The following is a 55,928-nucleotide window of genomic DNA, read 5'->3' on the forward strand; positions in this document are numbered from 1 at the left end:
GACAAAAGAGCTCGCGCCAGGTTTTTATCGTTCGCTCGATGGCGGTGTCTCGTTTGAACCGATGAAGATGGACGGGATCGTGGGTCGTGGCATCGCCGGTATTTCGGCCGATGCGAGCGAACCGAAACGTGTCTTCGTCTATGGACCGGATGGCATCCTCGTTTCAGACGACGGGGCAGATACGTTCGAGCCGTTCAATGATCAAGGAAACATCGTCACGATGGCCACTGCAAAGGAGAAACTGGCGTACATCACTAAACAGGACGCTTCGTTTGAATTGGTCGTCTCTGATTTGACCGAGGAGACGGAGACGTCCATCGACTTGCCGTCGATGAGCGCGGACAACGTCCCGATTGAACTTGTGATGGAAGCAGATCGATTGTTGCTAGCGACATCGGACAACAGTGTGTACGTCTTCGAAGACGAGGGGTGGACGCAACTGTTGAAAGCGGGAAACGTGAACTGAAAAAATGGTCGGCGCCTGAGTCAGGGGCCGACCATTTTTAGTGGAGCGGAAGCGTGATCGTGAACGTCGTTCCGGATGGATTGGAGGCGACGGTCAACGTGCCATCATGCAACCGGACGATTTGATGGGCGATGGCGAGGCCGAGGCCGCTGCCTCCTGTACGACGGGAACGTGATTTCTCGACCCGATACAGGCGGTCGAAGATGTAAGGTAAGTCCTCTTGCGGGATTCCTTTCCCGTCGTCTTGAATCGTGAAATGAAGCGACTCATCCGTTCGCTGCATATCAAATCGGACGTGGCGTGCCTCGCTGTGTTCAATCGCATTGTGGGCGATGGAACGGAACACTTGTAAGATTCGGTTTCGGTCCAACTGAAGGACGACGTCTGTTGCACTGCAATCGGTCTGAGCTTTGAAAGCGATCGGTGTCACCCGGAACATCGTATCGAGCACTCTCCGTAAATCTTCGCATAACTCACCTGCAGACACGGTTTCGCGATGCAACGTGAACGTGTTCTCGTCCAACTGGGCGAGCTGGAACGCGTTCTCGACGAGCTCGGTCAACGCCTGGCTCTCCTCGAGAATCGTCTGAATCGATTGTTTTTTTAACGACTCTGGTGTCTGCGGTTTGGACGCGATTTCCGCATAGCCTTGGAGATATGTGAGCGGCGTTTTAATCTCATGGGCGAGGTCAGATAAAAATTGATTGCGCTCTTTCCGGAGGCGGGCCAGTTCAAGCGACATCGCTTCAATCGAGCGGGCGAGTTCCCCAATCTCGTCTTCTCGAGTCGTCGGGAGCGTCAACGTCTCAGGATTTGTCAGTACGTCCTCGGTCGCTCGGCGCAATAGCTGAATCGGATTTGAAATCAAACGGCTCAGTAAGACGAACGTCAAAACGGTGATGACGAGCGCGATCCCTGTGATGTAGAGAAATCGGAGTTGGAGGCGATGGCTGATTTCGTGAATGATCTCGGTCGGGAGAAACATATACACATATCCGAAGCGGGTGCCGTTTTCCATGGCGTCAATCGGGGTCCGCACCGCGAGATACGGCCCGTTCTCCCAATTATTCTCGAGAACGATCGTCTCATTTACATCTTCTCGGTTTGCTTCACCTTGAACGAGCGTCGCGAGCGGGTCAGGAAATCGATTGGACGTCTGTAAGATTGAATGGTCGGGAGCGGTGATGGCGACTTTCGTGTCAGTCTCGCTTTCCATCGTCGCGACGTGACCGATTGTCTCGGCATCAAAACTCATCGACAATACGTTCGCGTGACTCTCGGCCCTCGACTCGAGCCGATCGATTTCTTCGACGACGCGCTCACCGAGGAGTGTATGGTAGAGCAATAAGAACAAGACGCCTTCAATTAATAACGTCGTCAATAAAAAGATCAGGCTGATCCGGAACGGGAGGCTATTGCGTCGAAACGTCATGAGTCCGATCGCTCCTCGCTCCAACGATAGCCGCGTCCCCATACTGTCTTCAAATAATCGTCGATCGGGAAGCCGGACTCACCGAGTTTGTCGCGGATCATGCGGATGTGGGCATCGACCGTGCGCGGGTCCGACTCAGACGAATAGGGCCACACCAAGTCATATAAATCCATCCGATTGTACAGGCGGTTCGGGTGTTGTAGAAACAGTTTCAAGATGGCCGTCGCCTTCGGTGTCAAGACGACTTCTTGCTCTCGATAAAGAATACGACCACTCGCTTCCTCGTAGCGTAATTGACCGTAGCTGACGTTCGTCATCCGGCTGCGTCGCAAGACGGCACGGATGCGAGCGAGTAAGACGTTCCCTTCGAACGGCTTCGTCACATAATCGTCCGCACCGGCGTCCAATCCTCGAATCGTCGTCTCACTATCCGATCGGGCCGTCAGCAAGACGACGGGGAGCTCGGCATCGAGTGCTTTGATTTGGCGGCACAACGTGATCCCGTCGACACCGGGCATCATGATATCTAACATGACGAGGTCCGGGCGCTCAGAAATGAGCTCCATCGCTTCTTGTCCATCCGCTGCCTCGATGCATGTATAGCCGTCCCCTTCGAGGAATAAGCGAAGGAGTCGTCTCATTTTCACTTCGTCATCGACAATCAAGATTTTCATCTGTTGTCCTCCTTTTGTCTGCGTCCATCATTCCTACCAATTTCGAGAGTCGTGCTACGTTCTCCTTGTAAAGAACTGTCGGACAAGTTCCGATTCGTCGAACGGCACGAGGTCGTCGTTTATGCGCTCGACGCGATCATGTCCTTTCCCGAATAGGACGCCACAATCATAGTCTACCATCCGTTCACAGAAGAAACGGATCGCTTCTTCACGCTTGTCGAAATGGGCGAGTTCAGTAGACTGTCCATCCGCTAAATCATCGAGGATTTGCTTCGGGTCTTCATGACGCGGATCGTGGACCGTCAAGATGAAGTCGGCACCTGAAGCGGCGACCACGTCAGTCATCATCCGACGTTTCATCCGGTCTCGCTCCCCGGCAGCACTGAGTAATACGAGGACACGAGAGTGACGAGCCGTTAGCGATGTCACGACTTTTTTTATGGCATCCGGGGTGTGCCCGTAGTCGATATAGACTGGTGTCGTGATACCTGTCACTTTCTCGAGTCGCCCGCTCGGTAAGTGTAAGTGCGAGAGGTGGGGAACAATCTCTTTTAATGAGACACCCGTTTGAAGGACGATACTGATCGCACATAACATATTGTCGAGATTATAGTCTTCTTGGAACGGGAGTGCAGACCAGGTCGTGTCTCCGTCCATATGGATCGCAAAATGGTCATCTTTTGTCTGACCGAGCAAGTCGGCCGTAGACGAAGAACGGCTGAACATGAACTGCCTCGTGTGCGGTGGCGCGATGGACCGCATGACCTCGTGATGCGGATCGTCACCATTGACGATCCCACAACCCACATCCGACAATTGCGCGAACAATTGAGCTTTCGTGTACGCATACGTCTCCATCGTGCCGTGATAGTCCAAGTGGTCGTGAGACAGGTTGAGAAACGAGGTCGTGTCGAATGACAAGTTCGCGATACGTCCCTCCGCGATGGCTTGAGACGAGACTTCAATCAGACAATCCGTCACACCGGCCGCGACCATGGTGTGGAGGTGGCGTTGGATCGTCAGTGCATCGGGTGTTGTGTTCGGTGTCTCGAACGTCTGTCCGGCATAGGTGATGCCAAGTGTGCCGATTAAACCGGCTGAGAGGTCGAGACGGTCAAACAGTTGATGCGCGAGCGCGGTCGTCGTCGTTTTTCCGTTCGTCCCGGTGACGCCATGCAGACGTAGTCGCGCCGATGGATGATCGTAAAATGCACTGGCAAGTTCAGCCAAAGCGTGTTTCGTATCTTTACAGTAGATGACAGGCACCCGGGCCTCGATCGGACGTTCGGCGATGATGGCGACGGCCCCGTTGTGGATTGCTTCGTTCACGAAGTCATAACCATCGTGTCGATACCCTGATATACAGACGAATAAAAAATTTTGTTTGATTTTTTTGAGGAGAAGGAAATGCCTTCAATCACGGTTTCGGCAGGGTTGTCTAAATACGTCCATGTCACGAGCTGTTTCAGCTCTGCCAACAGGTCTTGCATCGTTTTGAGCACGGCTTGATTTCTCCTTTTTCGATAAAGTCCATTTTGACAGTATAGTCCCTGTTTGTGAAAAAGAAGTGAAATGGAAGAAAGGTCGGCTCAACGAGATCATCTGTGGTGTTTTAACGAAAAGAGAATAGGCAAAAAAATATGTAAAAGCAAATAAACAGAAAGGCAGGAGAGAACAATGAAACCTTATGCGAAATTCGGTGTGATGATTCTTGTGTCGACATTCCTCATGTATTGGCTCATGTATTTGAACGTGTTCCAACTCGACCATATCTTCTTCAGTCAGACGCGTCTGTACATGGCGCTCATCATGGGCTCGGTCATGGCGTTCGTCATGCTGTTGTTCATGTGGGGCATGTACAAAAACAAGAAGGTGAACGCGGTCATTTTAGGCGTGAGCGCGCTCGTGTTCGGATTGTCGCTATGGCTCGTTCGGAGTCAGACGACGGTCGATGACGTCAGTTGGATGAAGGCGATGATTCCGCACCACTCCATCGCTATTTTGACGAGCGAGCGGGCTGAAATCGAGGATCCGCGCGTGAAACAGTTGTCAGAAGAAATCATTAAAGCGCAAGAACGAGAAATCGCCGAGATGAAGCGGCTGATTGAAGAGTTAGAAAAAGAAGAAGAGGAAGAGGCAAAAGAAGCTGAATCGACAACAACAGCGACCGAGTAATCGGTCGCTTTTCTCATAGAAAAAACCGAGGCGTGTGCCCCGGCTTAGCGTGCTTGCGGTATATAGTTTCTAGTACGGCGGTTTGTCGAGCGCGGTGCGACGAGGAAGAAGATTCCTAATATCACACCGACTCCAAGTCCCCACAGACTGTTGAACAACAGCATCAACACAATCCCGAAGACGAGTCCAATACTCACATCACCCATACGGTCAAACATTCGTTACCACCTTTTCTTTGTTTGCTAGACGACCGATTCATCCACATTCGAGATGTGATTCACCTGAGAGATTAGCACGTCTCCCTTTTGTTATACGTGCGTTTGTTGATTTGGTTTCGTTTTGAGGTTGAATCTGTATTTTGACAAACAAAATACGCGAGCGGTATGCTTGAAGGGAAAACGATATACACTAGGATTGTTACTGAGATGTCAGGCAAAACCTAAACTGGGCGCACGCGTTGCGTCTGGTTTAGGTTTTTCTTGTTTTTCAGGACAAAAAAGGAGGACATTATGCGACACATCATCTTTCTAGACGTTGACGGCACGCTCGTCGATGACCACGGCAACATCCCGGAATCGGCGAAAGAAGCTGTCCGACAGGCGCGACAAAACGGTCACCTCGTCTTTTTGTCGACCGGGCGCTCGAAGGCCGAGCTATTCTCGGATATTCTCGACGTCGGCTTTGACGGCATCATCGGGGCAGCCGGGGGCTACATCGAGCTCGAGGAGGAAGTGTTGTACCATCAACAAGTCTCCGTCGATGATTTGAGCCACCTCATCTCCTTCTTCACCGAACACGGCATCGACTTCTATCTCGAGTCGAACGACGGCCTGTTCGCCGGCGGCAACGCCAAGGCACGGGTGGCGACGATGATTGACGAGTTGATGGCAAACAATCCGGAGGCGAGCGCGACAATCGAGCGCGGCTTGAAGCCGTTCCATGACGCAATGATGGAAGGGATCGACCTCGTCCGTCCCGACGTGAACAAAATCTCGTTCCTCGGCTCATCCGTGCCGCTCGACGTCATCCAACAAGAGTTCGCATCTCGCTTCACCGTCATCCCGAGCACGGTCGCCGTATTCGGGGCCAACAGTGGGGAGTTGTCCATCCCGGGCGTCAATAAAGCGACGGCGATCGCGACGCTGCTCGAACATCTAGGGTTGGAGCGTTCGCAGACGTTCGCCTACGGGGACGGGTTGAACGACATCGAGATGCTCGAATACGTCGAGGTCGGTGTCGCCATGGGGAACGCCAAGCCCGAGGTCAAGCGCGTCGCGGACGACGTGACGGACGCGTGTGATCAGGACGGGCTCTTCAATAGCTTTAGAAAATATAGACTGATGTAACTGATAAAAGAGACCGTCTTCGGAGAGGGTCTCTTTTTTTGGGTTGCATTTTAGGGAGACTTCAATTAATATCGTTTCATAGCTAACGATTTAGGAGGATGAAGATGAGACACGACCTGCGAGAACCAGATTGGGACGACCGATTCAAACCTTTTGTTGATGAACTCGATCGTGATGCCATAGCGATTTTGACATCGATTGATCATTTTGCGCATACGATGAGAAGTCACTTTGAGAATCAAGTGCTCGTTCACTATCGTCTGTCTTGGACCGCCTTCGCGATTCTTTACGAACTGTTCGTGCATGGAAAGCTAGAAGTACGTGATTTAGCGGGCAAAGTTGGTATCAGTAAGGCCACGGTCAGTAATGTGTCAAAGACGCTTGAGAAGAATGGCTATTGCGGACGTGAGAGCGACAAAAAAGATCGCCGTATGACACGACTATTTTTGACCAAATCCGGTGAAGAAACAGTAGCGACACTGTACCCGAAGTTCCATGCGGAGGAACGCCGACTCGTCCGATATTTGGACACGGGCGAGAAAAAGACATTGCTTCGATTATTAAACAAAATGAACAACAAAGGAGAGAGTGGGTCGAATGAAACAGACGTTTGAAGAGATGACACTGACCGATGAGCAGTTACTGGAAGTCGAGAGGCAGATGGCTGAATACACGCAAGGGGTGGATGACATCATTCCTACCGAAGAGCTGAGGATGAAAGTAGCAAAATCGCTGATCAATAATCGTCCACTCAAGGTCAAACTCGGCCTCGATCCCTCAGCGCCCGATATTCATTTAGGACACACTGTCGTGTTAAACAAGATTCGCCAATTTCAAGAAAACGGTCATGAGATTCACTTGATTATTGGTGATTTCACTGGAAAGATTGGAGATCCGACTGGGAAATCAACGGCGCGGGTCCAACTTACGGATGAAGTGGTCAAGCAAAATGCGCAAACGTATTTTGATCAATTCGGCAAGCTGATCGATATGGACGGTGTCGTCCTGCACTATAATTCAAAATGGCTAAAAGGACTCAGCCTCGAGGATGTCATTGGACTAGCCGGTAAAATCACAGTCGCTCGTATGATGGAACGGGATGACTTCGAGGAACGGCTCGCCCTTGGTAAACCGATTTCCCTCCATGAATTCTTCTACCCTCTATTGCAAGGGTATGACTCGATTCATCTCGAGAGCGATATTGAAATCGGAGGAACCGATCAGCATTTCAATATCTTGATGGGACGACATTTCCAAGAAAAATACGGGCGAGAAAAACAAGTCGCTATCTTGATGCCGCTGTTAGAAGGGCTAGATGGGGTCGAGAAGATGTCGAAATCAAAACACAACTACATCGGGATCGATGATTCGCCCGCGGACATGTATGGAAAGACGATGTCGCTTCCGGATGAGCTCATGCCAAAGTTTTTCACGTTGGCGACGGGATTCCCACAGGAAACGATTGAGACGACGCTACGCGCACTCTCGTCAGGGAGCTTACACCCGCGAGATGCGAAAATGAAACTCGCTAAACGGTTCGTCGAGCTATACCATGGTGAAAAGGCGGCGGAACAAGCCGAACAAGGTTTCAAACAAGTGTTTCAGCTCCGCTTATTGCCAGAGGATATTGAACAACGAAAAATTCCAAACGGGGAATCTGTGACGTTACTTGAGGCAGTCATGAAATTCGATTTATTCGCTTCAAAGAGCGAAGCGAAGCGCATGATTGCTGGTGGTGGAGTACGGATCGATGGGGATAAACAGACGGATAGCGACGCGGCAATCCTACTCAAAGCGGGTATGATTCTACAGGTCGGCAAACGTAAATTCATTCAACTGAAAGACTAAAACAAGGGAAGCCCGCTTCGGGTTTCCCTTGTTTTACGTGTTCGTTTTATCAGCCATGTCGTTGACGACATCGGCGAGGGTCACGTGCTTCAACACAGACTCCATCGCTGATTGGGCGTGGATAAAGATTGGCTCGATCGTTGCTTGGATATGTTGGCCGACGGGACACGCCGGGTTCGGGTTGTCGTGGATGCTGAACAGTTCGTTCTCCTCGACGACACTGACGGCGTGATAGACGTCATAGAGCGAGATCTCGGTCAAGTCTTTCGTCAGTTTGGCTCCGGCTACGCCAGGCTTCACTTCGATCAAATCGGCTTTCTTCAACATGGCCATGATTTTTCGGATCAAAGCCGGGTTCGTGTTGACGCTGCCGGCCAAAAAGTCAGACGAGGTGACGCCATCCTTATTGACCTCGATCAACGTCAAGATATGAATGCCGACCGCGAAACGGCTACTGATGGACATAGGCTAACACCTTTCTGCACAGTCATGTAAGTGAATTGGTTACATCTTCAGTATAACAGGGAACAAACAATTGACAAACGAAGATGCTGTAACTATGATGATTACATGTAACTGATTCAATTACAGGTTAAAGGGAGGAAATGATTTATGAAATACTTAGTCACCGGTGCGACTGGAAAACTCGGTTCGAAAATTGTCGATGTGTTGCTCAAGTCGGTACCCGCAAGTGAACTCGCGGTCAGCGTCCGCAACCCTGAAAAAGCAGAAGCACTGAAAGCGAAAGGGGTCGATGTACGACACGGCGACTTCGACAAGCCGGAGACGCTCGATGAAGCGTTCAAAGGTGTCGAACGACTGCTCATCATCTCAGCGGACGGGGACAACGACACCCGCATCCGTCAACATGCGAACGCCGTCGAGGCGGCTGAACGCGCAGGCGTATCGTTCATCGCCTATACGAGTCTCGCCGACGCGACAGAGAGCCAAAACTTGATGGCACCGCCGCACGTCGAGACGGAAGGCGCAATCGAGCGCACGGGGATCCCGCACGCGTTTCTGCGCAACAACTGGTACTTAGAGAACGAACTGGGCAGCATTCAAGGCGTGCTCGCCGGCGCACCTTGGGTGACGGCGGCCCGTGACGGGAAAGTCGGTTGGGCGCTGCAGGAAGATTACGCCGAAGCGATTGCGAACGTTTTGGTGGCAGACGATTTCGAACAAGACATCTTCGAATTGTCAGGCCCGCTCCATACGCAAGCCGAACTCGTCGAGGCACTCAGTGAGGTGCTTGGCCGCGAGGTGCCCCTCCAAGAAGTGAGTAATGACGCTTACGCTGGCGTCATGCGCGGCGCCGGGGTGCCGGAAGGGGCGATTCCGATCGTCGTTGGCATTCAGGACAGCATCCGTAACGGCTCGCTCGAAGTCGAGTCGAACGATTTCGAGTTGGTGCTCGGTCGTCCGGTGACGCCGCTCAAAGAGGCGCTTCAAAAGCTCGTCTCTTCGCTATAAACGATACTGACGTCACGTTTTCGATTTTCGAGAACGTGACGTTTTTTGATGAATGCTAGCGATTTGTCGTCCCATATTTACCAATTAACTTGATTCATCTTGTATACTGACAATAAGTGGATAATTGAAGTGTACATATTGCAAGGGTCAGTAACTAAAAATATTGTCTCAAGGAGGGAAAAAGACATGAAAAACATCATGTTTCTATTGGCTGTTGTGCTCGGATTAGTTTTACTGTTCGGGTTGAGATATGAATTCCATGTGATTGGAGATCTGGGCTTTAGAGTCACAGCTGTGCTTATGTTGGTGACGGTCCTCGTCGTTCGATCGACTGCAAAAATCTCTTTCTTTAGCCATTCATAAAAACAGCCCGCGAATTCGAAATTCGCGGGCTGTTTTTTAGTTCGCTCTTGCTTCGAGCTGATCAGTCACGTCTTCTAACGTGGTCGCAGTCGAAGCGAGTCGATCGGACATGTGACTCAACTCTTTTTGAATAGCGACTTGTTCTTCGGTGGCGGCAGCCACATGTTGAATCTGTTGTTGCAGCTCACTCGCTGCATGTTTCGTCGTCGCGAGGCGCGTCTCGAGCGTCTCCATTTGAGACGTCACACGTTGACGTGTCTCTTGAATCGAACTGATTTGACCATCGATTTCGGAGACGTCTTCGGTCAAGCGATGGAAGACGGCGGTCACGTCGGCCGAGACGATTTGACAGTTCTCGGTCGCGCGCTTAAACAATTGTGCCGAATCCCGGACGACGGTCGTGTCATCCATCAGTCCGCCGAGGACGCGTGTCATTTCGGTTGCATAGTCTCGGGACTGGACGGCGAGTTTGCCGACTTCAGAGGCGACGACGGCGAAACCACGACCGGCATCACCAGCTCGCGCTGCCTCGATGGATGCGTTCAAAGCAAGCATATTCGTCTGGTCGCTAATGGTTTCAACATGTTGCAAAATGGCTTGAATCTCCGTCGACCGGTTCGACATCGTCGTGACGACATGTTCGAGCCGTTCCGATTCACTGATGATTTCACCGACTTTTGCTTCCATCCGTTGCATATCTTCGTTCCCGGCGATGGCATCGGCCGCAATCCGTGACGAAGCAGCAGCAGTTTGAGCCATCCGCTCTTGGATGAGGGCGGTGAGAGAGCGAATCGATTGAATCTCATCGGCACCGTGATTCATCGATGTCTCTTGCTCGGTCGCATGGGCGACGATCGGGTCGACCGAGACGGCAATCTGTTCTCCAGACTCGAGCGACTGGTTGGCTGCCGTCTCAAGCTCGTTTGCATGATTTTTTAGTGTCATGACGAGTTGGCTCGCATCGGTGACGGCTTGTTTTAGCAACCGGCGCGTCTCTTCTTCCTGTGCTTGAATTCGCGACGATTCGAGGTTACGGAAGTGAATTTGCGCGACGAGCACGGCACTCAGTAACACGAGATAGACGGCATGGACGAGCAACAAGCTGAACGGATAATCTGCCGTCCCGCAAATGATTTCAGGTACCAAGAAGTAGCCGGCTAAATGTTGAACCGCAAAGATGACGGTGCTGTAGACGATTAAGTCGATACGGCGCATGAACGATAGAATGGCCAAGACGACGAAAATCGAGAAGTGATATTCGACGAGCCCTTGCCCGCCGGCGACGGTCGAGATACTCGAAAACGTGAGCGTCAGCATCATCAAATACGGAAACAGATTCGGTTTTACGCGATGGCTGACGAACATAGTGATGAATAGAACAATCGGAACGACGAACAGGATCCATGTCGCGATGGGATACGCATAGTCGACGGCGCCGTTTCGGAGCACGGTGTACGTATAGGCGAAATCCGTGAAGCGGTGGAGCAGGTGAACGATGACAGACGTGAAGACAATAATAAACGTGGTGACGAGCATCAACTGATTGCGTTTCATAGAACTCATAAAGATTCCTCCTGGTGATGGGTCAATATAGCTACTAGAGTATCGTCCGATTGACACGAATGTTTACTGAATTTACACGTCGACGCAAAAAAAAAGAGAAGCGGATGCGCTTCTCTAATTCGAAGTGAGCCCGAGCCAGCGTTTGACCGGTTCGCGGAAGTAGTAGGTGACACCGAGCAATGTGACGAAGACAAGGGCGGCGATGAAGATTAACGTGACGCTACCTGAGGCGAGGCTTGCACCGAGGAAGCTGTAGGCGAGCGTCCCGGGTAGCATACCAAGGACGGTAGCGAGGATGAACGACTTGAATTTGACTTTCGCGATTCCGCCCGCGTAGCTAAGCAAATCGAAGCTGACGAGTGGGATGAGACGCAAGACGAACACATATAGGAAGCCGCGTTGCTCCATCTGCGTGAACAGCTTCTCCGACCACGGATAGTTCTCGACTTTGAGCACCGATCGGCCAAACAAACGTGCCATGACGTAACCGGTCACCGCGGCCGCTGTCGCACCAAATATAATATAGAGGACCCCGGGCCACACCCCGAATGCGAGCCCGGCCCCAAGTGACAGCACGGATGTCGGCAAGAAAATGATCGGGCCGATGGCGTAAATGAGAAAGAAGACGACGGGTCCCCACCATCCGAACGACAAGACGATGTCACGGACGTCAGACGGGCGAAGCTCATAATGGAAATGGGTGATATAGAAGATGCTCCCGAACACGGCGAGCATGAGGCTGATTTTGAGAGGGCGTGGCACGGGAATCATTCCTTTCGAGTCGATTCATCTTTTATTTATCGTATCGCATTTCACCTCTAAATCATCGTGAGCTAGCTTACAAATTAGTGCTCAATGTGTTGTCGATCCGAGAACGGCGCCGAAAATCGAAACTTAGGTCAATGCATGTGCAAATACGCTTCATTCCAACATCCTTTCCTACGATAAAGCAGATGGGAGGGATAATCATGAAAAATTTGAACATGTCCAAAAAGTTGTCGGTGCTCATCACCGTTTTTATCGCGACACTCGTCCTCGTCGCGGCGCTTAGTCACGTCTTTATAGGCAGGATAGCCGACGCAGGAGAAGCCATTTATGAAGAACGGTTGCTGCCGATTCGCGCGCTCGGTCAGATTCGGACCGATAACCGAGCACTTGATAGTCATTTGCTTGAATTGATGCTCACAACAGATGCGGCACGGAATGAAGAGTTACAGGCGAATATTAGTGAACGGCGCGACAGCATCGGGACGAATGTGGCGCTATTCAATGAGACGTTCGCCTCGACGGACGCGGAGATACAAAATCGGGTCGACGACTTGAACGCTGAAATCACAGCGTACCTCGAAGGGACCGAGCTCGTGCTTCAGCCGGCACTTCGAAATGAGAATGCGGCGGCGTACCGTGTCTATACGAACGACTTGCGACCAATTCGTCAAAATTTGGTCGAGACGGCCACGGTCGTCATGGATGAAATCAATCAAGAAGCGGAGACGGCGAGTGCGGAAATGCAAGCAGGACGTGAACAATCTGTCCTCACGTTTTGGGCACTCGTCGCCATCGGGGCGCTCGTCTCCATCGGACTCGGGGTCTACATCACGCGTCTCATCGTGCGACCGGTCCGTGAGTTGAATGGACTCATGAGCCGAGCCGGTGAAGGAGACTTGACGGTCGACAGCACGTACACGTCACGTGATGAGATCGGCTCGCTCGCGGTATCTTTCAATCAGATGAAAGATAACTTGCGTGACTTGATTGGCAATGTCACGTCGACGGCGGGACGTGTCGCGACGTCATCGGACGACTTGAAATCGAACGTCGAAGAGACGACGAAAGCGACAGAGATGGTCGCTGTCACGATGGAGGAGATTGCGTCGGGCTCGCTCCGTCAATTGACACGAGTGAAAGAGTCGAACAGCACATTGACCGAACTGACGAACGGGATTCATCACGTCTCGAATAGCGCCCAACATATGACGGAGTTGTCGGACGGTGCTCTTCAAAAAGTCGGGACCGGCAATGAATTGATTGAGACGCTCGAGTCCCAGCTCGAGGCGATGAACGAGAAAGTGAAGGCGTTGCAGACGGTCATCGGCCAACTCGACGTCCGCTCGCAAGAAATCGGCAGCATCACCGGTACCATCTCCGGTATCGCCGAACAGACGAACTTGCTCGCCTTGAATGCGGCCATCGAAGCGGCACGGGCCGGCGACCAAGGACGCGGATTCGCCGTCGTCGCCTCAGAAGTCCGTAAACTCGCTGAAGAGTCGGCCGTGGCGACGAAACGGATCTCCGGTTTGATTGGGGATACGCAGACAGAAACAAAACAAGCCGTCCAAACGATGCACATCGTCGAGAGTGAGATGGGCCATAGTGTCACGAACGTCCAACAAGCGGGCGATGCGTTCGAGGACATCAAACGGGCGATTGAAGAAGTAGGACAAAAAGTGGAGGAAGTGTCGGGCGCCGTCCAAGAGATGGCAGCCGGGGCGACCGAGATTTTGACGTCCGTGAACGAGATTCAAGGCATCACCGAGACGACCGCGACCGAAACCGAGAACACCTCGGCGGCGACAGAAGAACAAATGGCGTCGATGGAAGAAATTACGGCCTCGGCCCAAGAACTGTCGAATATGGCAGACGAGATGCGTCAAATGACAAAACGATTCAACGTGTAACGAACAGGCAGGTCGATTGTCGACCTGCCTGTTTTTGTGTTTGATGTAAATGAAGCTGGTACATTATTTCCTCCCGTTTCCTTTTATATATAAATTATGTAAAATTGGATTCGTATTCATTCTCTACGGTAAGGAGTGGCTTATGAAATACTCATTATTTAGATTCAGCGACGTGCTAGAGGCATTTGGCATCTATCTCATGTGCTTTACTTCAAATTTGTTATTGGTTTATGTACAAATTTCGAACGTAGAAGTTGCTTCTCTTTTAGAGGGTTTTATAGAAAGTATTGTAGACTATCGACTGATTATAAGTATTTCTCTTACATTTACGATGATTGTGTTTCACTATCAATTTTTGAATCGAAAGAAGACAGAAATATCCTGCCGAATCCTTGTGGGTGATACACGCGAAGGGATTATCACCCGATACATGTTGAACAGTCTAACGATACTAATGTTCAGCTTCGTAGCATCCCTTTTATTAGGCCTTTATTTAAATGTGATTGGAACGAGCAATCTTTATTTAGTCTTTATTTTTATTCTATACATACTAGTTAGTGCGGGTCAGGTGACGAACAAATGAAAATTTTACACTTTTTTATAACTAAAATCTTTTTGAAGCGATGGATTTTGGTGTTGAGTATGGTTGCCTTACTGTTCCTAGCCAACTCTCTTTCTTTCATTGCTGCACGGTCCATTATTTCAACATTTCAAGGTTATCAAGATGTCGCTGTTTTTAATCAAGAAGGCAATTTCATTGCGAATCTAGACCCCGATCATGAAGCGAAGTTTGATAAAATCGATGTCAAAGATACACAAAAGTTATACGACTATCTAAATGACAACTATACATACGCTTTTCAAGCCGATGGGTTTGGCGCTGTATTGGACAATGAGCATGACATGGAACTTTCTTTCAGTTATATCAATGAAGATGCCTATAGAATCAACCAGTATGAATTATCTGAAGGAAACGATTTATATTTTGATTATCAGGTGGACGAAAATCAAATCCCTGTTTTAGTCGGTGCCGGTCTAGCCTCGACATATCCTGTGGGATCAACGATTGAGACCATGGATCCAGTCACCCAGCGAGTGGTTAATTTAAACGTTCAAGGGGTTTTAGAGAAGAATACGCACCGGTCTAATTTCTATGCGCCCGATTCAAAAAACTATTTTAATTTTGCGATTCTCCTCCCGGTGAACGAACAATTCATTCAACGTGCGGGCCTAGACCTTCATGTGAACGGATTGATGGATCTGGTGCTACTCGATTCGACAAAAGAGGAAGCTGCGGACTTGAATGAATACGTTCAAGAAAATATAGGTCTGAAACTTAACTTTTTTAGTCAACAAGAAAACTTTGATTACTTTGAGGCCTATTATGCGAACTCGATAAAAATAATCTGTGCCATCACCTTCGTTCTGCTTGTTATCCTTGTTGGTCTAGCAACGTGGACCACGTTGACGAGTGTTCGATTGATGATCAAAGAGTTTACCATCAATTTATTAGTTGGATTAAGTTATTCCAAACTGAGAACGATTTTTTATAGTTACTTCGGAATGTTGTTTTCAGTGATTTTAGCCGTGTTGTTCATAGTCATTGCGTTCAATCGATACGGCTATTGGATTAGAAAAGACGCCGTTTTTGCAACGTACGGGCTATTTGGTTTGATCAGTATGGATTGGCTTGCTTTACTCATGGTTCTTTTAATCAATCTGATGATTGGGTTAACGATTGTTGAACTGACGCTACGAAAAATAAAAAGGATTCCAATCTCGGTGGGGGTTTTACAATGAATCGCATTATGAAGTTAAAAATTCAGAACAAAACGTTCAAACAGAAAGGTTTTTCAATCTTGAATGATTTTGAGTTGGAAATTCAACCCGGGGAAAGAGTGTCAATCATCGGAGAGTCTGGGGTCGGAAAAACGTCGCTGCTTAATATTATCGGGTTGCTCGATACACAATACGAAGGAAGCTACGAGCTGTTTGGTTCAGCGGTGAAGGAGTTGTCACGAAATAAACTGGCGGAATGGCGCAATCAAAAGATTGGATTTGTTCTTCAAGATTCCGCGCTCATTAACTCTTTGACCATCGAGGATAATATCAAATTGCCTCTCCTGTATGCCAATATCGAAAAAAATCCCAGCGCCCAAAAACACTTTGAACGAATTGTTCAGAAGATTGGGATCGAGCCCATTTTGAAAAAGAAACCACTTGAGTGTTCGGGGGGGCAACGGTCTAGAGCTGTTTTTGCGAGGGCAGTCATGATGAATCCTCAAATCATTTTATCAGATGAACCGACGGCGTCATTAGATTCAAAAAACAAAGAAAAAATCATCGATCTACTGTTTGAAATGAACAAAGAATTTAATACGACGGTGATCACCGTGACGCATGATTTAGACGTGGCCCATCGTCACGACCGCATCATCACGCTCGAAATGAAGGAATGAGATATGTTCCATGAATGACGAAAGGCAGGTCGACAATCGACCTGCCTGTTTTAGCGTGACTCGTAAGCCGCAATCCATTGATCCGGTGTCATCTTCGAGACGAGCTCGCCAATCAACACATACGGGATGTGTTTGACGTTGCCGAAACGGATACAGCTCTTGCCCATGTTCAACTTCGTCGGCACTTGTACGGCGTAGGATTCCTCGAACCAGCGGAGCAGTTCCGGGTCACTGTAGACGCCCATATGATACACGGCGACATGATTCTTTTGGGCGATGACGCTCAAGAAAGGGAGCGGGGTGCCCGGCGTGACGTGATACCCGGATGGATACGTCGACAGCGGGACGACATAATGGATGCCGTTCCCATCGGTCGTCTTCTCGAACCCGGCCGGCAAGTTCGCATCGATGACGTCAATCAAACGGATGAAGGCGTCGAGTCGTTTGTCGTCGACGAGTGTCGTATAGTCCATCAGACGTCGCCTCCTCGTAAAATTTTCGCCATCGCCTTGCCTTTGGCAAGTTCATCAACGAGTTTATCCAAGTAACGGATTTCGCGCATGAGCGGCTCCTCGACGTTCTCGACGCGGACGCCGCAAACGACTCCTTTGATCAAGGCACGGTCTTCGTTCATCTTAGGTGCCGTGGCAAAGAACGTGTCAAAATCGACCTCGGCAGCGAGTTGGCGCTCGAGCCCAGCCTCGTCATAACCGGTCAACCAGCGAATAATCGTATCGACTTCGTCTTTCGTCCGTCCTTTTCGTTCGGCTTTCGCGACATAAAGCGGATAGACGCTCGCGAAGCTCGTCGTGTAAATGCGGTGTGCCATGAAATCCCCTCGTTTCGTGGAAAGATACCTTCATTTTCTCACACAATCAAAGCTCACACCCAAATTTTTTTATTGTAAATGCAACTAAATCAACTATACTAGACGTAACGTATTGCAAATACAACAATCAGGAGGATTGTATGAGAGACCAGTTGCGTGAAATCGGGATGATTGCCCGAGCCCTCGACTCGATTAGCAACATCGAGTTCAAAGAGCTCGAGCTGACAAAAGGGCAATATTTGTATTTGGTCCGGATTTGTGAGGAGCCAGGCATCATTCAAGAGAAGCTCGCTGAACTCATCAAAGTCGACCGGACGACGGCAGCGCGGGCGATTCAAAAGTTGGAGACGAACGGACTGATCACCAAGCAGGACGACCCATATAATAAGAAAATCAAACGGCTTGTCCCGACCGAACGAGGCAAAGAGTTGTACCCAGTCATCATCCGCGAGCACGAACATTCGACGGACGTCGCACTCACCGGGCTGAGTGACCAAGAAGCCGAACAGCTGCTCCGGCTGTTGAAACGGGTCCGCCACAATATCGAAGGGGACTGGGATGCGGTGAAGAAAGGGAAGAAACGACACTACTAAAGGGGGAAGAAATATGATCACGATCAAAGCTTGCACGATGGAAGATATCGACGCGCTCCGGGACATCAGTATCGAGACGTTCACGGAGACGTTCGAAGCGGAGAACGACCCGGCGCATCTGGCGGCGTATCTCGAGCGGGCGTACAACGTAGCGCAACTCAAAGAAGAACTTTCGAATCCGGACTCACAGTTCTTCTTCGCCATACTCGACGGGGAGGTGGCCGGCTACTTGAAAGTGAACGCCAACAACGCCCAGACCGAGGCCATGGGCGAGGAGGCGTTCGAACTCGAACGGATTTATGTGCGACGCGTCTACCAAGGAAGCGGCGTCGGGAAAGCGTTGTACGACCAGGCCCTCCAGTGTGCGAACGAGCTGAACAAACATGAGATCTGGCTCGGTGTTTGGGAACACAACCATAAAGCGCTCGCCTTTTACCGAAAACATGGTTTCGTCCAGACCGGGGCGCACACGTTCTATATGGGTGACGACGCCCAAGTCGACTTGATTATGGCCAAGCCGCTTCGTCCGTGACCCATTCCAATATCCCGGACAAGTCTTCGTAGACGGCGTCAGGGGCCAGGTCGGGCATGGCGATTGGTTTGCCATCGCGGTTGATCCAAGCCGTATGGAACCCAAAGTTCTTCGCACCGGCGATGTCCCAACCGTTCGAGGACATAAACAGCACCTCGTCGCGCTTCAACCCGCTCTTCTTGAACCAATGCATGTAGGCGGCCGGTGACGGCTTGGCTTGTTTGATGCCATCGATGCTGACGAGTTCATCGAACAGGTCGGTGAACCCGGCGTTGTGGATGAGTGCCTCGAGCATCCCGTCCGTCCCGTTCGAAAGAACGACAGTCTGTTTAGCGTGCAGCTGCTTCAACACGTCTTCGACTTCTTTGTACGGAGACAGCTCCGCATACGTGGCCATCAATGCGTCCTCGGTCTCGGTCGTCCATGTCACTTCGGCCGCCGACAAGGCGTACCGGAGCGCGTCGCGCGTGACGACGGAGAAGTCCGCGTAACGGCCCATGATGTGACGGGTAAAAAAGTAGTCGAGCTGTTTCGTCCGCCACGCCTGGCTGATTTGTTCACCTTTTCCGGGAAACTGTTCGTCACACGCCGTCTTGACGGAATGCACGTCGAACAACGTCCCGTATACATCGAACACGAACGCTTGAATCGTCGGTTTCATCAAATCCCTCCTAAAGGTCGTCTAGCGCCTGCTTCACTTTGTCTGCATGAATCGATAGGCGCAGTCCCTTTTTGATATACCCTTCTTTCTTCAAGTTAGACATGATGACGCTCGTCGTCTCCCGTGTCGTCCCGACCATGGCGGCGATATCGGCATGGGTCAGTTTGATGTTGATCGTCTGCCAATCCTTTTTGCGCACGCCGTTCTTCTCGCTCAACTTCAGAAGAAGGTAGAGGATGCGGTACTTCACGTCGGTCAAGGCGATCTTTTCACTGAGCGCGTACAAGTCTTTCAGCCGTTCGGAGAGGATGTTGATCAGTTTCAAGGCGATTTTCGGGTTCTTCTCGATGAACTGTTCGAACTCGTCGACCCCGATCGTACACAAGTACGTGTCGGTCATCGCCTCGGCGTACAAATCGTCGTCGGTCAACGAGAGCGTCGCCGTCTCGCCGAAGATGTTGCCGCTCGTCAATATATCGACGGTGAACTGTTTGCCGTGCTGATTCATCCGGTAGAGCCGGACCTGTCCTTCTTTCAACAAGAACAGCGCCGGGATCGGAGCGTCCGGGGAGACGATGATCTTCCCTTTTTTGACCGGTCGCATCTGGCTCATCGCGTCGATCACTTTCAACTCTTGCATCGGCAGCTCGTCGAACAAGCTGATGTGCGAGAGCAATGTTAATTTGTCCATCGGTGGCACCTCACTTTCTAGTAATCTGTCTTACTGTCTACTTAGATTGTAAACGATACAATGAGGAAAAGGGGGACGTGCTATGCTCGAACTGTATACGATTGACGGCTGCTCCCGTTGTCACTTGGTCAAATTGCGCCTGAACGAATTGGCCATCCCGTTCATCGAGAAGAACTTGTTCGAGGAGCCCCGCTACGTCGAAGAACTGCTCAAATTGAACCAGCCACTCGTGACGCCGACGCTCGTCGACGAAGCGCGCGTCTTCACCGGAAAAGCGTTATGGGACGAGCTCGAATTGAATAAGTGAACAGGTCAAAAAGGGAGCGATCTGGCTCCCTTTTGGTCATGGTGTGACGTATGCGGCTAAAAACTCGGTGACTTCTCCTGGTGTCTTCGCGTTCGCGCTATGAAGATGTCCAATCTTTTCGCCGTTCTTATACACGAGCAGGCTCGGGATGCCCATCACTTGCTCGCGTTCAGAGAGGGCGGGCAGTTCGTCCTTATTGAGCGTATAGAGCGGCACATCACCGAGTGTCGAGGTGACGTCCGGCATGAAGGCGTCGAGCCGTCTGCAGTCCGGGCACCAGTCCGTGTAGAATTTGACGATCGTGTGTTCATCGGATGAGACGAGTTGTTCGAATTGTTGCTCTGTTGTGATGTTCATATGTGTTCCTCCATTAGCGCACGGCTACTTTCGGCGCGACTTGTTTTTCAGTGCGTAGTTTGAAGACGATGGCTAAGACGAATGAGAAGAATAGATGTGTGACGAGGTTCATCAATTGATCCGGCGCGAACGCGTTCGCGAGGTTCGTCCCCATGCCCATCATGAGCGGCATGACGACGAGCGGACCGACGATCCAAATGCCGATGCCGAACAAGACGGCGAGCGTCCAAAGGTTCGAGATGACCAAGTGCCCGAGTCCGAACGCGACCCCGAAGATGACGCTGATGATCATATGAACGATCCAACCGACGACGAGGCTCTCACTGCCGACCATGCTCGCAATCATGCCAATCATGCCCATCATCTGCATGAAGAGCCCGAACAAAATCCCGCCGATCACTCCACCAATCACGCCGTTGACCACGTACCGTTTCATCTTCCTCACTCCTTCTAGTTTGATACAATAAGCGTATATCGGATGGGGCGATATTTCTGTAACCGTCCTTACAAACCCGAAAAAAATGACGCCGGTTCGGCGCCATCTTGTCATTTGAGATTCTTTTTGATGTATTGGACGATCTTTCGGAGCTCGGTCGCCGTCGGACGGCCGAACGGGCTCGTCTGAATCTGTTGATACAACAGCCGTCCACCTTCATCGATGAGGAAGTAAGCCGGTTCTCCGTGCTCACCGTGGTCGGCATATGGAGCGTCGGTACCATGATACTGCACGCCATAGTCGAGCAACGTCTCGAGCGACTCGTCGTGAAGGACCGGGAAGCTGAGCGCGTTGTCGTCGACCATCTGTTTCAAGTCCTCAGCTTTGTCGGTCGAGATCGTCACGAGACGGATGCCTTTGTCTTGGAAGTAGCCTTGTTGGCTCTCGAGCTCTTTCAAGTCTTGGACACAGACCGGGCACCAAGCACCGCGGAAGAAGATGATGAGATGCCAGCCGTCGTGTCGTTCAATCGATTCTGCGAGTGAGAACGAGTCTCCTGACACGTCCGGCAACTGGATGTCAGGGGCCTTGTCACGTAAGTTGAATAGTGTAGCCAATGGAATTCCTCCTCTGTATATGATCGTCAGGAATCCAGCCTAACATGCCACGCATTATTTTGTTTGTAAGCTAGCTAACACGATAGGAGGAGTTCGATGTACGTCCCAAAGCTATACGCCGTAAACGATCCGAAAGAAGTCCACGCGTTTTTGAAGGCCCATCCGTTCGGCACCGTCGTCACGTATGACGGACAGAAGCCGATCGCGACGCACGTGCCGCTCCGGTTTCACGAAGAAGACGGCCGCACCTGGTTCACAACCCACATCGCCAAAAACAATCCGCAGTGGCAAACGATTGAAGACCAGACCGTGCTCCTGATCGTCCAAGGTCCGGACGCCTATGTGTCCGCATCCTGGTACGGGCACGAGGACGTATCGACGTGGAACTATCAGGCGGTGCATGCGTACGGACAGGCGACCATCTTAAACGCGACACAACTCGAGGAAGATTTGGCCGGACTGCTTCAAGACCATGAAGGGGACCGGGAGCAAGCCGTCGTCTGGGAGGAATTGTCCGAGCCAGTGCAGCGACAGAAATACGGGGTCGTAGGCTTCCGCATCGACATTTCGGAGATGCAGGCGGCGTTCAAACTGAGCCAGAATCGAAACGAGATTGATTATACACGCATCGTCTCGGAGCTCGAGCAGGAAGGATGTCCGATGGCGGATGTGATGCGGCGCAGCCGTTGAAACCCACGTCTCTCTTAATCGAGAGACGTGGGGATTTTTTGATTTTCCGCAAATATATTGAAGTTCAGATTGACAGCACTCCTGAATTCATCCTATACTCATAAATGATAATGATTATCAATGTCGGCGTCAGAACGTTGCCATAGAGAAAAAAGGGGATTAAATCATGAAAAGCTACAAGAAAATGCTACATATGTTCATCATCATGTCTGCTTTCGTGCTCGTGCTCGCAGGATGCGGCTCGAACAATGAAGATGCAGCCACGACAGATGAATCTGCTGAAACGGCAGAAGGCTATCCGATCACAATTAAACACGCGTTAGGCGAGACGGTCATCGACAAGAAGCCAGAACGCGTCGCAACGGTCGGTTGGTCGAACCAAGACGTGGCGCTCGCGCTTGACGTCGTACCAGTCGGTTTCTCGGCTGCGAACTACGGTGTCCAAGACGGCAGCGGCATGCTACCATGGACGGCTGACAAGTTGAAAGACCTCGGTGAAGAAAACCCGAACATCTATCAAGACACGGACGGCCTCGACTTCGAAGCGATTGCCGACTCACAGCCGGACGTCATTCTCGCAGCCTACTCAGGCATCACGCAAGAAGATTATGATACGTTGACAGAGATCGCACCGGTCGTCGCATACCAAGAGACGCCTTGGGTGTCATCATGGCAGGACACGGTCCTTTACGACTCAATGGCCATGGGCATGGAAGCCGAAGGCAAACAGTTGATTGAAGACACAGAGAAACTCATCGCCGACAAGGCGGCTGAAGTACCAGAGATGAAAGGCAAGAAAGCGGCGTTCATCGCGCTTAGCCCGGACGATCTGTCGAAATTCTACATCTACACGACAGGTGACCCGCGCGGTGCCTTCATCGAAGAGCTCGGTATGGAGTACCCTGAGAACATCACGAGCCAAATCAAAGATGAGAACAGCTTCTACCTCGAGCTCAGCTCAGAGAACGCTGACATCTTGAACGACGTCGACATCTTCGTTGCCTACGGGAACGAAGAGACGTTGAAAGCACTTCAAGCTGACCCGCTCTACAGCAAAGTGCCGGCCATCGAACGCGGTTCGGTCGTCATGATCGAAGACAACACGCCGCTCGCGGCTGCTGGGACACCATCACCACTCTCGATCGAATACACGATCGACGACTACGTGAAACTCGTGTCAGAAGCACTCGCGAAAGTCGAGTAATCAAATGAATATGCCGAAGAAGTTACACACGCCGAAACGGTTCGGGCTCCTCCTCGTAGGGTCGCTCGTCCTGCTCGTCGTCTGTATGCTCGCTTCGCTTGCTTTCGGCTCACGGACAGTCGGATGGGATGAACTGCTTGACGGTTTATTCCGTCCGGCTGTTCAGTCGTATGAAGCGGACATCGTCCGGCAGCGGGTCGTTCGGACGGTGTTCAGTTTCATGTGCGGGGCGGCACTCGGTGTCTCGGGCGCATTGATGCAGTCGGTGACACGTAACCCGATCGCCGACCCGAGTATTCTCGGGGTCAATACGGGGGCGGCGCTGTTCGTCGTCGTCGGGATCGCCTTCTTCAACATCTCGACTGCGAGCGACTATATTTGGTTCGCGCTCGCTGGTGCGCTTCTCACGGCCGCGTTCGTGTTCGGCATCGGTTCGCTCGGACGAGGCGGGTCGACACCAATCAAGCTCGTCTTGGCCGGTGCGGCGACGAGTGCGGCGTTGTCCTCACTCGTCATGGCCATCATGATCCCGCGCTCGAACGTCATGGACCAGTTTCGGTTCTGGCAAGTCGGTAGCGTCGGGGCCGGGACGATGGACTCGATTATGACGTTCCTGCCGTTCTTTATCGGCGGCATCGTCATCGCCATCCTGGCGGCACCGTCCCTCAATATCTTGGCGCTCGGGGAAGAACTTGCCACGGGTCTCGGTGTCCGTATCGGCACGTTGAAATTGATTGCTTCGTTCGCCGGCGTCATTTTATGCGGGGCGGCGACGGCACTGGCTGGACCGATCGGCTTTATCGGTCTCTTGGCGCCACACCTCGTCCGCTTGATCATCGGTGCGGATGAACGCTACATCATCCCGATGTCGGCACTGACGGGTGCGATTTTATTGACGTTCGCCGATGTGGTCGGGCGGCTGCTCGGCAGTCCCGGGGAACTCGAGGTCGGAATCGTCACGGCGTTCGTCGGGGCCCCAATTTTGATTGCGTTGACGATGAAAGTGAAGGTGCGTGGCCTATGAACCATCAATCGATTCAACCAATCATTCAGAACAGTCGCAAACGTCGGCAACGTACGGTCGCAGTGACGCTCGTCCTGTTCGGGTTCGCTCTCGTCTTGAGCGCGACGATGCTCATGCTCGGCAATACGATTTATCCGGTCGGAGACGTCGTCCGGGTCTTGTTCGGGGAACAAGTGCCGGGTGCGTCGTTCGCCGTCGGCACGATTCGCCTGCCGCGCATGCTCGCCGGCGTCTTCGCCGGACTCGCGTTCGGGATCGCCGGCACGGTGTTCCAGACAATGCTCCGCAACCCGCTCGCCAACCCGAACGTCATCGGTATCACGACCGGTTCGAGTGCGGCGGCGGTATTCTGTATCGTCGTCTTGCAAGCGAGCAACACGGTCGTCTCGATCGGCTCCATCATTGGAGGACTCGTGACAGTCGTCGCCATCTATTTCTTATCAAAAGGCGCCGCCTTCTCGATCGGTCGACTCGTCTTGGTCGGAATCGGGATTCAAGCGATGCTGACGGCGGTCATCAACTATCTGCTGCTCATCAGCCGACAAAACGATGTCGGCACGGCGATGCGTTGGTTGAGCGGCAGCCTGAACGGCGTCAAGATGGAGACGCTACCACCGCTCATGATCGCGGTCGCGCTCTGTCTGCCGATCATCCTCCGGCTCAGCCGGCAGCTCCAGATTTTAGAGCTCGGGGAGATGACGGCGACGTCGCTCGGCGTCAAGACGAACCAGACGCGGGTGCTCTTGCTCGTCGCGTCCGTACTCATGCTGGCGCTTGCGACGGCGACGACCGGACCGATTGCGTTCGTGGCATTCCTCGCCGGGCCGATCGCGAAGCGACTCGTCGGGGACGGGCGTTCGACGATTATTCCGGCGGCACTCGTCGGTGTCATCTTGGTGCTCGCAGCCGATCTCATCGGTCAGTTCGCCTTCACGGCCCGCTACCCGGTCGGTGTCATCACCGGTATGGTCGGGGCGCCGTATTTGATTTATCTCTTGATCCGGATGAACCGGAGAGGGGAGTTATAAGCAAAAGGAGCCGTGTCTGGTGGGACACGGCTCCTTTTGTTGAAAGCGTCAACAAAATTTCATTGACTTCTCTGTCGCTTGAGGTGTATGCTAAAAATCCTGCCCAAAAAAGAGAGGCCGGGAACTGGCATCAGTTCATTATGAGTCAGAGAGGAACATGATCCCATGAACCAACAACAATTAGTCGAGCGTGCCCGCCAAGTGAAAGAGAACGCCTACTCCCCATATTCGAACTTCCGTGTCGGAGCGGCGCTTCTCATGAAGGACGGCACGGTCATCGACGGCGTCAACGTCGAGAACGTCTCGTTCGGTGCGACGAACTGTGCCGAGCGTACGGCCATCTTCACAGCGGTCGCGCAAGGCTATAAAAAAGGTGATTTCGAAGCCGTCGCGGTGTCAGGTGACACGGTCGATTTCTTACCGCCATGCAGCATTTGCCGCCAAGTGCTCGTCGAGTTCGGCGACCCGGACTTCAAAGTATTGCTCACGAACGGCAACGCCGACGTAAAAGAAGTGACGCTTGAAGAACTCGTCCCGCTCGCGTTCACAGAGCTCGAAATGTAACCGCAATGCTCCCGTATCTATCGATGCGGGGGCATTTTTGATTACCGCCAAAAATTAAACAAGAGTCGCGGAACGGCGAGTGCGAGTTCGAATAAAAAGTCGGCGGCTAAGTCCGTGCGATTCGGTAAGTTGGACAGTTTCGGTCTGACGATGTGACCACGGACCGGCTTTTTTCTTCCTTTTAGACGAATCCGAATCGAGGTGGCGGATGCCAAATTAGGACTGTCCATCACTTGGAAGTGAAGGTGCGGTTCAGACAAATCCCCCGAGTTCCCGCAACGACCGATCAATTGGCGCGTCTTGAGACGGTCTCCGACGTTGACAGCAATCGAGCCGGCTTCGAGGTGGGCGAGGAGACTGTACTCCCCGCCAGCGTGTTCCAGGATGACGTGATTGCCGAAGGGGTGGTTCGAATCTGGGACGTCCGGTACATCATCGACAACCACGACAACCGTCCCGTCCAACGGGGTGATGACGCGTTCCCCGAACGCATAAAACGAGTGGTTCCCTGACTTTGACTTGTTATACGACCAGTTGTTGTTCACTTTTATAAAATCGTAGGCGTATCGTTGCGAGCGTTCCGGATAGTGCCTATTTTCACCAGGATGTGTGCCGCCTGATAGGACGAGCCAGTCATCCGTAAACGGGAGGTGGTATGTATGTTTCGTGAAGCGACGGTCGCCCCTCGAATCGGGTTGATGCGGTGTCATGAGTAGTTCCTCGATGAGTTCGTCCTGATTGAACGTCACGCTAAGCATGCGTTCTTTCCGGTCATCCATCCAGACGAGATGCCGGCTACCGTTCAATTTCATGTCATTGATCACACGATAGCGGCGAACGCCTTCATTGAATGAGGTGGCGAGCCGGTAGAACGTGTCGAGCGAGGTCTGCTGTTTGAATGAGTCGGTCGTCTGGCTATAAATCGAATCGAATTGACCATCGAGAAATGATTTAGGAAACGTTCGGACGTCGAGTTGCATATAGGTTCCACCTTTGCTGGTTGTTCCTATTGTATACGGCGTCAAGAACATAAAGTTTCGAGCATACAAAAAGCTGAGCCCAGATGGACTCAGCAAGTGTCATTCATTCGGTTCCCACGGATTGAAAAAGTTGTACGCGGGATGCACCCCTTCTAACGTCCGGAACTCATAGTCGCGTTCTTTCGCATAACGGATAATCGTATCGAGCGCTTGCGGTGTCATCGAGTGATCGTGTGCCAAGATGATGGAGGCGACATTCAGCTCGTAATTCGCCTCGAGCCGGTTGAACACCCGCTGCTCGATTGGAGCATTGTCTTTCTTATAGATATGGTCGAGACTGCCGACGTTCCAATCCCAAATCTCGAAACCGGCCTCGTCCATCGCTTGCCAGTGCGCGGGCGTCATCCCTGCGTCACTCCCATAGATGGTACGGGCCATATTCGTATGGATACCCGTCACTTCATAAATGAGACGTTGCACGTCCTTCATTTGACGCACGGCCGTCATCGGCGACGCATAAAACTCCTCGCGCACGTGTGTCATGCCATGTAAGGCGATGAGATGGCCTTCGGCGACGATGCGTCGGATGAGGTGCTCATTGCCCGCGATATTTTTCCCGAGGATGAAGAAAGTCGCCTTCACCCGATGCTTCTTCAAGACGTCGAGCAACGCTCCCGTCTTCCGGTTCGGTCCGTCATCGAGCGTCAAATAGATGAGACTGCGGTCGTTATAGGCTTTCGGTTTCGGGATCGCTGCCTGTGACAGGGAGCTGATCAACAAAAAGATGGACATGAGCAAAATGACGCGTTTCTTCATCCTAACAAAACTCCCTCGAGGAAAAAATCAGGTGACGTGGTATCGGTTTGAAGGTTAGAGTACCATAGATTCGATTCAGAAATGAAGCGAATAATGCCCCTGAAATTGAAAATCAGGGCAGGGATGTGATGTCGGTTCAGTTCGTTACAGGGAGTTCATAAATCTGTTCATCGTCTTCCGTCGTGACATAGGTGAAATTCAACTTTTTCAAGAGGGCGATGGACGCCTCGTTCGTCGCGAGCGCACCCGCTTTAATCGTCTCGGCCCCTTGGTCGGACAAGTGATCAATCAGTTCTGACACGACTTCGAAGGCATAGCCTTGGCGCGAGTGGAGGGGTGAAATCGTGTAACCGATCCAATACGTCGTCCCGTCTTGTTGCACATACAAATCGCCGATCAAGTCATTCGTCTCTTGATGGATGATGGCGAGTTGCATCCCGTCCACGATGGATGGGGGCTTCAGCAAGGAGCGTTGATAGTCTTCATAAGACAAACCTTTGAACGACTGGTACTGCATCCAGACCAAGTCGTTGCGATACGTCATAAACGATTCGATGTCTGATGGTTCGAACGGACGAACACGACAACGGGCTGTCATCAGTTTCACGAGAGTGTCTACCTCCTGTACGATTTTTCTGAACGGTTCACTTTCAGTTTACACGGGAAGTGAATCAGCATGACAAAAAACCTGAATCCGGTTGTCTACCGGACTCAGGTGCTTATCGTGAAATCATCTCGCCGTCTTCAGGAACGATGAGTCGCTCGGCGAAGCCATGTTCCGCCGCATAGGCACGTAAGTCGGCACGCGACAAGTTCCAATGGTTGACCGCTTCCATATGGACCGCGATGATCGTCGCCTCGGATGCAGCCTCGTGGACGTGGCGGACATCCTCTTCGTTCATGACGAGCGACCCGCCTTCGACGAATTGGTTGTCGCCGGCGTTGACGACGATGACTGCTGGTTGATGCGTTTGAATCGTCTTAGCGACTTCGTCATACCAGACCGTGTCCCCGGCGACATAGAGCGTCTGTTCCGAAGAGTGGGTGAAGACGACCCCGCACACGAGACCGGCCATTTCCAAGATTGGTCCACGTCCGTGCTCCCCGGATGTCTTCGTGAGGCTGATGCCGTCGAACGATGTCGTGTCGCTCAACACGCTCACGTTCGTGAAGCCGTCGCCTTCGATGACGTTCAAGTCGTCCTCGTTTTGGACGAACAACGGGATTGCTTTTGGCAGTGCTTGTTTCGCGACTTCATCGTAGTGGTCGAGATGCAGATGCGTCAAGATGACGGCGTCGACGCCTGCCAAGACGTCCTTGATTGGAATGGGCAAACTGACCAACGGGTTGTTCTCATCTTGCCGTGCTGAGTTCGGGAACGGCGGATAAGCACCCTTCTCCCCGAGGAACGGGTCGATGAGGAACGTCTTCCCGGCGTATTCGACACGCAGTGTGGCATTACGGATCAATTGTATGTGCATAGAAAAGTCTCTCCTTTTGGCTATAATGTATGTACAGTCTAACAATCAGCCGCGCTTCCATACATAACACGAATCAAGTGTTTTCACGGATTGGCTTGAATAATGAAAGGAGTCACCTATGCTCGATTCAACAGACCGCCTCATCCTCGAGGCGCTTCAGGCGAACAGTCGGATGACGATGAAAGAACTCGGGGCACACGTCCACTTAACGGGACAGGCGACGGCGACGCGCGTCAAAAAGCTCGAAGACCTCGGCATCATCGAAGGCTATACGGTTCGCGTAAACGAGGACAAGCTCGGGCTGCCGGTCCACGCGATGATCACCATCTTCACGTCGAGCACGTTCCACGATCCGTATCTCATGTTCCTCGAGGAGCACCTGCCGTACGTCCGCAATAACTACAAGGTGAGTGGGGACGGCTGTTACGTCTTGGAATGCCGCTTCCCGTCGAACCAAGAGCTGAACGCCTTTTTGGACGGGCTCAGCAAGTACGTCAATTATAAGTTGTCGCTCGTCATCAACTGAAAAAGGACTTGTGAATCGCTTGATTCACAGGTCCTTTTTTAATGCCTCCGCCCCGCGCGGATGATAAAGCGATATTCTTCACTCTTGAAATACGTCTCTGTGAACTCGAAGCGACTGCCATCCATGAGGAACGAATAGAGTTGCACTTTGAGTACAGGCGTTCGTTCACTCACGCCGAGCATCTCGGCGATATCTTTGGTCGGAAGCACCGGAATGAACTCTTGGACGCTGTCCGCAATTTTTAATTGTTTCACGTCTTCGATATAGGCGTACTTTGATTTCGTCATCACTTCGTACGTCAAGTCAGGGAACAATTTGAGCGGGAGGTACGTGTCTTCGACGATGAGTGGTTCACCGTCTGCGAACCGTTGGCGTCTCACGTAAAAGACGAGCTCGCCTTCTTCAAGTTCAAGCGCCTCTCGCACTTTCTCGCTCGGGGGCTGCAGCGTGAACGTGAGCACTTTATTCGTCACGTCTTTCCCTTCTCGTTTCATGTCTTCGGTGAAGCTTTTCAGTTCGTACATATTGTGTTCAATTTTTTCAGACTGGACGTACGTGCCGCTGCCTTGTCGTTTCCATAACAGTCCTTCCTCTTGGAGCAATTTGACCGCCTGGCGGACAGTGACTCGGCTGACGCCGAACTCTTCGACGAGTTGAGCCTCGGTCGGGATCGCCTCACCGGGCGCCCACGTGCCGGATTCGATGAACGTGCGCATTTGGTGGGCGACTTGTTGGTAGAGTGGTGATTTTGCTTTCATGACTGATCCTCCGATTTCGACCTGATTTCATACTTCTAGTATACACAAAGTAAAACGTTTTCAAAAATAGTGTTGACGTTCAAAATAATATGTATTAAATTTGTATTGTAATCAATGAGATATGTATTTGAAAGGGGAACGCACAAATGAAACAAGGACAACGCCTTGTCGTCGTCGGTGGCGGCAGCACGTACACAATCGGTATGATTATGAGCTTGATCGAAGAGAAGGCTCACTTCCCACTACGTTCAATCACGTTTTACGATACGGATGGTGAACGCCAGGAGCGTGTCGCCAAAGCGACTGAAATCATCTTGCGTGAGCATTACCCGGAGCTCGAGCTGTTCGAGTACACCACGGACAAAGAGTACGCCTTCCGCGACAAAGATTTCTTCTTTGTCCAAATTCGGACAGGTGGTCTGGAGATGCGCGAGAAAGATGAACAGATTCCGCTCCGTCACGGCGTGGTTGGACAAGAGACGTGTGGACCGGGCGGGATGTCGTACGGGATGCGTTCGATTGGGGACATGATCGATCTCGTCGCAGACATCCGCCAAGGCTCACCGGAAGGCTGGATCTTGAACTATACGAATCCGGCCGCAATCGTCGCCGAGGCGTTGAAGCGTGCCTACCCGAATGACAAAAAGATTTTGAATATTTGTGACATGCCAGCGGCGATCATGGTCAGTTACGCGAAAATTCTTGGCAAAGAGATTTGGGACCTCGTGCCGGAATACTTCGGACTCAACCACTTCGGCTGGTTTACAGGCATCTATGACAAAGAAGGCAACGAGTTGACGGAAGACATCAAGCGCGCCATCTTGGAGGATGGGTTCATCCCAGAAGATTCGGAGATCGCCAACGACCCATCTTGGATCAAGACGTTCAAGCAAGTCGAGAAAATGCTCACCGACTTCCCGGAATACTTGCCGAACACGTATCTTCAGTACTATTTGTACCCGTCCGACATGGCAGAGAAGGAAGACGTGTCGAATACGCGGGCCCGTCAAGTCATCAATGGTCGTCAGCAGCGCGTCTTCTCGATGTGTGATCAAATCATAGCTGACGACTCGCTCGAGAACGTTCATCTTGAAGTCGATATCCACGGCTGCTACATGATCCGTGTTGCGGCGTCACTCGCCTACAATAATGGCGATATCTTCATCGTCATGGTGAAAAACGACGGCATCATCGCCAACTTGCCGGATGATGCGATGGTAGAAGTACCGGCGATGCTCACGAATCGTGGACCAAAGCCGTTCGCGGTCGGACACATTCCGCGCTTCTATAAAGGGATGATTGAAGGACAGCTCGCTTACGAACAACTCGTCGTCGACGCCTATTTCGAGAATAGCTACGAGAAGGCACTTCAGGCACTCACGCTCAATCGGACTGTCGTCGATGCGCCGGTCGCCCGTCAAATCCTTGACGATTTGATCAACGAGAACGAGAACTATTGGCCGACCCTCAAACAACGGGAAACGGTCGCACGCTAAAGACGAAGGGGATTCATTCCCCTTTGTTCGTTTTGTGAATTGATAACGCTTACACATGAGGAGTGAATCAAATGAGTCAATGGTTCGGAGTATTTCAAAAGTTCGGGAAAGCGCTCATGGTGCCGGTGGCGCTCTTGCCGGCGGCGGGGATTTTGCTTGGTCTCGGCGCGGCGCTAACAGGTCCGCTCGCGGAAAGTTGGACATTTTTACAGAACGGGACGGTCGAAGCGATCAGTGCCGGGATGCTTCAAATCGGATTGAGCATTTTCGCCAACTTGCCGATCATCTTTGCAATCGGCGTCGCGGTCGGACTATCCGGTGGGTCAGGGATTGCGGCACTCGCAGCGCTCGTCGGATATGTCATCATGAACACGACAATTTCGATTGCGCTCGGAATCACTGCGGAGATGGCGGCTGAGAGCGGGGAATACGGCATGCTGCTCGGTATCCCGTCACTCGAGACGGGCGTGCTCGGCGGGATCGCGGTGGGACTACTCGCCGTCTGGGTGTATAAGAAGTTCCATACGTTCAACCCGCCAGAGATGCTCGGCTTTTTCGCCGGAGATCGTTCGGTCGGGATTGTCATGGTATTTTTCTCGATTTTACTCGGTTTCTTTATGATGCTCATCTGGCCTCCGATTCAGACCGGTCTCACGGCGATGGCGAACGTCATCGCGAGTGACGCGACGAATCCGGCCTACGTCGGACTATATGGGATGCTCGAGAGGCTGTTGATTCCGACCGGGTTGCATCACATCTGGTACGCACCGTTCTTATGGACGTCACTCGGCGGTACGGCGACGGTCGGCGGTTCGATTGTGAGCGGGGACCAATACATTTTCCTCGCCCAAATCGCAGAAGGTGTCGACGTGACGGCCGGACGCTTCATGGCCGGCAAGTTCCCGATCGTCATGTTCGGTCTCCTTGGAGCGGCGTTCGCCATGTATCGTCAGGCCGATCCGGACAAGCGTCCCGTCGTGCGTGGTCTCTTACTCGCAGCGGCAGGGACGGCGTTCTTGACTGGAATCACCGAACCGATCGAGTTCACGTTCTTATTCATTGCACCACTTCTTTACGTCGTTCACAGTATGTTGACAGGGGTGTCGTTTGCGCTCATGTACGCTCTTGACGCCCAGATCGGCTGGGCCGGTGGCTCGGGATTGATTGACTATGTTTTGGTGAATGTGTTGCCAGGGACGCCGCGCTGGTGGATGAACCTCGTCGTCGGTGCCGGATTCTTCCTCGTCTATTACGGCATCTTCACGTTCGCGATTAAAAAGTGGAACTTGGCGACGCCGGGTCGAGGGGGACAAGAGACGAAACTGTTTACCCGCAAAGACTACAATGAAAAGAAATCAGAAAAGACATCAATCCAAACGACGGCACTTGCCATTCAAGAGGCGCTCGGTGGCCGTGACAACATCATCGACATCGATGCCTGTTTCACACGTCTCCGTGTCGAATTGAAAGACGTGTCACAAATCGATGAGGACGAGTTGAAGGCACTCGGGGCAGCCGGGGTCGTGAAAGTGAAAAACAACATTCAGGCCATCTTTGGGGGACGCTCGGATTTGTACAAGAATGAGTTGATTAAAATGCATAAAGAGATGGACCAAGCGAATTAAAAAAGAGAGCTCAACCGTTATGGTTGGGCTCTTTGTACGAGTTGAGAAAGTTAGTCCATAGTGGACGGAGTACGATAAAACTGGACACCTTTGAACAGTGTCGACAGGACAAGTCCAATCGCGAGCGGCAACGTGATGACGCCGATGCCTTGCTCGGTGACGATCATATTGCCTTCTTCATAGTAGCCTTTTAGATAGAACAGACCTGAACCGACCGTCTCGTTCAACTCTAGCGTCGAAACGTTGAGATACACCATGATGGCGAATAGCGAGATGACACTGATTGAGACGAATAGCGTGGAGAATGATAGTTTATAATTCATAACAAGACTCCTTTCGTATGATAGCTCACATCGATTTTACCATTAAATTACATTCGTAATATGAGTCAAAGGGATTATCTTTTTATTCATTTTAAGAGTACATATTAGAAAACAGCTTATTTATTTGTTCATATTTGAGTAGTATTGGTAAGTTGTTTTATTGTACAAAAAAAAGTACAATTAGAACATGAAAGGAGGGGTTATAATGTCTACAATTACCTATAGTGATGCACGAAAAAACTTCAAAAAAGTATTAGATCAAGTTCACGAAAATAGTGAAGCGATTGTCATCTCACGAAAGAATAGTGAGAATGCCGTCATTATGTCAGAACAAGAATACGAAAGTTTAATGGAAACCATTTATTTGTTAAGAAGCCCGAAAAATGCGGAGCGGCTATTAGAATCCATTAAACAGATTGAAAATAATGATGCAACGGAAAGAGAATTAATGAATGAGTAAATCTTTATTATTCACTGATAATGGGTGGGAAGATTATTTGTATTGGCAAAAAGAAGATAAAAAGAAATTGAAGCGAATCAATTTGTTAATCGAGGATGTTAGAAGAAACGGAAATTTGAATGGAGTTGGTAAACCAGAAGCATTAAAAGGGAACCTACAAGGTTTCTATAGTCGTAGAATTGATTCAGAGCACAGACTCGTTTATCGAGTTACAAATCAATATGTAGAAATTTTACAATGTCGATACCACTACTCATAAATGGACTCACACCTTTGTTGGTATGAGTCCATTTTCATTTATAAAAATCCCACAACTTGTGTGCCTGCGTTCGCATCATCTCCCGCAATTCAAGTGGCTCAACAACCTCGACTTCCGCCCCAGCTGCGAGCAATTGCCGAGACAAGAACGGAAGCTCGGCCTCCGGCACAATCCACTCATTCTTTTCAGCGATATCGGGTAATACGTCTTCAAGTAGACGTCGACCGAGCGTGGTGATCTCGAGACGAACAGTCACACCGATTCGTTCGTCACTTGCCTCGAGAAGCGTCTCCAAATCGTCCGCTTCGAACGTCTCATCGAGCATGCGCATCGCTTCAATCCGATCGATGCGATATTGGCGCAGCCCGTAATCCGAGAGGCCATACACATACCATTTTAAATTGAGGAGTGCCATCCCGACCGGCGCAACGGTGAACGTGCGGCTGCCTTTCGTCGTCGCATATGTCATCTCGATGTTCTGTCGTTGCTCGACTGCTTGAAAGATTTCTTTCGTGAACGGGGCAGGCGGGACGGTCTTATTCCCGAGCCAAAGGATGTTCTTTTCAAGCCGAGCGATTTTTGTCTCAAGGTCGTGCGGCAATTCGTTCACGTACCAGTCGGACAGCGTATCGCGCATATCGCCGAACGGTACGTCCGGTATCTGTTCCATCCATTTGAGGGTAAGATAGAGCGCGACCGCTTCTTGTTCGCGGAGCTGGAGCGGCGGTAACAAGCGGTTCGGCAACATCTCATAGCCACCGCCCGTGCCGGGTACACTCCAAATCGGATAGCCGAGTTCTTCAAGTGTCAGCATGTCGCGTTGAATCGTCCGGACCGAGGCACCCGTCTCATGGGCGAGTTCGTCCGCGGTGAACCGTCGACCCCGATTCAATAGTCGAATCAACTGCAAATGTCGTTTTTTCATTTCATCCATTCCCGTCAAGTTTTGTCGTTTTTATCGATTAAGCTGAATGTATCACGAATCAAGGAGGAGTTCATTATGGCAAACGTCGTCTTATATATCGCGACGAGTTTGGATGGAAAGATTGCCCGTACGAACGACCAACTCGATTGGTTGTTCGCGATTGAAGGGGAAGGGGACAACGGTTACGCTGACTTCTTTAAGACGGTCGGTGCGGTCATCATGGGACGGAAGACGTACGAGGAAGTGCTCGTGCTTGAGCCGGACGGTTACCCGTACGACAAGATTCCGAACTATATTTTGACGCGGAGCCCGGACCGGGAGGCCGAGCACGTCACGTTCACCGATGAACCGATTGAACAGCTCATCGAACGGTTGAAGCAAGACGTCGACGGAGACATTTGGATCGTCGGAGGTGGTGAGGTCATCAAGGCGGCGATGGCGCATAACTTGATTGACCGCTATGAGATCGCCATCGCCCCGGTCGTATTAGGGGAAGGCATCCCGCTGTTCCCGGAAGGAACGAAAGAGACGAAGTTGAAATTGACGAGTCAACGGGCGTCCGGGCAATTCGTCATGGTGACGTACGAAAGGATATAAAAAATGATCCATTACCGTAACGTTCGATTAACTCCACGTTCTGGTGATAGACCAAAAGTTATAAAAATTCAAATACAAAAAGAGATACAAAGTAGAGGATGGGAAGAAAGGTGATGACTAAGCCGATGACTCTAGTTGATTTTTTCAACTGGATGACTAAACCTATAAACCATACCCCGAATAACAGTAACCAATAGTAGCTGGACGCAGGTTGAGGCCCTTCTGCCATGCCACTTATTCCAAGAGCCAAAATAGTGAGAGCGGTAACAACCAATCCCGTTATAATGTTCATTATAATTAAAAACACTTTATTCAATTTCTTTCCCCCTTCAATTTGATCTATGTCTTGTAAGATACTTTGGTTGCATCCCTCAAACGACTTCCTTTTCTTTTTTGAAAATGCCAACTAACAACAGCGTGAGTCCGATTAAGAAAATAATGGGGAAGATAAGCCACATGATTAATCCGGCCCAACCATTTTCGACACTGATGGCATAGGAGAGTCCGACTGAAAATGCTAAGGCGGGTGAAATGGGAAGCATCATAGCGATGCCCCATATTTTAAGTTTTGTTTTTATCGATTCGCCCGTACTAAACCAATAAGCCACAAACGCACCTATACCTGCAATGATATATCCGATTGCAATGGCCATCTGATTACGCCCTCCTCTCTTTAATAACAATGAAAATAAGCGCTTCTCAGGTAAACGTTGACGTTGACAACTTCAAACCACTATATATTTTCCATATATGTAATAAAATATCCTTTAACAATCTAGTTATTCATTTGCATGATTGTACGCTGACGATGAATAGACTCTAGCACCTCCAACTGAATCCATCAAAAAACCGAGCCCTTAAAGGACTCGGCTTTTTTCATACATGCTTCCGCTGGAACGCGGAAATCGCTTCATACTCTTCCGCGAGATGACGGGAGAGCCGGATATAGATCGGGAGCAACTCCCGGTAAATCGTCGTCGCCTCGTGATTCGGAGCATGCTCGTGCGTCACTTGCGGCACGGCCGTGAAGTCGTCGATGTCGCCGAACGCATACTCGCCGAGCATGACCGCCCCTAAACACGAGCTCTCATGGCTCTCCGGCACGACGACCGGCGTATCGAAAATATCGGCCATCATTTGGCGCCACAGGCTCGACTGGGCGAAACCGCCTGTCGCGTGAATCCGGTTCGGCGCGCCCGTCAACTCGTCGAGCGCCAGCATGACCGTATACAAGTTGAAGATGACGCCTTCTAACACCGATCGGATGAAGTGCTCGCGCTTATGATGAATGCTCAAGCCGAAGAACGAACCACGTGCGTTTGAGTCCCAGAGCGGGGCCCGTTCCCCCATCAAGTACGGATGGAACAACAGACCGTCCGATCCCGGCTTGACCGTCTCGGCGATACGCGTTAATACGTCATAGGCGTCCATTCCGAGCCGTTTCGCCGTCTCGACCTCGCTCGCTGCGAACTCGTCGCGGAGCCAGCGCAAGATGATGCCGCCGTTATTGACCGGTCCGCCGATGACCCAATGCTTGTCGGTCAAGGCGTAACAGAAGATACGGCCTTTCGGGTCTTCGACCGGCTCCCGGACGACCGTGCGGATGGCACCGCTCGTCCCGATCGTGACGGCGACGACACCTTGCTCGAACGCCCCGACCCCGAGGTTCGATAACACCCCGTCGCTCGCCCCGATGACGAGCGGGAAGTCCCAGCCGAGCGTCTCGGTGACGTCCGGTTTGAGCGAGAGAATCTCCGTCGTCGGTACGAGCTCGGACAATTGCTCCGGCGTGACCCCGGCAACTTCAAGCGCCTCCGCATCCCAGTCGCAGTTCTTCAAATTGAACAGCCCTGTCGCCGAGGCGATCGAGTGGTCGATGACGAAACGTCCGGTCAGGCGATAGAAGACGTACTCCTTGATTGAAACGAATTTCACGGCCCGAGTAAACACGTCCGGATGCTCGGCTTTTAGCCAACGCAGCTTCGACAGCGGCGCCATCGGATGGACCGGTGTGCCGGTGCGCATATGGAGCGCGCTCGCATCGAACTCGCGTTTGATCTCTTGCGTATACGGATTCGCCCGGCTATCGGCCCACGTGATGCTGTGGGTGAGCGGACGACCTGACGCATCGAGCGCGATCAAGCTATGCATCGCCGAACTGAATGAAGCGAACCGAATCGGCCCGTCGACTTTCGCGCGGACGGCCGAGATCGCCTCGAGCACGGCCCCGTAGATGACGACCGGGTCTTGCTCGGCCGTCTCCGTGTCCGGGGTGAGGAGCGGATACAACACGTTATGTACCGCGAGTTGTTGCTGGTTATGGAACAGGACGGCTTTCGTGCTCGTCGTCCCGATATCGACGCCAATCGTGTACACACACATCACTTCCTTACTTAAATAATGAATAGGCTGATCAAGAAGACGACCGCGAAGCCGGTCAATCCGATAATCGTTTCCATGACGGTCCACGACTTGAGCGTGTCTTTCACATCCAACCCGAAGTAGCGGTTGACGAGCCAGAACCCTGAGTCGTTGACGTGAGACAAGACGGTCGCCCCTGAGGCGATCGCGATAACGATGAGGCCGAGCGCGGCACCGGTGATATTCTGGATTTCGAGAAGCGGCGTGATGAGTCCTGCCGCCGTGACCATCGAGACGGTCGCCGAGCCTTGGGCGACGCGGACGACGGTCGCGATCAAGAAGGCGAGTACGATGGCTGGAAGCGGTGACCCGGCCATCATTTCCCCGAGCACGTCACCGACACCCGAGTCGATCAACACTTGTTTGAACACGCCACCGGCACCGGTGACGAGAATGATAATCCCGGCCGGTTCGAGCGCTTTCGTCGCAATTTCTTGCACTTCGTCCCGCGTATACCCACGGCGTGTGCCGAGGAAGATGAACGTGAGGAGGGTGGCGAGTGTCAAGGCGACGAACGGGTGACCCATGAACGTGAAGAACGTGCGGACGCTGTTGCCTTCTTCTAATAAGACGGCAGACAACGTGTTGGCGAGAATCAACACAAGCGGGATCGAGATGAGCGAGACAATCATCTTGAAGCTCGGCAACTCTTTCGACGTGTCGATCTCTTCGAACTCCATATAGTCCGGGATGTTGACTTGAATCTTGTTCGCGATATACTTCCCGAAAACCGGTCCGGCCAAAATCGCGGCCGGAATCCCGGCGATGACACCGAACAAGATGACCCAGCCGAGCTCGGCACCGATCAAGTTGGCGACGGCAATCGGCCCTGGTGTCGGCGGGATGAAACTGTGCGTGACGGCGAGACCCGCGAGGAGCGGGATCCCGTAGTAGAGGAGCGAGCGTCCCGTCTTTTTGGCGAGGCCGTAGACGATCGGGACGAGGATGATGAAACCGACGTCGAAGAAGACCGGCACGGCGACGATGAAGCCGGTGATGGCGAGCGCCCATTGCGCCTTGTCTTCCCCGAACTTATTGACGAGCGTCTGGGCGAGGCGTTCCGCGCCACCCGACACTTCTAACATCTTCCCGAACATGGCCCCGAGACCGACGACGACGGCGACGAAGCCGAGCGTTCCGCCCATCCCGTTCTGGATCGAGGCGATGACGTCCCCGAGTGGCATCCCGGCCGCGATCCCGACGAGCAGACTGACAAGGAGCAGCGAGACGAACGCGTGAAGCTTCGTCCGCATGACCAAGAATAAGAGCAAGAAAATCCCTGCGACCGCAATTAAAATGAGTGTCGAACCCGACATATGTATTTCCCCCTTTACCTTATGTGTAACCGTTTACAAATATTACCAAAGGAAAAGGCCACCCCTGACCTTTTCCTTGCCGTTATTTTTTCACGACCGCGTGGCCCCCGAACTCGTTGCGGAGCGCCGCGACGACTTTCCCCGAGAACGTGTCGTCCTCGAGCGAGCGATAGCGCATGATGAGTGACATGGCGATGACCGGGGCCGCCGCCTGTAGCTCGAGTGCCGTCTCGACCGTCCACTTTCCTTCCCCTGAGGAATGCATGACACCGCGGATGTCATCGAGTTTCGCGTCTTTCGAGAACGCGTTCTCCGTCAACTCCATGAGCCATGAGCGGACGACCGATCCATGGTTCCAGACGCGGGCGACCTGTTCGTAATCGTAATCGAACGGGCTCTTCTCCAAGATGTCGAACCCTTCGGCGATCGCCTGCATCATGCCGTACTCGATGCCGTTATGAATCATCTTCAAGAAGTGGCCGCTGCCGGCCGGTCCCGTATACAAGTAGCCGTTCTCGACCGAGAGATCTTTGAAGATTGGTTCAATCGTCGGCCACGCGTCAGCGTCACCGCCGACCATCGTGCAGGCCCCGTTACGGGCACCGTCCGTACCGCCGCTCGTCCCGCAGTCGAAGAAAGCGATCTGCTTCTCGGCGAACTGTTCGGCGCGAGCGACCGACAGTTTGTAGTTCGAGTTCCCGCCGTCGATGACGATGTCACCCGGTTCGAGTTTCTCGAGGAGTTCCGCGAGGACGGCCTCGGTAATGTCCCCGGCTGGTACCATCGCCCAGACGACGCGTGGCGTCTCGAGCTTAGCAACGACGTCTTCAAGTGTCGGCACAATCTCGAACGCGTCCGTTTTGACATCCCCGACGTCCGTCCCGATGACCTTGTGACCATGATCGCTCAAGTTGAGCGCCAAATTGTATCCCATCTTGCCTAATCCAATCAAACCGATTTGCATATCGTCACCTCAAAATCGAATTTTTTTCCATCTCTCCATCATAATATCAAATTAAATTCGATTTTCAAGTATAATCGCGGAATTTTATTCTTTTTTTCATAAAAAAAGACTCCCGAAACCTGGGAGTCGAACGATATTTAGGGATGAGACACTGATTTGACTTGATGGAAGAACGATTCGATTTCGTCTGCCGGCAGCGGTCGGTTGTAATAATAGCCTTGCGCCTGGTTACAGGATTCGGCTTTCAAAAAGGCGACTTGATGTTCGGTCTCGACGCCTTCGGCAATCACATTCAAATCCAGTTCATGGGCCATCCGAATGATCGTCTTGACGAGGGCGGCATCTTTCGTGTCGGTCTCGATGTTCTTCGTGAAGTGCTGGTCGATTTTCAGCGTGTCAATCGGGAACAGCTTCAAATAGCTGAGCGACGAGTACCCGGTCCCGAAGTCGTCAATCGACAGGTGGACGCCGAGGGCGACGAGTTCGTGCATCGTCTCGATGGCCCGGTCCGCACTTTGGATGACGCTCTCGGTCAATTCGAGCTCTAAATACTTCGCATCAAGTCGAGACGCGTCGAGGGCGCGGCTGACGACCTCGGGCAAGTCTTTTTGCGCGAACTGGACGGCTGAAATGTTGACGGCGACACGAAACGGGGAGATGTCGGCGTCTTGCCAAGCTTTATTTTGACGACACGCCTCGTTCAAGACGAACTCACCGAGACGATGGATCGTGCCGGTCTCTTCTGCGATCGGGATGAACTCACCCGGAGAGATGATGCCGAGTTCCGGATGATTCCAACGGACGAGCGCCTCGACTCCGATGATTTCTCCCGACTCCAAATGGATCTGTGGTTGGTAATGGACCGAAAACTCGCCACGGCCGATTCCTTTACGGAGCGCGATCGACAAGTTCGAGCGTCGTGACACCGATTCGTTTAATTCGTCTGTGAAGAACTGGTAACCATTTTTCCCATCTGCCTTGGCCCGATACATGGCGATGTCGGCATTTTTGATTAACTCTTCTGCCGTCTTCCCGTCTGACGGGTGCAAGCTGATGCCGATGGACGCGCCCGTGAACAACTCTTCGTGTTCAAGCTCGAACGGCGGGTGTAAGACGTTGACGAGTTCCTGTGCACGATGGGCGGCCAGGTTACTCGTCGTCTCGGGGGACAGGATGATGAACTCGTCACCGCCGAGGCGGGCGAGCGTGTCGTGTTTTCCGAGAATCGATTCGATACGAGTGGTCACTTGTTTTAAAAACTGGTCTCCGACGGAGTGGCCGAACCGGTCATTGATCACTTTGAAGTTGTCCAAATCGATATAAAACAACGCGAACGTGTTTCGGTGTGTCTGACCGAGAAGGGCGTCGAGACGGTCACTGAACAAGCGACGGTTCGGGAGCCCGGTGAGCGGGTCCAAATAGACGAGGTCGTTGATTTGGGCCTCGACTCGTTTGCGTTCACTAATATCCCGGATGATGCTGCTGAAGAACAACCCTTTCTCCGTCTCCCATGTGCCGAGTGACATCTCGAGCGGGAACTCGGTCCCGTCCTTCCGTAACCCGACGAGTTCGACGGTGCGACCGATGACGTTCGCCTCGCGTGTCTCGTGATACCGTTTCATTCCGCGTTCATGTGCTTCTTGAAACCGTTCCGGCATGATGAGGGTGATCGAATGTCCGAGCACATCTGCAGCGAGGTGACCGAACAGTCGCTCCGCACCTTTGTTCCATTGAACGATGCGACGCTCGGCGTCCGCGACGATGATGGCATCGTTCGCCGACTCGATGACGGACTGAAATTTCGTTTCGGATTCTTTTGACTGGGCCTCGAGCAATTTCTCGTTTCGAATCGAGATGATGATGAGCCAAAACAGCGTCATGACGCTGCCGGCGATCCAATAGGCGAGGAGCGTATTGTCCATCGATTGTCCGGTGAACTCAGAATCGGTCGCGACTGGGGTGAACACGGCGGCCGACATGCCGATATAGTGCATCCCCGCCACAGCAAGACCAATCAACAGCGAGCTGACCAGTTTTCGCCAGTGGAAGCGCGAGACGTCTGGAAGTGAGAACAGCAAATATAATCCGACGAGCGAGGCGACGAAGGCGACGAGTGCCGATAACACCCACAAGAACGGGTCATACGAGAGCACCGCGTTCATCTGCATCGCTTCCATGCCGACGTAGTGCATCGAGACGATCCCGATGCTGATGAAGAGGGCACTGATGACGAGATTGCGCGGACGGGACGATGGACGGCTGACCATGTAGAATGCAAATCCGGATGCGATGACGGCCGGAACGATTGATGCGATGACGATGCCAATATGATAAGTGACGGGCGTCTCCATATGAAACGCCAGCATCCCGATGAAATGCATCGCCCAAATGCCGAGCCCGAGACTGAGTGCGCCGGCTAGAACACAACGGATCCGTGAGACACGCGCGGCATATCTCAGACGACTGCTGATCGTAAGGGAGACATAGGCGGAGAAGACCGCGACGGCGATGGAGAGGAGGACGAGCGGGAGACTGTACGTACTGTGAAGATGGTGTTCGATGGGGACCAACCCTTTCTCTATAAAGTCGGGATAAATAGACGAAATCTGACAGTTTCTCAAAAATGAGCTTTCCTAGCGTAGCATATTTATCTTGACGTGAAGGGAATGTTTTCCACGGCGGGTCAATAATTTGGCACATTGAATTTTGCTAGACAGAGACAATAGATATTTTGGATTTTTTTGTATAAAAGGTGAAATGGGACTTTCGGTTTTACAATGGAACTATATAACTAGAAGAGAGTGGGCGCAAACTATGAAGAAGGTAAATTATTTACTCCTTATTTTTGTTCTCTTGTGTTCAATGTGGGGGCAACGTGTTGAGGCACAATCAGACATCCAACTCATTTATTCGGTTGAGGATTTTAATAAAATCTCGAATCAACTGAACGGGCATTATCGACTAATGAAGGACTTAGATTTTAAGGGTGCAGAACAGTTGCCGATTGGAACGAGAGACAAACCATTTATCGGTATTTTTGATGGGAATGGCTTCTCAGTTTCAAATTATCAATTGGAACATAATGAGTCCATGACACATATCGGATTATTTGCTTACGCGAAAAATGCGACATTCCGAAATCTAAAAGTGATGGATACGCAATTGACAATCGGAACTGATATGAATCTCGAATTGTATGGTGGTGCACTTTTAGGAAAAGGAGAGTCAGTGACGATTGAGAATATCCAAATCGATTCTTCTGTTTCTGTTTCAATCCAACCGTTATTTAAATCGACAGTCGGTGGTATTGCCGGAGAAATTAGAGGGACATCCCTTCGTCCTTCTTCCGTTTTGAATGTTTCCAATGGAGGGACAATTACTGGAAAATACGAGATAGGTGGGGTAGTAGGAAGTGCTTCGTATACAACGATTGAGTCTGCAACAAACAGTGGACAAATAATTGGAGGTGGTAGTGCAGGGGGGATCGCGGGTTATCTGTTCCAAGGAAAGCTGTATAACTCGGAAAATGAAGGAGCGATTAAATCAGTGCAACGAGGTGGTGGCGTGATTGGGTACGCATCGACCGTTACCATTGAAAATGCTTCTAATGGTGGGAAGATTTCATCGAGCGGAAGTTGGGGTGACTTCGGAGGGATAGTCGGTTATATGACAAAGTCAACGTTAGCTGACGCGGAGAATTTCGGAAGTTTTGAGGCTAAGGGAAGTTCTACGTATGTAGGAGGACTTGTTGGAGAAGCAAGCCAAGACAGTATCATTCGTCGTGGAATGAACAGAAGTCCGATTGAAGTACAAGGTTATGTTGGAGGGATTGTCGGGAGTGCCTCACAACTATTTTTAGAGCAAACGTATAATGAAGGCGATTTATCAGGAGCGACAGGTGGAGGGATTGGGGCCTCCATCACCAATGTGACGATTCGAGATAGTTTCAACATGGGTAAAGTACAAGCCAGAGTCACAGCAGGCGGAATCGTCGGATATGCGTATCAAGATTCAAAAATTGAAAAGTCTTATAACAGTGGCTATGTGAAAGCGTATATATCAGGAGCTTTAGCAGGGAAATATGGAGGAACCATGAACGGCGCGTATGGTCTGACAACGTCCAAATTGATTGGTGAAGGAGAGCAAGTTGGACAAGTTATTTCACCAACGGAGGCAGTAACTCCCGAAACGATGCCTCTATTGTCCCCGACTATTTGGGAATTTCCATCAAAGAGTTACCCCACGCTAAAAGGGATGGACAAGCCTACTGGTAATCATCAGCATGCCATCGCAGTGAAACAAGTTGATCTGTCTAAGACTACCTATCGCCAATATGAAGAACTCGATCTCATCAACGGAAAAGCACTTTTGGTAAACAATACCGGCAAACTAACGTCTATTCCGTTAGAAGAGAGTATGGTGTGGCAGAATAAAGTCCTCGAAAATGCAGGAAATCAATCCGTATCGTTTCGAATTTTAGAATTACCTGGTACCACACAAGTACAAGTGACGCCTCGTTATCGAGCGATGTTCATGAACCATCAAAACGTTCAAATCGATGTCCAATACGTCGAACCTGGCCAAACAGCTAAACCGACTATTGTTCCAGAACGAGAAGGATACACGTTACAAAACTGGACACCTGAGTTTGAACCGATGAATAAAGATCAAATCTATAAACCGATTTACACTAAAAACCGATATGACGTTCAGCTGATGGACGGTGAGCAATGGTTAGATACTGTATCGTTCTCACATGGGGAACGTCTGTCATCAAGGATACAAGAGCCTTCAAAAGAAAACCATTTCTTTAGCGGTTGGTATAAAGATTCAACGTTTTCCGAGAAAATTGACTTAAGTCAAAACGTCATGAGACCAATGGAGTTGTATGCGCGATTTATACCTATGCCAGAAGTGACAAACCTCAATGTGGTCTCTAAAGGTGGAGATGCTACAGTATCGTGGGACGGGACAGCTGGAACGACATTCTATCACGTTGAGGTCTCGAACGATCCTGACTTTGGAAGCTTCTCACGTTATACAACAACGGAGCGAAGCTATTCGATTTATCTGACACCAACCGATACGCATTACATTCGAGTGAAGCCGATACGGGTACTTGATTATCAAGAGTGGGAAGGGGTTTCAAATACGGTCACACAGTCACCACTTCTTAGAAAGTTAGACGGAATCCAAACTTCAGACATCACGTCAACATCTGTCAAGCTCTCGTGGAATCGACAAAACTTTGATCAGTTTTATGTGTATCGCGCAGAGGACGATGGTGTGTTCAATCAAGTTGCGACTGTAAAAACGCCATTTTGGACCGACGCAAAATTGAATTATCGTAAAGACTATAAATACAAAATTGTCGGGTACTTGAAAATTGACGAGACGAGTGGTTTGTTGAGCGAAGAGAGCGAAATGATTTCAATTCGCTTGAAGATGCCGTATAACAGCTCGTGGGAAGTGAATTCAATCAGTACGAGCAGCACAGTTGTTAGTGGTCGGGCCTTTGCGCCGAATGGTTATGTAGAGGTGTATAAAGGGTCTCAACGGATTGGGAAAATGACAAAAGTCGTAAACAATTCGTTTAAAGTCACGATTCCAAAACAACCGGGAGGGACACTGCTAACCGTCAAATTGTATCCTCATTCTATATACGACGTTAGTATAAAAAAGGTTTATGTTAAAAAAACGTTACCTGCTTTCTCTGTGTCTGCACCAGCTGCCATGGACAAGGTTTTGACTGGTAAAGGGAAGCCTGGGGCAACGGTGCGCGTCTACGTCGGATCGAACCCAATCAGTAAGGCGATCAAAATCGGAAGCAATGGGACATTCAAACTGCCGATTTCTTCGCAAACTGGCGGGAGAGAGATTCAAGTAAAAATGTCACAATCCGGATACCTTGATCGCACAATCAAAACGAAAGTGCTACGTGTTTTTAAAACGTTCAAAATCGGGACGGTGAAATCGACTCATGCTTATGTGACGGGTACTGGTAACCGTGGGGCTACGGTTCAAGCCTATGTAGGTAAGAAACGCATAGGTAAGCCAAGTACCGTCAATACAAAAGGTGCCTATCGCTTAACCATTCCAAAACAAAAACCAGGAACGGTCATTAAAGTGAACATGACTCAGTCAGGTTATAAGACGCAAGATAAAACGATTAAAGTGATCAAGTGATGAAACAGAGGAGCGTTCATAAAACGTTCCTCTTTTCATTGCGGAATTTTTTTCGAAACGGTATCGTAAAAAGAAAAAGGGTGAGACACATGGAATCGATGAACGGCCTGGCCCGCATCCGTGGCGCCTACACGACACTGAGCAAGAAAGAGCAACGCATCGCTGACTATATCTTGAAACAGCCCGAACGCATCATCCACCATACGATCAACCAAGTCGCCGACGACCTCGACGTCGCCGAGTCGACCGTGTTCCGCTTCTGTCAGCGCGTCGGCTTCAAAGGTTATCAGGCGCTGAAAATCGCGCTCGCCACCGATGTCGTCGCGCCGCTCCAAGACATTCATGAGGACATCTCGAACGAGGACACACCGCATGAAATCGCCGAGAAAATTTTTACTTCGAACGTGAAGACACTCGAGGCGACCCGGCAAATCTTGGACGCGGCCTCGCTCGACAAATCGGTCGCGCTGCTGTTGTCGGCTCGCCGCATCGAGTTTTTCGGGAGCGGGGGTTCGGCCGTCATCGCGCTCGACGCGTACCATAAGTTCGTCCGGAGCGGCCTGTTCGTCACCGCGAACTTGGAGTCGCACATGCAGCTCATGTCGGCGTCCCAACTGACGAACGACGACGTCGCCGTCCTCATCTCGCACTCGGGTGCCTCGAAAGATACGCTCGACGTGGCGAAAGTGTTGAACGAGCGCGGCGTCCCGACGATTGCGATCACGAATTATGCGAAGTCACCGCTGTCGAAGCTGTGTGACGTCGCCCTCTATACGGTGTCGCAAGAGACCGAGTTCCGGTCTGAGGCGCTCGCCTCGCGAATCGCCGAGCTCAGTCTGATTGACGCCTTGTTCACCGTCGTCATGATGCGGCGTGGGGAAGACGGGAGAGAGTCGCTCCAAAAGATGCGGGAAGCCATCTCGCTACGCCGAATCTGACGAAATAGGATTACATTTTGCAAAAAGGTGGAAATTATAAGTCTGAGCGTAACGCGAGGTTTAGAGAGAGAAGGTGGACCGATGAACCATATTGATTTTAAGTCCTCTGACCACTACAACGAGTTCAAGCGATTGGCACAACGGCTCACGGATCCCGGTCAGACGGACCGAGAATATTTTGCCGCGCTGTATGTGATATCAGGGAATCAACAAATTCGTGAGCGAATGCTTCCTTATATGGACCTGGAGGCTGGTACAATCCGTACCTCGACCATCATTGATGACAATACGTTCGACAATCGAGAATTTGTTCTCGCCAAGCTCATCATTCACTTGTACAACCATAAAGAATGGGTCTTGCCGACCGAGCTGATTTCTCTTCCTGAAGATGACTATAAGCTTGCGATGCAGGCGATGACCCTATGCCGAAACGAGCAGTTTGACGGGGTGACAATCCCGAATGACTGACCGTAGCCTGTCCTGATCGTGGGCAGGTTTTTTTATGCGCAGCATATAGCGTGTGAACAAACTGAACAGTAAAAAAACCCACGAAGATGCCGATGAAGAAGGTATCTCGTGGGTTTGTCATGTAGAGAGTTCACGTTGTATAATTTTCCATATTTGTAATACAATCAGATAAATACTGTTAAAATTGATTGTAATTTGATGTCGGATTCGTATGGAAATGAATGAATCCGTTCTTTTTCGCATAGGAGGCACTCGTGGATCGTTGTGTAGACGAAACAGTTAATGTTTTAATCCCAAATGTCTTGTCGAGCTTGCGAAGTTCTTTCATCCGGTCTTTTGACCATTGGTCCTTCGATACGACACGGTAGTTAAACCCCTCCCACATGATGCCATCGACATACGGCGATGTGTGCGTTTGTAGTGTGGCGAAGCCCCAGTTTTGAATCAATGAAAGGGAAGGATGATGCGCTTTGATTGATTTCATGAACGTCCGCATGCCGTTACGTTGTGCTTTTAACGTGGCAGGGTGCGCCGAATGCTCATTGTCAATATTTCCGACGGTGTCCAAAAAAGCACCATCCAAACCTTTCGCCACAATTTGCTTGTTCACTTCACGTCGTAACAGTGAACGATAGTGGGTCGAGGTCATGTCGACCAAATAAGAATCCCATGTCGCGTAGTGGACACGTTTTCCGTTGCGATAAAAGAAGTCAGACTGCTTCATCTGCTTGATGAAATTGACGTTCCAGTTGTCCGCTTCCATCGTGTTGATGTATCCATACACCTTTGTCCCATACTTCTGTAACTCTTTGATTTGAGTCGCCGTATAATAAACAGGCTCGATAATGACCATGTCATATTGTTGCATCTTCTTAATCTTCGCCTTGGTCGGCATGTCGTAATAAATTTTATACGACTTGACGTTCGCCAGTGGATTGCTCGATTGGGCGGACGCTTGTTGAGGCGACCATAAAGTTAGCCCGAGGACGAGCGCACAGCAGAGTGACACCCATTTTCTTGTTGACATCATACGCATAAAAACCCTCCTGATTGTAATCAGAGAGCGGTAAGTGCAGACTGGCGATCGGTATCTAAAAAGATCGACGACCCATGTCTTTGCGCCCTTACTTTTCAGTAAGTTTGCCCGTCTCGATATGTTGTATTGTCGAACAATCAATTCGATGTCCTATCTATAAAATACCATGTAAAGGAATGAGTGACACTATGATTTATACCCAGCATCGCACGTCGATTAAATGGATTGAAATGATTGTGACTATTTTACTTATCGGCATATTGGACTATACGTTTAACTTGTCGGTATCTGAATGGGCAATCGACCCGCTTATTTTTTATATTCTTCTCTTTTCATTGCGATATGGGTTGCTCGGTGCGTTCGTCAGTTTCACGTTAACGAGTCTGTATCATTTTTCATTTTTGTTGATGGAAGGCGCAGACCTCCTGTTGTTTCTCTATGACTCGAAAGAGTTGGCTTGGATTCTGCTTCACTTCTTCGTGGCGTTGAGCGCGGGTATTTTCAGTACCTCATATCGCGAGCGTTACCAGTCGTTGCACATTCGCCAAGAAGAAGTCGTCGATGAGAACGCGCAACTGAAGCAGACGGTTCAAAAGCTTCAAGAATCGCAAAACGAGATGAGGAAACGCGTGCTCGACTCGACGTATACATTGTCAAAAATCTATGAGGTCGGCCTCCATTTAGATCAAGATGTGACCGGCTTAGTGCGTGACCATTTGATCGGGACGTTCACGCGTGTCTTTAAAGCCCGACAAATTGGTCTGTATCACGTGGACACGTCACGCCGGACGCTTCGCCTTCACGTCCGTTCAGGCGACGTCGACCGTCTGCCCCAGACGTTGTTCATCGATTCGGACGCAGGGATGTTTCAGCGAATGTTTCAAACGAAACGACCGACTCTACGTTTGGCAGACGAATTAGAAGGACCGCTTCTCGTCGCGCCGGTCTGTTACGACGGTGATGTGAAAGAAGTACTGATCGTCCACGAGGTGGACATCCTCCGCCTGCGCAGCCATGAAATGAATATGATGAAGCTCGTATTGGACTGGGCGGGGACACGGATTGAGAAAGCGGATGCGCTCGAATGGTTGCTCGTGAGCGATCAACTCGTGGATGGGACACGCATGTTCAGAATGGACGCCTTCGAACAAAAAGTGGCGCAACAAGTGCTTCGCCATGAGCAATACGGACAACCGTATAGTACGGTCAGGCTCTCTGTGGAAGGGGTCGACTTGACGTTGATTGAGATGGAGTTGATTTTAAGGCAGTCCATGCGTGAAATCGATATCATCGGCTATGACGAGGATGAGCAGATGCTTCACTTCCTCCTTCCCGGCACACCGGTCGAATCCGCGGAGCGGTTCAAAGAGCGGATTGAGCATGTGTTCTATGTGAAAGGGGGGAAACGTTTATGACCGGATGGCTGTTAGTTGCGTTGTTTGTGCTTCACGCCATTCTGTTAATCATCGTTTATCGGCTCGTTGTCCTCCCGAGAACGGAAGGCGAGCAACGAGGGATTTGGCTCTCCATTTTTCTTCTCAGTGCCGTCATCCCGATTATCGGCGAGCTGTTCGGCATCGTGGCCTATGGCATCTCACGTCGTTTCGCCTCTTCGAAGACGCTTCTCGACTACGATGAATACATCACCTTTGAAGCGGTCAACCTCGAGCGGTTGCAACAACAAGCGAAAGAAGACCTTGATCTTGTCCCGTTGACAGAAGGCTTACAGATGGATGGGAAGAAACGAAAGCAGTCCATCACACAACTCATGTCGACACCGTTGTCAAATACGGAAGAATACTTAACCCTCGGTCTTGAGCACGAAGACACCGAAACGGTCCACTACGCGGCAACGGTCAGAAACACGTTATTCGACCGATACGAGTTGCTGTTAAAACAACGCGTGGCGCAAGTGAACGAGGAACGACCGGAGACAATTTACCCTGTCATCGAGACGGGCATGTCGTTTCTAGACAGTGGTTTGTTGGACCAAGATATGCAACATCGAATTGAGTCGCTCGTCATGACACATTTAGATCAGCTCGGTGAGCAGGATGAGACTGATTTGATGTATTTACGGACGAAAGCCCGTCTGTCCTTTCGGTCTGGTGCGTTTGAGACGGGCGTACGACTTGCAGAGGCGCTCACGCTACATCATCCTCAGGTAGCTGATGGGTACATCATGTTAATCGAGCATCATATGACGAACGGGGATTGGGCCTCGTTACGTCCGACGCTCGATTGGCTGCGTCAAAACATTAGTATGCAAGACGTGCCTGAAGATTATCGCTTTGTCATCCAACAGTTAGAAGGTGCCATCCATGAATAAATCGATTACGACTTATATCGTTTCCTTATTTTCGCTGTTGATCGCTCTGATTGTCGTCGTCCAGTTCATCCGACTCGACTATGGGCATCGACTCATCCCGAAAGAATCACATGAGCCAAAATCCTTTACGACGCTTGCGGGAGAGGCGAGCAAATTAGAGGGAGAACCGGTAAACATCTACATCCATGAGAACGAGGACGAGTTGTCCACTTCCATCTTGACGAATGTGAAGTATGCGCTAGACTATGCGAAATTGGCCTATGAGTCGATTGCGGTGGATGACATCGCGTCGATTGAGCCATCGCCACAACACGTCCTCATCGTCAGTGGGGAAAACACGGAAGCGTGGCCATATGAGACGATTCGCTCGTTCGTCGAGCGCGGCGGACGGCTCTATGTCGCGGGTCGTTTCATCGACCAGTCGTGGTCCGATCTCGTCGGCGTCCGTGACTTTGGCGATTTTAAGGATGGGATTAACGGGTTGACGTTCGAACGAGAGTTGTTCCCAGGGTATGTCGACTTGCCGCAAGACTCTGAGTTGTTCATCCATAGTATCGCGGACGTCGACTTGAAGGCCGAGGCCGACGTCTTCATTTCGGCAAAGGATGAGCCGATTTTATGGAAAGCCCCGTACGGACAAGGAGAGGTCATGTTTTGGAATACGACCTCGTTGACCGACAAGAACTCACGAGGGCTTATCGTACAGTCACTATCCATGATGTTTCCTGCGTTCGTCATGCCACAGGCCGGCATTAAAGTCGTGCATCTCGATGACTTCCCGGCACCGGTCCCGAACAATTCACATCCGGTCATCACAGAAGAGTACGATTTGTCGATCAAAGAGTTTTTCTCGGAAGTATGGTGGAAGGACATGAAGCAAATCGGGGAAGACTTTGATGTCGTCTACTCCGGCTTTTTGATTGGGAGTTACAAAGCGACGAATGAAGAGACGGCCGAACAGCTCATCGACAAAGTGCGGGCGCCGATGCTCGAGTACGGCCGCGGGCTCATTCAGACGAACGGAGAAGTCGGATTGCACGGCTTCAACCACCAACCACTCGTCATGGGTGATGAGATCATGGACCCCGAACTCGGTTACACGAGATGGGACAGCCAAGCGGCGATGCGCTCCGCGGTCGACCGTGTCGTCGAGACGTTTGAATATTATTTGCCGAATGAGTCGATTCGCAGTTATGTCCCACCCTCGAACATTATTGGCGACTCGGGTCTTCAAGTATTGAATGACAAGTTTCCAAACGGTTTGATTGTCGCTGGGCTGTATAGCGGGGACGCTTCAAAAGGGAGTTATATCCAGGAGTTCGGACCTGACCCGAATTATCCGAATCTCTATGATTTCCCCCGTGTGTCGAGTGGGTATAACGAGACGCCGGATGACTTGTTCGTCGTCGTTGACGCCGTCGCCAACTTTGGACTCGTCTCACATTTCATTCATCCGGATGATGTCTTGGATGAGTATCGCTCGAAAGGAAAAGGATGGGGGACGATGAAGGAGTCGTTCGGTGGTTTGTTCGAAACGCTTCAGGGGACGTATCCACACCTGGAGGGATTGACGCAATACGACGCATATCGGAAGTATGAACTGTATCAAGATGCTCAAATCGACGTCGCGTATACGGAAGACGCGATTGAGATCAACGCGCAACAACTGATTGTGCCATCGACTGTGCTCGTTCGACTTGAGTCAGACAAGCATCTTGCCACAGGCTCGTTCGACTTTGGCGACGTGCAAGCGTTCGATGAGAGCGGGACACTATATCAGGTTCAATTGAGAGACACGTCGGTCCGTCTCCCGATTTTGGAGGGTCGCCCATGAAAATAGGAATTGTAGTCGAAGGAAGTTATCCATATGTCAGTGGAGGCGTCTCGAGCTGGGTTCACATGTTGATGCAACAGATGCCGATGCATGAGTTCGAGATTATCTCGATTATGCCGAATCCGAAGTCAGAGGCGGACTACCGGTACACGTTACCGGAGAATGTCACAGGCGTGACGACACTCGCCCTCAATCAACGGTCAAAGCGTAAGCGACGGATGCCCGACTTGACGCCGGAAGAGCGCGAACGGATTAAAACGTGGATGACGTTCGGCCACGTCGAGTCCTCGATTTATCCGTTGCTCGAACAAGGAATCGGGACGCCCGAACAATTTTTCTCGAGTCGTCTGTTTTATCAGCTCGTCACAGAGAACTATCAAGAAGAAGGCCAAGCCGGGTCGTTCATTAATTACTTTTGGATGTGGCGCAGCATGTATGCGCCCGTCCTTGATTTGTTGCAGGCGGAGTTGCCCCGCGTCGACGTCGTTCACGCCGCATCGACGGGTTACGCCGGTTTGATTGCGAGCGCGATGAAAGAACGGCAGGAGATTCCGTTCTTCCTCACAGAGCATGGCATCTATTCACGTGAGCGGGAGGAAGAACTGTTACAGGCGTCGTGGATTCCTGCGGAGTTCCGGACACACTGGATTCAATTTTTCCATCACTTGTCACGCGAGGCTTATCGCAAGGCCGATGAGGTGATCACGTTGTTTGAACGAAACAGTGAGCTGCAACGTCAGCTCGGTGCGCCGACCGAGAAGTTGAGCATCATTCCGAATGGGATTGATGTGACCGGACTCTCGGCACTCGGTCACATCGAAGGTGATGACAAGCTCCGAATCGGTGCCATCGTCCGCGTCGTCCCGATCAAGGACATTAAGACGATGATTTATGCCGCGAAGCTGCTTCAGGACATGCTCGTCCCGTTCGAGTTGACGATCATGGGACCACTCGACGAGGACCGCGAATATGCGGCAGAATGTCAGACGCTCATCCGGCAACTCGAGCTCGAGCAACATGTCTTCTTGGTCGGGAAAGTCGATATTCGTCAACACTTGCCACGATTTGATGTCTGTCTGTTGACGAGTATCTCAGAGGGACAACCGCTTGCGGTATTGGAAGGAATGGCTGCCGGCGTCCCTTGGATCGTAACAGACGTCGGGGCATGCGCGGAGCTCGTGAACGGCCGTCCGGACGAACCGTTCGGACCGGCCGGGTTCGTCGTCCCTCCGGTCAATCCACGTCGGATTGCCGAGCGGTGCGTTTGGTTTTATCAAAAAAAGGATGACGCACGAAAACTCGGGCGAAACGGTCAGCAACGGGTCGAGACCTATTATCGCACCGACCAGTTCATCGAGGCGTATGTCAATCTATATGAAGAAAGGAGCGCGGCACATGGCGGGTATCGGCTTTAAATTACAACAGTTGTTCCAGGAAGACTATTTCTCCTCCCGCATCAAGGCGTACACGTTTGCCGGATTCGTCACCTCGGGGCCGTGGCTGATTGTCATCGTCACGATTGCGCTCATGCAGTGGCTGACGAGCTATCTCTCGATTGCCACACTCGAGGAGCGGACGACGTTCAATTTAATCGTCTCCTACAGCTTCATCTTTTCGCAAGTCGTACTCGGTGTGCAGCAGCTCGTCGTCACACGCTACTTGGCGGACTGTTTTTATGAGAAGCGCTATGAGGACATCTTTCCGGTCTATATCGGAATGATGAAGACGACGGTCGCCATCGCCTCCGTCTTATTCGCCCTCTTTTTATCGTTCTCCGAGCTCCCGGCATTATTGAACGCGTTAGCCTTCGTCTTGTTCATGACCGTCAATTTGATTTGGGTCCACTTCCTCTTTTTGAGTGCGGCCAAGTTCTATCAGGCGGTGGCGTATAGCTTTGTGGCGGGCGGGGCCGTCGCGGTCGTCGCCATCCTCATGACCGATCAGTGGTTGATGCCGTATGTGACGACGTCCGATATGAAGAGTTTTGCGTTGACCGCGAGTATGACGCTCGGTCTGATCGTCACGTTGTTCGGCTTGTTCATGTCGATGCTCTTGACGTTCCCGAATCGAAGCACAGTGGGGCAGTTCTCGTTTTATCGCTACTTCGACCGCTATCCGGCCCTCTTTTGGACGAGCTTTCTGTACAACATCGGGATTTGGGTCGGGACGTGGATCATTTG

General features: G+C 51.2%; 61 protein-coding genes and 1 riboswitch (2 of these 62 cut by a window edge). Of the genes, 32 read left to right on the forward strand and 29 right to left on the reverse strand.

Going from position 1 to position 55,928, the window contains the following annotated elements; all coding sequences use genetic code 11:
- Positions 1–466 carry the final stretch of a F510_1955 family glycosylhydrolase gene (locus EVJ34_RS10350; RefSeq protein ID WP_131485542.1) on the forward strand. Its footprint begins 491 nt before the window's first position, so 466 of the gene's 957 nt are visible here — the last part of the coding sequence; its start codon lies off the left edge, out of view; its stop codon occupies positions 464–466.
- Between the two features lie 37 nt (positions 467–503).
- On the opposite strand, the gene EVJ34_RS10355 is transcribed toward EVJ34_RS10350, so the two are convergent.
- The 4 genes from EVJ34_RS10355 to EVJ34_RS15735 are packed head-to-tail and all read right to left on the reverse strand — an operon-like array spanning position 504 to position 4,074.
- Complete coding sequence (locus EVJ34_RS10355) at positions 504–1,898, reverse strand: sensor histidine kinase (RefSeq protein WP_161568906.1); 1,395 nt, start codon at positions 1,896–1,898, stop codon at positions 504–506.
- Positions 1,895–2,572: a response regulator transcription factor gene (locus EVJ34_RS10360; RefSeq protein WP_131485546.1), complete on the reverse strand. Its 678-nt coding sequence runs from the start codon at positions 2,570–2,572 to the stop codon at positions 1,895–1,897. The genes EVJ34_RS10355 and EVJ34_RS10360 overlap by 4 nt, the downstream gene beginning before the upstream one ends.
- Before the next feature lie 54 nt (positions 2,573–2,626).
- Positions 2,627–3,961 carry a UDP-N-acetylmuramoyl-L-alanyl-D-glutamate--2,6-diaminopimelate ligase gene (locus EVJ34_RS10365; protein WP_131485548.1) on the reverse strand — a complete coding sequence of 445 codons (1,335 nt, stop codon included), beginning with the start codon at positions 3,959–3,961 and terminating at the stop codon, positions 2,627–2,629.
- A complete protein-coding gene (locus tag EVJ34_RS15735; protein ID WP_161568907.1) occupies positions 3,898–4,074 on the reverse strand; it encodes a hypothetical protein in 177 nt (58 codons plus the stop codon). Before EVJ34_RS15735 ends, EVJ34_RS10365 begins: the two co-directional genes overlap by 64 nt.
- A 175-nt stretch (positions 4,075–4,249) precedes the next feature.
- Between EVJ34_RS15735 and EVJ34_RS10370 the strand changes: the two genes are divergently transcribed.
- Positions 4,250–4,747, forward strand: coding sequence for a DUF305 domain-containing protein (locus EVJ34_RS10370; RefSeq protein WP_131485550.1), 498 nt, complete (start codon positions 4,250–4,252; stop codon positions 4,745–4,747).
- Between the two features lie 44 nt (positions 4,748–4,791).
- Here EVJ34_RS10370 and EVJ34_RS15825 read toward each other — a convergent pair whose 3' ends face one another.
- On the reverse strand, positions 4,792–4,965 hold the full coding sequence (locus tag EVJ34_RS15825) for a hypothetical protein (RefSeq protein ID WP_201739684.1): 174 nt from the start codon (positions 4,963–4,965) through the stop codon (positions 4,792–4,794).
- Between the two features lie 291 nt (positions 4,966–5,256).
- Between EVJ34_RS15825 and EVJ34_RS10375 the strand changes: the two genes are divergently transcribed.
- The 3 genes from EVJ34_RS10375 to tyrS all read left to right on the forward strand — a co-directional run bounded on the left by EVJ34_RS10375 (position 5,257) and on the right by tyrS (position 7,941).
- Positions 5,257–6,093: a Cof-type HAD-IIB family hydrolase gene (locus EVJ34_RS10375; protein WP_201739938.1), complete on the forward strand. Its 837-nt coding sequence runs from the start codon at positions 5,257–5,259 to the stop codon at positions 6,091–6,093.
- A 104-nt stretch (positions 6,094–6,197) separates the two neighbouring features.
- Positions 6,198–6,707 (forward strand): MarR family winged helix-turn-helix transcriptional regulator, encoded by a 510-nt coding sequence (locus tag EVJ34_RS10380; protein ID WP_161568908.1) that lies wholly within the window; start codon positions 6,198–6,200, stop codon positions 6,705–6,707.
- Positions 6,691–7,941 (forward strand): tyrosine--tRNA ligase, encoded by a 1,251-nt coding sequence (tyrS, locus tag EVJ34_RS10385; protein ID WP_131436309.1) that lies wholly within the window; start codon positions 6,691–6,693, stop codon positions 7,939–7,941. Before EVJ34_RS10380 ends, tyrS begins: the two co-directional genes overlap by 17 nt.
- A 33-nt stretch (positions 7,942–7,974) precedes the next feature.
- Here the strand turns inward: tyrS and EVJ34_RS10390 are convergent, their stop codons facing one another.
- Complete coding sequence (locus EVJ34_RS10390) at positions 7,975–8,406, reverse strand: Rrf2 family transcriptional regulator (protein WP_131436307.1); 432 nt, start codon at positions 8,404–8,406, stop codon at positions 7,975–7,977.
- A 147-nt stretch (positions 8,407–8,553) separates the two neighbouring features.
- On the opposite strand from EVJ34_RS10390, the gene EVJ34_RS10395 reads away from it, so the two are divergent.
- On the forward strand, positions 8,554–9,414 hold the full coding sequence (locus EVJ34_RS10395; RefSeq protein WP_131436305.1) for an SDR family oxidoreductase: 861 nt from the start codon (positions 8,554–8,556) through the stop codon (positions 9,412–9,414).
- Positions 9,415–9,600: 186 nt separating this feature from the next.
- Complete coding sequence (locus EVJ34_RS15740; protein ID WP_161566919.1) at positions 9,601–9,777, forward strand: hypothetical protein; 177 nt, start codon at positions 9,601–9,603, stop codon at positions 9,775–9,777.
- 36 nt (positions 9,778–9,813) lie between these two features.
- Here EVJ34_RS15740 and EVJ34_RS10400 read toward each other — a convergent pair whose 3' ends face one another.
- Both EVJ34_RS10400 and EVJ34_RS10405 read right to left on the reverse strand, forming a co-directional pair.
- On the reverse strand, positions 9,814–11,340 hold the full coding sequence (locus tag EVJ34_RS10400; RefSeq protein ID WP_131485554.1) for a methyl-accepting chemotaxis protein: 1,527 nt from the start codon (positions 11,338–11,340) through the stop codon (positions 9,814–9,816).
- Between the two features lie 114 nt (positions 11,341–11,454).
- Positions 11,455–12,102: a TVP38/TMEM64 family protein gene (locus tag EVJ34_RS10405; protein WP_131485556.1), complete on the reverse strand. Its 648-nt coding sequence runs from the start codon at positions 12,100–12,102 to the stop codon at positions 11,455–11,457.
- 206 nt (positions 12,103–12,308) lie between these two features.
- Here EVJ34_RS10405 and EVJ34_RS10410 point away from each other — a divergent pair, with 206 nt between their 5' ends.
- The 3 genes from EVJ34_RS10410 to EVJ34_RS10425 all read left to right on the forward strand — a co-directional run bounded on the left by EVJ34_RS10410 (position 12,309) and on the right by EVJ34_RS10425 (position 16,477).
- Complete coding sequence (locus tag EVJ34_RS10410) at positions 12,309–14,018, forward strand: methyl-accepting chemotaxis protein (protein WP_131485558.1); 1,710 nt, start codon at positions 12,309–12,311, stop codon at positions 14,016–14,018.
- Positions 14,019–14,597: 579 nt separating this feature from the next.
- Complete coding sequence (locus tag EVJ34_RS10420) at positions 14,598–15,818, forward strand: ABC transporter permease family protein (RefSeq protein ID WP_131436295.1); 1,221 nt, start codon at positions 14,598–14,600, stop codon at positions 15,816–15,818.
- Positions 15,815–16,477: an ABC transporter ATP-binding protein gene (locus tag EVJ34_RS10425; protein ID WP_131436294.1), complete on the forward strand. Its 663-nt coding sequence runs from the start codon at positions 15,815–15,817 to the stop codon at positions 16,475–16,477. The genes EVJ34_RS10420 and EVJ34_RS10425 overlap by 4 nt, the downstream gene beginning before the upstream one ends.
- A gap of 50 nt (positions 16,478–16,527) precedes the next feature.
- Here EVJ34_RS10425 and EVJ34_RS10430 read toward each other — a convergent pair whose 3' ends face one another.
- Positions 16,528–16,950, reverse strand: a complete 423-nt coding sequence (locus EVJ34_RS10430) for a DUF1801 domain-containing protein (RefSeq protein ID WP_131436292.1) — start codon at positions 16,948–16,950, stop codon at positions 16,528–16,530.
- Positions 16,950–17,306, reverse strand: a complete 357-nt coding sequence (locus EVJ34_RS10435; protein ID WP_021066203.1) for a DUF2200 domain-containing protein — start codon at positions 17,304–17,306, stop codon at positions 16,950–16,952. Before EVJ34_RS10435 ends, EVJ34_RS10430 begins: the two co-directional genes overlap by 1 nt.
- A gap of 140 nt (positions 17,307–17,446) precedes the next feature.
- On the opposite strand from EVJ34_RS10435, the gene EVJ34_RS10440 reads away from it, so the two are divergent.
- Together EVJ34_RS10440 and paiA are read left to right on the forward strand one after the other, a co-directional pair.
- Entirely contained in the window at positions 17,447–17,899 is a 453-nt protein-coding gene (locus tag EVJ34_RS10440) for a MarR family winged helix-turn-helix transcriptional regulator (RefSeq protein ID WP_131485560.1), read from the forward strand.
- A gap of 13 nt (positions 17,900–17,912) precedes the next feature.
- Positions 17,913–18,431: a spermidine/spermine N(1)-acetyltransferase gene (paiA, locus tag EVJ34_RS10445; protein ID WP_131485562.1), complete on the forward strand. Its 519-nt coding sequence runs from the start codon at positions 17,913–17,915 to the stop codon at positions 18,429–18,431.
- On the opposite strand, the gene EVJ34_RS10450 is transcribed toward paiA, so the two are convergent.
- Both EVJ34_RS10450 and EVJ34_RS10455 read right to left on the reverse strand, forming a co-directional pair.
- Entirely contained in the window at positions 18,406–19,092 is a 687-nt protein-coding gene (locus EVJ34_RS10450) for a haloacid dehalogenase type II (RefSeq protein ID WP_131485564.1), read from the reverse strand. The genes paiA and EVJ34_RS10450 overlap by 26 nt on opposite strands.
- A gap of 10 nt (positions 19,093–19,102) precedes the next feature.
- On the reverse strand, positions 19,103–19,783 hold the full coding sequence (locus EVJ34_RS10455) for a Crp/Fnr family transcriptional regulator (protein ID WP_131485566.1): 681 nt from the start codon (positions 19,781–19,783) through the stop codon (positions 19,103–19,105).
- A gap of 82 nt (positions 19,784–19,865) precedes the next feature.
- On the opposite strand from EVJ34_RS10455, the gene EVJ34_RS10460 reads away from it, so the two are divergent.
- Complete coding sequence (locus tag EVJ34_RS10460) at positions 19,866–20,090, forward strand: glutaredoxin family protein (RefSeq protein WP_131436283.1); 225 nt, start codon at positions 19,866–19,868, stop codon at positions 20,088–20,090.
- Positions 20,091–20,126: 36 nt separating this feature from the next.
- Here the strand turns inward: EVJ34_RS10460 and EVJ34_RS10465 are convergent, their stop codons facing one another.
- The 3 genes from EVJ34_RS10465 to EVJ34_RS10475 form a co-directional block, all read right to left on the reverse strand.
- Positions 20,127–20,447, reverse strand: a complete 321-nt coding sequence (locus tag EVJ34_RS10465; protein WP_131485568.1) for a thioredoxin family protein — start codon at positions 20,445–20,447, stop codon at positions 20,127–20,129.
- A gap of 13 nt (positions 20,448–20,460) precedes the next feature.
- Positions 20,461–20,883: a hypothetical protein gene (locus EVJ34_RS10470; protein ID WP_131485570.1), complete on the reverse strand. Its 423-nt coding sequence runs from the start codon at positions 20,881–20,883 to the stop codon at positions 20,461–20,463.
- A 110-nt stretch (positions 20,884–20,993) separates the two neighbouring features.
- On the reverse strand, positions 20,994–21,500 hold the full coding sequence (locus EVJ34_RS10475) for a peroxiredoxin family protein (RefSeq protein WP_131485572.1): 507 nt from the start codon (positions 21,498–21,500) through the stop codon (positions 20,994–20,996).
- Positions 21,501–21,596: 96 nt separating this feature from the next.
- Here EVJ34_RS10475 and EVJ34_RS10480 point away from each other — a divergent pair, with 96 nt between their 5' ends.
- The 5 genes from EVJ34_RS10480 to EVJ34_RS10500 all read left to right on the forward strand — a co-directional run bounded on the left by EVJ34_RS10480 (position 21,597) and on the right by EVJ34_RS10500 (position 26,010).
- Complete coding sequence (locus tag EVJ34_RS10480) at positions 21,597–22,190, forward strand: FMN-binding negative transcriptional regulator (protein WP_131485574.1); 594 nt, start codon at positions 21,597–21,599, stop codon at positions 22,188–22,190.
- 166 nt (positions 22,191–22,356) lie between these two features.
- Positions 22,357–23,394, forward strand: coding sequence for an ABC transporter substrate-binding protein (locus tag EVJ34_RS10485; protein WP_131485575.1), 1,038 nt, complete (start codon positions 22,357–22,359; stop codon positions 23,392–23,394).
- A gap of 10 nt (positions 23,395–23,404) precedes the next feature.
- The gene (locus EVJ34_RS10490) at positions 23,405–24,418 is read left to right on the forward strand and encodes a FecCD family ABC transporter permease (RefSeq protein ID WP_483297325.1); all 1,014 of its coding nucleotides are present in this window, start codon (positions 23,405–23,407) and stop codon (positions 24,416–24,418) included.
- Positions 24,415–25,446 (forward strand): FecCD family ABC transporter permease, encoded by a 1,032-nt coding sequence (locus EVJ34_RS10495; protein WP_131485577.1) that lies wholly within the window; start codon positions 24,415–24,417, stop codon positions 25,444–25,446. Before EVJ34_RS10490 ends, EVJ34_RS10495 begins: the two co-directional genes overlap by 4 nt.
- 165 nt (positions 25,447–25,611) lie before the next feature.
- Positions 25,612–26,010, forward strand: a complete 399-nt coding sequence (locus tag EVJ34_RS10500; protein ID WP_021066236.1) for a cytidine deaminase — start codon at positions 25,612–25,614, stop codon at positions 26,008–26,010.
- 41 nt (positions 26,011–26,051) lie between these two features.
- Here the strand turns inward: EVJ34_RS10500 and EVJ34_RS10505 are convergent, their stop codons facing one another.
- The 4 genes from EVJ34_RS10505 to EVJ34_RS10520 form a co-directional block, all read right to left on the reverse strand.
- Positions 26,052–26,990, reverse strand: a complete 939-nt coding sequence (locus tag EVJ34_RS10505) for a M23 family metallopeptidase (RefSeq protein WP_161566918.1) — start codon at positions 26,988–26,990, stop codon at positions 26,052–26,054.
- 99 nt (positions 26,991–27,089) lie between these two features.
- Complete coding sequence (locus EVJ34_RS10510; RefSeq protein WP_131436265.1) at positions 27,090–27,806, reverse strand: polysaccharide deacetylase family protein; 717 nt, start codon at positions 27,804–27,806, stop codon at positions 27,090–27,092.
- A gap of 136 nt (positions 27,807–27,942) precedes the next feature.
- Positions 27,943–28,404: a GNAT family N-acetyltransferase gene (locus EVJ34_RS10515; protein ID WP_201739940.1), complete on the reverse strand. Its 462-nt coding sequence runs from the start codon at positions 28,402–28,404 to the stop codon at positions 27,943–27,945.
- A gap of 121 nt (positions 28,405–28,525) precedes the next feature.
- Positions 28,526–29,287, reverse strand: coding sequence for an MBL fold metallo-hydrolase (locus EVJ34_RS10520; RefSeq protein ID WP_131485579.1), 762 nt, complete (start codon positions 29,285–29,287; stop codon positions 28,526–28,528).
- A 118-nt stretch (positions 29,288–29,405) separates the two neighbouring features.
- On the opposite strand from EVJ34_RS10520, the gene EVJ34_RS10525 reads away from it, so the two are divergent.
- Positions 29,406–29,813, forward strand: a complete 408-nt coding sequence (locus EVJ34_RS10525; RefSeq protein WP_131485580.1) for an Lrp/AsnC family transcriptional regulator — start codon at positions 29,406–29,408, stop codon at positions 29,811–29,813.
- 38 nt (positions 29,814–29,851) lie between these two features.
- On the opposite strand, the gene EVJ34_RS10530 is transcribed toward EVJ34_RS10525, so the two are convergent.
- Positions 29,852–30,571, reverse strand: a complete 720-nt coding sequence (locus tag EVJ34_RS10530; protein WP_131485581.1) for a GntR family transcriptional regulator — start codon at positions 30,569–30,571, stop codon at positions 29,852–29,854.
- Positions 30,572–30,717: 146 nt separating this feature from the next.
- On the opposite strand from EVJ34_RS10530, the gene EVJ34_RS10535 reads away from it, so the two are divergent.
- On the forward strand, positions 30,718–32,067 hold the full coding sequence (locus EVJ34_RS10535) for a 6-phospho-alpha-glucosidase (protein ID WP_131485582.1): 1,350 nt from the start codon (positions 30,718–30,720) through the stop codon (positions 32,065–32,067).
- Between the two features lie 71 nt (positions 32,068–32,138).
- Positions 32,139–33,692, forward strand: a complete 1,554-nt coding sequence (locus EVJ34_RS10540; RefSeq protein WP_131485583.1) for a PTS transporter subunit EIIC — start codon at positions 32,139–32,141, stop codon at positions 33,690–33,692.
- A 50-nt stretch (positions 33,693–33,742) separates the two neighbouring features.
- Here EVJ34_RS10540 and EVJ34_RS10545 read toward each other — a convergent pair whose 3' ends face one another.
- Positions 33,743–34,015 carry a hypothetical protein gene (locus tag EVJ34_RS10545; RefSeq protein ID WP_131485584.1) on the reverse strand — a complete coding sequence of 91 codons (273 nt, stop codon included), beginning with the start codon at positions 34,013–34,015 and terminating at the stop codon, positions 33,743–33,745.
- 205 nt (positions 34,016–34,220) lie between these two features.
- Between EVJ34_RS10545 and EVJ34_RS10550 the strand changes: the two genes are divergently transcribed.
- Together EVJ34_RS10550 and EVJ34_RS10555 are read left to right on the forward strand one after the other, a co-directional pair.
- Positions 34,221–34,475 (forward strand): type II toxin-antitoxin system Phd/YefM family antitoxin, encoded by a 255-nt coding sequence (locus EVJ34_RS10550; protein ID WP_131436253.1) that lies wholly within the window; start codon positions 34,221–34,223, stop codon positions 34,473–34,475.
- Positions 34,468–34,734 carry a Txe/YoeB family addiction module toxin gene (locus EVJ34_RS10555; RefSeq protein WP_131436251.1) on the forward strand — a complete coding sequence of 89 codons (267 nt, stop codon included), beginning with the start codon at positions 34,468–34,470 and terminating at the stop codon, positions 34,732–34,734. Before EVJ34_RS10550 ends, EVJ34_RS10555 begins: the two co-directional genes overlap by 8 nt.
- 34 nt (positions 34,735–34,768) lie before the next feature.
- Here EVJ34_RS10555 and EVJ34_RS10560 read toward each other — a convergent pair whose 3' ends face one another.
- Positions 34,769–35,659 (reverse strand): helix-turn-helix transcriptional regulator, encoded by an 891-nt coding sequence (locus tag EVJ34_RS10560; protein WP_236636689.1) that lies wholly within the window; start codon positions 35,657–35,659, stop codon positions 34,769–34,771.
- Between the two features lie 75 nt (positions 35,660–35,734).
- Between EVJ34_RS10560 and EVJ34_RS10565 the strand changes: the two genes are divergently transcribed.
- The gene (locus EVJ34_RS10565) at positions 35,735–36,256 is read left to right on the forward strand and encodes a dihydrofolate reductase family protein (protein ID WP_131485586.1); all 522 of its coding nucleotides are present in this window, start codon (positions 35,735–35,737) and stop codon (positions 36,254–36,256) included.
- A 58-nt stretch (positions 36,257–36,314) separates the two neighbouring features.
- Here EVJ34_RS10565 and EVJ34_RS10570 read toward each other — a convergent pair whose 3' ends face one another.
- From EVJ34_RS10570 to EVJ34_RS10595, 6 genes are all read right to left on the reverse strand, one after another.
- Positions 36,315–36,572, reverse strand: a complete 258-nt coding sequence (locus tag EVJ34_RS10570; protein ID WP_131485587.1) for a hypothetical protein — start codon at positions 36,570–36,572, stop codon at positions 36,315–36,317.
- A gap of 55 nt (positions 36,573–36,627) precedes the next feature.
- Positions 36,628–36,909 (reverse strand): hypothetical protein, encoded by a 282-nt coding sequence (locus tag EVJ34_RS10575; protein WP_131485588.1) that lies wholly within the window; start codon positions 36,907–36,909, stop codon positions 36,628–36,630.
- Positions 36,910–37,132: 223 nt separating this feature from the next.
- On the reverse strand, positions 37,133–38,632 hold the full coding sequence (gntK, locus tag EVJ34_RS10580; RefSeq protein ID WP_131485589.1) for a gluconokinase: 1,500 nt from the start codon (positions 38,630–38,632) through the stop codon (positions 37,133–37,135).
- A gap of 17 nt (positions 38,633–38,649) precedes the next feature.
- A complete protein-coding gene (locus EVJ34_RS10585) occupies positions 38,650–39,993 on the reverse strand; it encodes a GntT/GntP/DsdX family permease (RefSeq protein WP_131485590.1) in 1,344 nt (447 codons plus the stop codon).
- 82 nt (positions 39,994–40,075) lie between these two features.
- Complete coding sequence (gnd, locus tag EVJ34_RS10590; protein WP_131485591.1) at positions 40,076–40,957, reverse strand: phosphogluconate dehydrogenase (NAD(+)-dependent, decarboxylating); 882 nt, start codon at positions 40,955–40,957, stop codon at positions 40,076–40,078.
- Between the two features lie 137 nt (positions 40,958–41,094).
- Complete coding sequence (locus EVJ34_RS10595) at positions 41,095–43,527, reverse strand: bifunctional diguanylate cyclase/phosphodiesterase (protein WP_255417524.1); 2,433 nt, start codon at positions 43,525–43,527, stop codon at positions 41,095–41,097.
- A gap of 244 nt (positions 43,528–43,771) precedes the next feature.
- On the opposite strand from EVJ34_RS10595, the gene EVJ34_RS10600 reads away from it, so the two are divergent.
- The 3 genes from EVJ34_RS10600 to EVJ34_RS10610 all read left to right on the forward strand — a co-directional run bounded on the left by EVJ34_RS10600 (position 43,772) and on the right by EVJ34_RS10610 (position 48,549).
- Positions 43,772–47,143, forward strand: a complete 3,372-nt coding sequence (locus EVJ34_RS10600; protein ID WP_161568909.1) for an Ig-like domain-containing protein — start codon at positions 43,772–43,774, stop codon at positions 47,141–47,143.
- A gap of 89 nt (positions 47,144–47,232) precedes the next feature.
- Entirely contained in the window at positions 47,233–48,081 is an 849-nt protein-coding gene (locus tag EVJ34_RS10605) for a MurR/RpiR family transcriptional regulator (protein ID WP_131485593.1), read from the forward strand.
- An 81-nt stretch (positions 48,082–48,162) separates the two neighbouring features.
- Positions 48,163–48,549 carry a hypothetical protein gene (locus EVJ34_RS10610; protein ID WP_131485594.1) on the forward strand — a complete coding sequence of 129 codons (387 nt, stop codon included), beginning with the start codon at positions 48,163–48,165 and terminating at the stop codon, positions 48,547–48,549.
- A 178-nt stretch (positions 48,550–48,727) separates the two neighbouring features.
- Here EVJ34_RS10610 and EVJ34_RS10615 read toward each other — a convergent pair whose 3' ends face one another.
- Positions 48,728–49,585: a glycoside hydrolase family 191 protein gene (locus EVJ34_RS10615; RefSeq protein ID WP_131485595.1), complete on the reverse strand. Its 858-nt coding sequence runs from the start codon at positions 49,583–49,585 to the stop codon at positions 48,728–48,730.
- A 32-nt stretch (positions 49,586–49,617) separates the two neighbouring features.
- Positions 49,618–49,704, reverse strand: a riboswitch (cyclic di-GMP riboswitch).
- A gap of 69 nt (positions 49,705–49,773) precedes the next feature.
- Between EVJ34_RS10615 and EVJ34_RS10620 the strand changes: the two genes are divergently transcribed.
- The 5 genes in view from EVJ34_RS10620 to pelG are tightly spaced (each overlapping or abutting the next) and all read left to right on the forward strand, a layout consistent with a single transcriptional unit that may run on beyond the window.
- Entirely contained in the window at positions 49,774–51,000 is a 1,227-nt protein-coding gene (locus EVJ34_RS10620) for a nucleotidyl cyclase domain-containing protein (RefSeq protein WP_131485596.1), read from the forward strand.
- Positions 50,997–51,914, forward strand: coding sequence for a hypothetical protein (locus tag EVJ34_RS10625; protein ID WP_131485597.1), 918 nt, complete (start codon positions 50,997–50,999; stop codon positions 51,912–51,914). Before EVJ34_RS10620 ends, EVJ34_RS10625 begins: the two co-directional genes overlap by 4 nt.
- Positions 51,907–53,748, forward strand: coding sequence for a DUF2194 domain-containing protein (locus tag EVJ34_RS10630; RefSeq protein ID WP_131485598.1), 1,842 nt, complete (start codon positions 51,907–51,909; stop codon positions 53,746–53,748). Before EVJ34_RS10625 ends, EVJ34_RS10630 begins: the two co-directional genes overlap by 8 nt.
- Entirely contained in the window at positions 53,745–55,163 is a 1,419-nt protein-coding gene (pelF, locus tag EVJ34_RS10635; RefSeq protein WP_131485599.1) for a GT4 family glycosyltransferase PelF, read from the forward strand. The genes EVJ34_RS10630 and pelF overlap by 4 nt, the downstream gene beginning before the upstream one ends.
- Positions 55,144–55,928: the 5' portion of an exopolysaccharide Pel transporter PelG gene (gene pelG, locus EVJ34_RS10640; RefSeq protein ID WP_131485600.1), read on the forward strand. It continues 676 nt past the right edge of the window; only the first 785 of its 1,461 coding nucleotides appear in the window; it begins with the start codon at positions 55,144–55,146; its stop codon lies beyond the right edge, outside the window. Before pelF ends, pelG begins: the two co-directional genes overlap by 20 nt.

It is taken from the genome of Exiguobacterium sp. SL-9, from assembly GCF_004336985.1.
Taxonomy (GTDB): Bacteria; Bacillota; Bacilli; order Exiguobacteriales; family Exiguobacteriaceae; genus Exiguobacterium.

Bases quoted from the DNA above. Each gene is read 5' to 3' on its own strand.
- EVJ34_RS10355 (WP_161568906.1), bottom strand. From the start codon at position 1,898: ATGACGTTTCGACGCAATAGCCTCCCGTTCCGGATCAGCCTGATCTTT.
- EVJ34_RS10360 (WP_131485546.1), bottom strand. From the start codon at position 2,572: ATGAAAATCTTGATTGTCGATGACGAAGTGAAAATGAGACGACTCCTT.
- EVJ34_RS10370 (WP_131485550.1), top strand. From the start codon at position 4,250: ATGAAACCTTATGCGAAATTCGGTGTGATGATTCTTGTGTCGACATTC.
- EVJ34_RS15825 (WP_201739684.1), bottom strand. From the start codon at position 4,965: ATGTTTGACCGTATGGGTGATGTGAGTATTGGACTCGTCTTCGGGATT.
- EVJ34_RS10375 (WP_201739938.1), top strand. From the start codon at position 5,257: ATGCGACACATCATCTTTCTAGACGTTGACGGCACGCTCGTCGATGAC.
- EVJ34_RS10380 (WP_161568908.1), top strand. From the start codon at position 6,198: ATGAGACACGACCTGCGAGAACCAGATTGGGACGACCGATTCAAACCT.
- tyrS (WP_131436309.1), top strand. From the start codon at position 6,691: ATGAAACAGACGTTTGAAGAGATGACACTGACCGATGAGCAGTTACTG.
- EVJ34_RS10390 (WP_131436307.1), bottom strand. From the start codon at position 8,406: ATGTCCATCAGTAGCCGTTTCGCGGTCGGCATTCATATCTTGACGTTG.
- EVJ34_RS10395 (WP_131436305.1), top strand. From the start codon at position 8,554: ATGAAATACTTAGTCACCGGTGCGACTGGAAAACTCGGTTCGAAAATT.
- EVJ34_RS15740 (WP_161566919.1), top strand. From the start codon at position 9,601: ATGAAAAACATCATGTTTCTATTGGCTGTTGTGCTCGGATTAGTTTTA.
- EVJ34_RS10400 (WP_131485554.1), bottom strand. From the start codon at position 11,340: ATGAGTTCTATGAAACGCAATCAGTTGATGCTCGTCACCACGTTTATT.
- EVJ34_RS10410 (WP_131485558.1), top strand. From the start codon at position 12,309: ATGAAAAATTTGAACATGTCCAAAAAGTTGTCGGTGCTCATCACCGTT.
- EVJ34_RS10420 (WP_131436295.1), top strand. From the start codon at position 14,598: ATGAAAATTTTACACTTTTTTATAACTAAAATCTTTTTGAAGCGATGG.
- EVJ34_RS10425 (WP_131436294.1), top strand. From the start codon at position 15,815: ATGAATCGCATTATGAAGTTAAAAATTCAGAACAAAACGTTCAAACAG.
- EVJ34_RS10430 (WP_131436292.1), bottom strand. From the start codon at position 16,950: ATGGACTATACGACACTCGTCGACGACAAACGACTCGACGCCTTCATC.
- EVJ34_RS10435 (WP_021066203.1), bottom strand. From the start codon at position 17,306: ATGGCACACCGCATTTACACGACGAGCTTCGCGAGCGTCTATCCGCTT.
- EVJ34_RS10440 (WP_131485560.1), top strand. From the start codon at position 17,447: ATGAGAGACCAGTTGCGTGAAATCGGGATGATTGCCCGAGCCCTCGAC.
- paiA (WP_131485562.1), top strand. From the start codon at position 17,913: ATGATCACGATCAAAGCTTGCACGATGGAAGATATCGACGCGCTCCGG.
- EVJ34_RS10450 (WP_131485564.1), bottom strand. From the start codon at position 19,092: ATGAAACCGACGATTCAAGCGTTCGTGTTCGATGTATACGGGACGTTG.
- EVJ34_RS10455 (WP_131485566.1), bottom strand. From the start codon at position 19,783: ATGGACAAATTAACATTGCTCTCGCACATCAGCTTGTTCGACGAGCTG.
- EVJ34_RS10460 (WP_131436283.1), top strand. From the start codon at position 19,866: ATGCTCGAACTGTATACGATTGACGGCTGCTCCCGTTGTCACTTGGTC.
- EVJ34_RS10465 (WP_131485568.1), bottom strand. From the start codon at position 20,447: ATGAACATCACAACAGAGCAACAATTCGAACAACTCGTCTCATCCGAT.
- EVJ34_RS10470 (WP_131485570.1), bottom strand. From the start codon at position 20,883: ATGAAACGGTACGTGGTCAACGGCGTGATTGGTGGAGTGATCGGCGGG.
- EVJ34_RS10480 (WP_131485574.1), top strand. From the start codon at position 21,597: ATGTACGTCCCAAAGCTATACGCCGTAAACGATCCGAAAGAAGTCCAC.
- EVJ34_RS10485 (WP_131485575.1), top strand. From the start codon at position 22,357: ATGAAAAGCTACAAGAAAATGCTACATATGTTCATCATCATGTCTGCT.
- EVJ34_RS10490 (WP_483297325.1), top strand. From the start codon at position 23,405: ATGCCGAAGAAGTTACACACGCCGAAACGGTTCGGGCTCCTCCTCGTA.
- EVJ34_RS10495 (WP_131485577.1), top strand. From the start codon at position 24,415: ATGAACCATCAATCGATTCAACCAATCATTCAGAACAGTCGCAAACGT.
- EVJ34_RS10500 (WP_021066236.1), top strand. From the start codon at position 25,612: ATGAACCAACAACAATTAGTCGAGCGTGCCCGCCAAGTGAAAGAGAAC.
- EVJ34_RS10505 (WP_161566918.1), bottom strand. From the start codon at position 26,990: ATGCAACTCGACGTCCGAACGTTTCCTAAATCATTTCTCGATGGTCAA.
- EVJ34_RS10510 (WP_131436265.1), bottom strand. From the start codon at position 27,806: ATGAAGAAACGCGTCATTTTGCTCATGTCCATCTTTTTGTTGATCAGC.
- EVJ34_RS10515 (WP_201739940.1), bottom strand. From the start codon at position 28,404: ATGACAGCCCGTTGTCGTGTTCGTCCGTTCGAACCATCAGACATCGAA.
- EVJ34_RS10520 (WP_131485579.1), bottom strand. From the start codon at position 29,287: ATGCACATACAATTGATCCGTAATGCCACACTGCGTGTCGAATACGCC.
- EVJ34_RS10525 (WP_131485580.1), top strand. From the start codon at position 29,406: ATGCTCGATTCAACAGACCGCCTCATCCTCGAGGCGCTTCAGGCGAAC.
- EVJ34_RS10530 (WP_131485581.1), bottom strand. From the start codon at position 30,571: ATGAAAGCAAAATCACCACTCTACCAACAAGTCGCCCACCAAATGCGC.
- EVJ34_RS10535 (WP_131485582.1), top strand. From the start codon at position 30,718: ATGAAACAAGGACAACGCCTTGTCGTCGTCGGTGGCGGCAGCACGTAC.
- EVJ34_RS10540 (WP_131485583.1), top strand. From the start codon at position 32,139: ATGAGTCAATGGTTCGGAGTATTTCAAAAGTTCGGGAAAGCGCTCATG.
- EVJ34_RS10545 (WP_131485584.1), bottom strand. From the start codon at position 34,015: ATGAATTATAAACTATCATTCTCCACGCTATTCGTCTCAATCAGTGTC.
- EVJ34_RS10550 (WP_131436253.1), top strand. From the start codon at position 34,221: ATGTCTACAATTACCTATAGTGATGCACGAAAAAACTTCAAAAAAGTA.
- EVJ34_RS10555 (WP_131436251.1), top strand. From the start codon at position 34,468: ATGAGTAAATCTTTATTATTCACTGATAATGGGTGGGAAGATTATTTG.
- EVJ34_RS10560 (WP_236636689.1), bottom strand. From the start codon at position 35,659: ATGAAAAAACGACATTTGCAGTTGATTCGACTATTGAATCGGGGTCGA.
- EVJ34_RS10565 (WP_131485586.1), top strand. From the start codon at position 35,735: ATGGCAAACGTCGTCTTATATATCGCGACGAGTTTGGATGGAAAGATT.
- EVJ34_RS10575 (WP_131485588.1), bottom strand. From the start codon at position 36,909: ATGGCCATTGCAATCGGATATATCATTGCAGGTATAGGTGCGTTTGTG.
- EVJ34_RS10585 (WP_131485590.1), bottom strand. From the start codon at position 39,993: ATGTCGGGTTCGACACTCATTTTAATTGCGGTCGCAGGGATTTTCTTG.
- gnd (WP_131485591.1), bottom strand. From the start codon at position 40,957: ATGCAAATCGGTTTGATTGGATTAGGCAAGATGGGATACAATTTGGCG.
- EVJ34_RS10600 (WP_161568909.1), top strand. From the start codon at position 43,772: ATGAAGAAGGTAAATTATTTACTCCTTATTTTTGTTCTCTTGTGTTCA.
- EVJ34_RS10605 (WP_131485593.1), top strand. From the start codon at position 47,233: ATGGAATCGATGAACGGCCTGGCCCGCATCCGTGGCGCCTACACGACA.
- EVJ34_RS10610 (WP_131485594.1), top strand. From the start codon at position 48,163: ATGAACCATATTGATTTTAAGTCCTCTGACCACTACAACGAGTTCAAG.
- EVJ34_RS10615 (WP_131485595.1), bottom strand. From the start codon at position 49,585: ATGCGTATGATGTCAACAAGAAAATGGGTGTCACTCTGCTGTGCGCTC.
- EVJ34_RS10620 (WP_131485596.1), top strand. From the start codon at position 49,774: ATGATTTATACCCAGCATCGCACGTCGATTAAATGGATTGAAATGATT.
- EVJ34_RS10625 (WP_131485597.1), top strand. From the start codon at position 50,997: ATGACCGGATGGCTGTTAGTTGCGTTGTTTGTGCTTCACGCCATTCTG.
- EVJ34_RS10630 (WP_131485598.1), top strand. From the start codon at position 51,907: ATGAATAAATCGATTACGACTTATATCGTTTCCTTATTTTCGCTGTTG.
- pelF (WP_131485599.1), top strand. From the start codon at position 53,745: ATGAAAATAGGAATTGTAGTCGAAGGAAGTTATCCATATGTCAGTGGA.